Origin of the sequence: Blautia sp. OM07-19 (assembly GCF_003481595.1) — a bacterium.
In the GTDB taxonomy this organism is placed as follows: Bacteria; Bacillota; Clostridia; order Lachnospirales; family Lachnospiraceae; genus Blautia_A; species Blautia_A intestinihominis.
The window spans coordinates 60497-118167 of record NZ_QULA01000004.1 but is presented as its reverse complement, the minus strand read 5'-3'; the positions used below and the strand labels follow the sequence as shown (position 1 = coordinate 118167).

General features: G+C 46.0%; 55 protein-coding genes, 2 tRNA genes and 1 other annotated feature (2 of these 58 running past the window's edge). Of the genes, 50 read left to right on the top strand and 7 right to left on the bottom strand.

From position 1 onward, the window contains the following. The 18 genes from DXC01_RS04945 to DXC01_RS04860 all read left to right on the top strand — a co-directional run. A protein-coding gene (locus tag DXC01_RS04945) for a PTS transporter subunit IIC (RefSeq protein ID WP_118698409.1) crosses the window boundary here: on the top strand, nucleotides 1-627 show its 3' portion. It extends 510 nt beyond the left edge of the window; 627 of the gene's 1137 nt are visible here — the last part of the coding sequence; the start codon falls outside the window, past its left edge; the stop codon is at nucleotides 625-627. 189 nt (nucleotides 628-816) lie between these two features. Further along, nucleotides 817-888: transfer RNA gene (locus DXC01_RS04940), tRNA-Glu, on the top strand. A gap of 77 nt (nucleotides 889-965) precedes the next feature. Continuing rightward, nucleotides 966-1037, top strand: a tRNA-Glu gene (locus DXC01_RS04935). Nucleotides 1038-1241: 204 nt separating this feature from the next. Next, nucleotides 1242-3167, top strand: a complete 1926-nt coding sequence (locus DXC01_RS04930; RefSeq protein ID WP_118698408.1) for a DNA gyrase/topoisomerase IV subunit B — start codon at nucleotides 1242-1244, stop codon at nucleotides 3165-3167. 14 nt (nucleotides 3168-3181) lie between these two features. Beyond that, nucleotides 3182-5428 carry a DNA gyrase/topoisomerase IV subunit A gene (locus DXC01_RS04925; protein ID WP_118251434.1) on the top strand — a complete coding sequence of 749 codons (2247 nt, stop codon included), beginning with the start codon at nucleotides 3182-3184 and terminating at the stop codon, nucleotides 5426-5428. Nucleotides 5429-5594: 166 nt separating this feature from the next. Further along, nucleotides 5595-6065, top strand: coding sequence for a ribosome maturation factor RimP (rimP, locus tag DXC01_RS04920; RefSeq protein WP_022214895.1), 471 nt, complete (start codon nucleotides 5595-5597; stop codon nucleotides 6063-6065). 59 nt (nucleotides 6066-6124) lie between these two features. Further along, nucleotides 6125-7306: a transcription termination factor NusA gene (gene nusA / locus DXC01_RS04915; RefSeq protein WP_118698407.1), complete on the top strand. Its 1182-nt coding sequence runs from the start codon at nucleotides 6125-6127 to the stop codon at nucleotides 7304-7306. Between the two features lie 5 nt (nucleotides 7307-7311). After that, nucleotides 7312-7593, top strand: coding sequence for an RNase P modulator RnpM (gene rnpM, locus DXC01_RS04910; RefSeq protein WP_118251436.1), 282 nt, complete (start codon nucleotides 7312-7314; stop codon nucleotides 7591-7593). Continuing rightward, on the top strand, nucleotides 7577-7888 hold the full coding sequence (locus DXC01_RS04905; protein ID WP_118698406.1) for a L7Ae/L30e/S12e/Gadd45 family ribosomal protein: 312 nt from the start codon (nucleotides 7577-7579) through the stop codon (nucleotides 7886-7888). Before rnpM ends, DXC01_RS04905 begins: the two co-directional genes overlap by 17 nt. Before the next feature lie 38 nt (nucleotides 7889-7926). Further along, nucleotides 7927-10767, top strand: a complete 2841-nt coding sequence (infB, locus tag DXC01_RS04900; RefSeq protein WP_118698405.1) for a translation initiation factor IF-2 — start codon at nucleotides 7927-7929, stop codon at nucleotides 10765-10767. 161 nt (nucleotides 10768-10928) lie between these two features. Next, nucleotides 10929-11315: a 30S ribosome-binding factor RbfA gene (gene rbfA, locus DXC01_RS04895; RefSeq protein WP_022214890.1), complete on the top strand. Its 387-nt coding sequence runs from the start codon at nucleotides 10929-10931 to the stop codon at nucleotides 11313-11315. Nucleotides 11316-11369: 54 nt separating this feature from the next. After that, nucleotides 11370-12332, top strand: a complete 963-nt coding sequence (locus tag DXC01_RS04890; RefSeq protein WP_022214889.1) for a DHH family phosphoesterase — start codon at nucleotides 11370-11372, stop codon at nucleotides 12330-12332. Continuing rightward, nucleotides 12332-13216 (top strand): tRNA pseudouridine(55) synthase TruB, encoded by an 885-nt coding sequence (gene truB / locus DXC01_RS04885; protein ID WP_118698404.1) that lies wholly within the window; start codon nucleotides 12332-12334, stop codon nucleotides 13214-13216. Before DXC01_RS04890 ends, truB begins: the two co-directional genes overlap by 1 nt. Nucleotides 13217-13246: 30 nt before the next feature. Continuing rightward, nucleotides 13247-14140 (top strand): bifunctional riboflavin kinase/FAD synthetase, encoded by an 894-nt coding sequence (locus DXC01_RS04880; protein WP_118251439.1) that lies wholly within the window; start codon nucleotides 13247-13249, stop codon nucleotides 14138-14140. A gap of 156 nt (nucleotides 14141-14296) precedes the next feature. Continuing rightward, entirely contained in the window at nucleotides 14297-14563 is a 267-nt protein-coding gene (rpsO, locus tag DXC01_RS04875; RefSeq protein ID WP_015542977.1) for a 30S ribosomal protein S15, read from the top strand. Nucleotides 14564-14738: 175 nt separating this feature from the next. Beyond that, entirely contained in the window at nucleotides 14739-16832 is a 2094-nt protein-coding gene (locus tag DXC01_RS04870; RefSeq protein WP_022214886.1) for a polyribonucleotide nucleotidyltransferase, read from the top strand. Nucleotides 16833-16834: 2 nt separating this feature from the next. Next, complete coding sequence (gene nrdG, locus DXC01_RS04865) at nucleotides 16835-17326, top strand: anaerobic ribonucleoside-triphosphate reductase activating protein (protein ID WP_118251440.1); 492 nt, start codon at nucleotides 16835-16837, stop codon at nucleotides 17324-17326. A gap of 18 nt (nucleotides 17327-17344) precedes the next feature. Continuing rightward, on the top strand, nucleotides 17345-17860 hold the full coding sequence (locus DXC01_RS04860; RefSeq protein WP_022214884.1) for a dUTP diphosphatase: 516 nt from the start codon (nucleotides 17345-17347) through the stop codon (nucleotides 17858-17860). 108 nt (nucleotides 17861-17968) lie between these two features. On the opposite strand, the gene DXC01_RS04855 is transcribed toward DXC01_RS04860, so the two are convergent. Then, on the bottom strand, nucleotides 17969-18346 hold the full coding sequence (locus tag DXC01_RS04855) for a DUF1292 domain-containing protein (RefSeq protein ID WP_022214883.1): 378 nt from the start codon (nucleotides 18344-18346) through the stop codon (nucleotides 17969-17971). 177 nt (nucleotides 18347-18523) lie between these two features. On the opposite strand from DXC01_RS04855, the gene DXC01_RS04850 reads away from it, so the two are divergent. The 9 genes from DXC01_RS04850 (at nucleotide 18524) to DXC01_RS04810 (ending at nucleotide 27709) form a co-directional block, all read left to right on the top strand. Then, the gene (locus DXC01_RS04850) at nucleotides 18524-19282 is read left to right on the top strand and encodes an exodeoxyribonuclease III (RefSeq protein WP_118698403.1); all 759 of its coding nucleotides are present in this window, start codon (nucleotides 18524-18526) and stop codon (nucleotides 19280-19282) included. 27 nt (nucleotides 19283-19309) lie between these two features. Beyond that, nucleotides 19310-21202, top strand: a complete 1893-nt coding sequence (locus DXC01_RS04845) for a Type II secretory pathway, pullulanase PulA and related glycosidase (RefSeq protein WP_118698402.1) — start codon at nucleotides 19310-19312, stop codon at nucleotides 21200-21202. After that, complete coding sequence (locus tag DXC01_RS04840; protein ID WP_118698401.1) at nucleotides 21162-21716, top strand: DUF5662 family protein; 555 nt, start codon at nucleotides 21162-21164, stop codon at nucleotides 21714-21716. Before DXC01_RS04845 ends, DXC01_RS04840 begins: the two co-directional genes overlap by 41 nt. A gap of 154 nt (nucleotides 21717-21870) precedes the next feature. Beyond that, complete coding sequence (locus DXC01_RS04835) at nucleotides 21871-22251, top strand: GntR family transcriptional regulator (RefSeq protein ID WP_118698400.1); 381 nt, start codon at nucleotides 21871-21873, stop codon at nucleotides 22249-22251. Beyond that, nucleotides 22245-23096: an ABC transporter ATP-binding protein gene (locus tag DXC01_RS04830; protein ID WP_118698399.1), complete on the top strand. Its 852-nt coding sequence runs from the start codon at nucleotides 22245-22247 to the stop codon at nucleotides 23094-23096. Before DXC01_RS04835 ends, DXC01_RS04830 begins: the two co-directional genes overlap by 7 nt. Further along, nucleotides 23093-23737, top strand: coding sequence for an ABC-2 transporter permease (locus DXC01_RS04825; protein WP_118698398.1), 645 nt, complete (start codon nucleotides 23093-23095; stop codon nucleotides 23735-23737). The genes DXC01_RS04830 and DXC01_RS04825 overlap by 4 nt, the downstream gene beginning before the upstream one ends. A gap of 278 nt (nucleotides 23738-24015) precedes the next feature. After that, entirely contained in the window at nucleotides 24016-25188 is a 1173-nt protein-coding gene (locus tag DXC01_RS04820) for a DUF262 domain-containing protein (protein WP_118698397.1), read from the top strand. 199 nt (nucleotides 25189-25387) lie between these two features. Beyond that, a complete protein-coding gene (locus DXC01_RS04815) occupies nucleotides 25388-26434 on the top strand; it encodes a Fic family protein (RefSeq protein ID WP_118698396.1) in 1047 nt (348 codons plus the stop codon). A gap of 183 nt (nucleotides 26435-26617) precedes the next feature. Continuing rightward, nucleotides 26618-27709, top strand: a complete 1092-nt coding sequence (locus DXC01_RS04810; protein WP_118698395.1) for a DUF362 domain-containing protein — start codon at nucleotides 26618-26620, stop codon at nucleotides 27707-27709. Nucleotides 27710-27793: 84 nt separating this feature from the next. On the opposite strand, the gene DXC01_RS04805 is transcribed toward DXC01_RS04810, so the two are convergent. Further along, nucleotides 27794-28387: a cytidylate kinase-like family protein gene (locus tag DXC01_RS04805; protein WP_022214868.1), complete on the bottom strand. Its 594-nt coding sequence runs from the start codon at nucleotides 28385-28387 to the stop codon at nucleotides 27794-27796. A gap of 267 nt (nucleotides 28388-28654) precedes the next feature. Here DXC01_RS04805 and DXC01_RS04800 point away from each other — a divergent pair, with 267 nt between their 5' ends. The 9 genes from DXC01_RS04800 (at nucleotide 28655) to DXC01_RS04760 (ending at nucleotide 39699) form a co-directional block, all read left to right on the top strand. Next, entirely contained in the window at nucleotides 28655-30496 is a 1842-nt protein-coding gene (locus tag DXC01_RS04800) for an HlyD family efflux transporter periplasmic adaptor subunit (protein WP_118698394.1), read from the top strand. 41 nt (nucleotides 30497-30537) lie between these two features. Further along, nucleotides 30538-31047: an efflux RND transporter periplasmic adaptor subunit gene (locus DXC01_RS21190; protein ID WP_118698393.1), complete on the top strand. Its 510-nt coding sequence runs from the start codon at nucleotides 30538-30540 to the stop codon at nucleotides 31045-31047. Then, complete coding sequence (locus tag DXC01_RS04790; protein ID WP_243111552.1) at nucleotides 30971-32122, top strand: ABC transporter permease; 1152 nt, start codon at nucleotides 30971-30973, stop codon at nucleotides 32120-32122. The genes DXC01_RS21190 and DXC01_RS04790 overlap by 77 nt, the downstream gene beginning before the upstream one ends. A 234-nt stretch (nucleotides 32123-32356) precedes the next feature. Next, complete coding sequence (locus DXC01_RS04785; RefSeq protein ID WP_022214864.1) at nucleotides 32357-33223, top strand: cell wall hydrolase; 867 nt, start codon at nucleotides 32357-32359, stop codon at nucleotides 33221-33223. Between the two features lie 139 nt (nucleotides 33224-33362). Then, nucleotides 33363-34853: a threonine synthase gene (thrC, locus tag DXC01_RS04780; RefSeq protein ID WP_022214863.1), complete on the top strand. Its 1491-nt coding sequence runs from the start codon at nucleotides 33363-33365 to the stop codon at nucleotides 34851-34853. Nucleotides 34854-35098: 245 nt separating this feature from the next. Then, entirely contained in the window at nucleotides 35099-36691 is a 1593-nt protein-coding gene (locus tag DXC01_RS04775; protein ID WP_118698391.1) for an MBOAT family O-acyltransferase, read from the top strand. Next, complete coding sequence (locus tag DXC01_RS04770) at nucleotides 36678-37673, top strand: SGNH/GDSL hydrolase family protein (RefSeq protein WP_118698390.1); 996 nt, start codon at nucleotides 36678-36680, stop codon at nucleotides 37671-37673. The genes DXC01_RS04775 and DXC01_RS04770 overlap by 14 nt, the downstream gene beginning before the upstream one ends. A gap of 3 nt (nucleotides 37674-37676) precedes the next feature. After that, nucleotides 37677-38393: a response regulator transcription factor gene (locus DXC01_RS04765; RefSeq protein WP_118698389.1), complete on the top strand. Its 717-nt coding sequence runs from the start codon at nucleotides 37677-37679 to the stop codon at nucleotides 38391-38393. Continuing rightward, nucleotides 38374-39699, top strand: a complete 1326-nt coding sequence (locus DXC01_RS04760) for a sensor histidine kinase (protein ID WP_243111548.1) — start codon at nucleotides 38374-38376, stop codon at nucleotides 39697-39699. The genes DXC01_RS04765 and DXC01_RS04760 overlap by 20 nt, the downstream gene beginning before the upstream one ends. 77 nt (nucleotides 39700-39776) lie before the next feature. On the opposite strand, the gene DXC01_RS04755 is transcribed toward DXC01_RS04760, so the two are convergent. Continuing rightward, complete coding sequence (locus DXC01_RS04755; protein ID WP_022214858.1) at nucleotides 39777-41534, bottom strand: Rqc2 family fibronectin-binding protein; 1758 nt, start codon at nucleotides 41532-41534, stop codon at nucleotides 39777-39779. 24 nt (nucleotides 41535-41558) lie between these two features. Continuing rightward, the gene (locus DXC01_RS04750; protein ID WP_022214857.1) at nucleotides 41559-42401 is read right to left on the bottom strand and encodes a YitT family protein; all 843 of its coding nucleotides are present in this window, start codon (nucleotides 42399-42401) and stop codon (nucleotides 41559-41561) included. Nucleotides 42402-42586: 185 nt separating this feature from the next. Here DXC01_RS04750 and DXC01_RS04745 point away from each other — a divergent pair, with 185 nt between their 5' ends. Genes DXC01_RS04745 through DXC01_RS04715 form a run of 7 tightly spaced genes read left to right on the top strand, consistent with a single transcriptional unit; the run spans nucleotide 42587 to nucleotide 47987 of the window. After that, nucleotides 42587-43465, top strand: a complete 879-nt coding sequence (locus DXC01_RS04745) for a YicC/YloC family endoribonuclease (RefSeq protein ID WP_118698388.1) — start codon at nucleotides 42587-42589, stop codon at nucleotides 43463-43465. Between the two features lie 19 nt (nucleotides 43466-43484). After that, the gene (locus tag DXC01_RS04740) at nucleotides 43485-43757 is read left to right on the top strand and encodes a DUF370 domain-containing protein (protein ID WP_022214855.1); all 273 of its coding nucleotides are present in this window, start codon (nucleotides 43485-43487) and stop codon (nucleotides 43755-43757) included. Then, nucleotides 43750-44373 carry a guanylate kinase gene (gene gmk, locus DXC01_RS04735; RefSeq protein WP_118698387.1) on the top strand — a complete coding sequence of 208 codons (624 nt, stop codon included), beginning with the start codon at nucleotides 43750-43752 and terminating at the stop codon, nucleotides 44371-44373. Before DXC01_RS04740 ends, gmk begins: the two co-directional genes overlap by 8 nt. A gap of 54 nt (nucleotides 44374-44427) precedes the next feature. After that, complete coding sequence (gene rpoZ, locus DXC01_RS04730) at nucleotides 44428-44763, top strand: DNA-directed RNA polymerase subunit omega (protein WP_022214853.1); 336 nt, start codon at nucleotides 44428-44430, stop codon at nucleotides 44761-44763. Nucleotides 44764-44817: 54 nt separating this feature from the next. Further along, the gene (gene rimO / locus DXC01_RS04725) at nucleotides 44818-46155 is read left to right on the top strand and encodes a 30S ribosomal protein S12 methylthiotransferase RimO (protein WP_118698386.1); all 1338 of its coding nucleotides are present in this window, start codon (nucleotides 44818-44820) and stop codon (nucleotides 46153-46155) included. Further along, nucleotides 46139-46684, top strand: coding sequence for a CDP-diacylglycerol--glycerol-3-phosphate 3-phosphatidyltransferase (gene pgsA / locus DXC01_RS04720; RefSeq protein WP_118698385.1), 546 nt, complete (start codon nucleotides 46139-46141; stop codon nucleotides 46682-46684). Before rimO ends, pgsA begins: the two co-directional genes overlap by 17 nt. Before the next feature lie 31 nt (nucleotides 46685-46715). After that, a complete protein-coding gene (locus DXC01_RS04715; RefSeq protein ID WP_118698384.1) occupies nucleotides 46716-47987 on the top strand; it encodes a competence/damage-inducible protein A in 1272 nt (423 codons plus the stop codon). Between the two features lie 91 nt (nucleotides 47988-48078). Here the strand turns inward: DXC01_RS04715 and DXC01_RS04710 are convergent, their stop codons facing one another. Together DXC01_RS04710 and DXC01_RS04705 are read right to left on the bottom strand one after the other, a co-directional pair. After that, nucleotides 48079-48351 (bottom strand): hypothetical protein, encoded by a 273-nt coding sequence (locus tag DXC01_RS04710; RefSeq protein ID WP_022214849.1) that lies wholly within the window; start codon nucleotides 48349-48351, stop codon nucleotides 48079-48081. Further along, nucleotides 48329-48700: a hypothetical protein gene (locus DXC01_RS04705; protein WP_022214848.1), complete on the bottom strand. Its 372-nt coding sequence runs from the start codon at nucleotides 48698-48700 to the stop codon at nucleotides 48329-48331. The genes DXC01_RS04710 and DXC01_RS04705 overlap by 23 nt, the downstream gene beginning before the upstream one ends. A 113-nt stretch (nucleotides 48701-48813) precedes the next feature. On the opposite strand from DXC01_RS04705, the gene DXC01_RS20255 reads away from it, so the two are divergent. After that, the gene (locus DXC01_RS20255) at nucleotides 48814-48957 is read left to right on the top strand and encodes a hypothetical protein (RefSeq protein ID WP_022214847.1); all 144 of its coding nucleotides are present in this window, start codon (nucleotides 48814-48816) and stop codon (nucleotides 48955-48957) included. A 47-nt stretch (nucleotides 48958-49004) separates the two neighbouring features. Here DXC01_RS20255 and DXC01_RS04700 read toward each other — a convergent pair whose 3' ends face one another. Further along, the gene (locus tag DXC01_RS04700; RefSeq protein ID WP_022214846.1) at nucleotides 49005-49304 is read right to left on the bottom strand and encodes a hypothetical protein; all 300 of its coding nucleotides are present in this window, start codon (nucleotides 49302-49304) and stop codon (nucleotides 49005-49007) included. Between the two features lie 143 nt (nucleotides 49305-49447). Here DXC01_RS04700 and DXC01_RS04695 point away from each other — a divergent pair, with 143 nt between their 5' ends. The 6 genes from DXC01_RS04695 to DXC01_RS04665 all read left to right on the top strand — a co-directional run. Then, nucleotides 49448-50197 (top strand): CpsB/CapC family capsule biosynthesis tyrosine phosphatase, encoded by a 750-nt coding sequence (locus DXC01_RS04695; RefSeq protein ID WP_118698383.1) that lies wholly within the window; start codon nucleotides 49448-49450, stop codon nucleotides 50195-50197. 108 nt (nucleotides 50198-50305) lie between these two features. Continuing rightward, nucleotides 50306-50524 (top strand) — a binding site (T-box leader). Nucleotides 50525-50609: 85 nt separating this feature from the next. Then, complete coding sequence (gene tyrS, locus DXC01_RS04685; RefSeq protein ID WP_022214844.1) at nucleotides 50610-51839, top strand: tyrosine--tRNA ligase; 1230 nt, start codon at nucleotides 50610-50612, stop codon at nucleotides 51837-51839. Between the two features lie 40 nt (nucleotides 51840-51879). Continuing rightward, nucleotides 51880-54519 carry an alanine--tRNA ligase gene (gene alaS, locus DXC01_RS04680; protein ID WP_118698382.1) on the top strand — a complete coding sequence of 880 codons (2640 nt, stop codon included), beginning with the start codon at nucleotides 51880-51882 and terminating at the stop codon, nucleotides 54517-54519. Nucleotides 54520-54679: 160 nt separating this feature from the next. Beyond that, entirely contained in the window at nucleotides 54680-54856 is a 177-nt protein-coding gene (gene rpsU, locus DXC01_RS04675; protein ID WP_004222305.1) for a 30S ribosomal protein S21, read from the top strand. Nucleotides 54857-54959: 103 nt separating this feature from the next. After that, the gene (gene cls, locus DXC01_RS04670; protein WP_118698381.1) at nucleotides 54960-56522 is read left to right on the top strand and encodes a cardiolipin synthase; all 1563 of its coding nucleotides are present in this window, start codon (nucleotides 54960-54962) and stop codon (nucleotides 56520-56522) included. 127 nt (nucleotides 56523-56649) lie between these two features. Further along, nucleotides 56650-57671, top strand: the 5' portion of a protein-coding gene (locus DXC01_RS04665) for a D-alanyl-D-alanine carboxypeptidase family protein (protein ID WP_118698380.1). 193 nt of this gene lie beyond the right edge of the window; the window shows 1022 of its 1215 coding nt (coding positions 1-1022); the start codon lies at nucleotides 56650-56652; the stop codon falls past the right edge of the window.

The window sequence follows — 57671 nt, the reverse complement described above, 5'->3', positions numbered from 1 at the left end:
ACAGATCTAAGACCGTTCTGGATGGGGATCATCGTATCGGTAGTAGTTGGAGTTGTCCTGACACTTCCGATCAGTTCGGCTGCGATCTGTGCCGCAATCGGCATCAGCGGCGGGGCAGTCCTCGCCGGTATTGCGGATGGCAGCGTGACAATGGAAGTCTGGAACGGACTGGCACTGGCAGGCGGAGCAGCAACTGCAGGATGCTGTGCACATATGCTCGGTTTCGCGATCTTGAGCTTTCCAGATAACGGGATCGGCGGGTTTGTTGCACAGGGACTGGGAACTTCCATGCTCCAGGTCCCGAACCTGATGAAAAAACCAGTTCTCTGGCTCCCTCCGGTCATCACTTCTGCGATCACCGGACCGATCGCAACCTGCGTGTTCCATATACGGAACAATGGCCCTGCGATCTCATCCGGAATGGGAACTTCCGGTCTGGTAGGACCGATCGGCGTGATCACAGGATGGGCACAGATGCCGGAAGGCTATACAACGGGAGCGTTTGACTGGGTCGGAATGATCCTGATCTGTTTTGTGCTTCCATTACTCATTACCTGGGTGATCGGCAAGATCTTCCGTGCAAAAGGGATCATCAAGCCGGGAGATCTCAAGATCGATCTCGGCTGATCTGCACAGGATACAGATCATCTGAATGAAAGAGGACAGGGCTGCTGCCGCAGTTTCATGCGGAAAACAGCCCTGCTTTTTCAGTTTTTCAAAAAAATTTAAAAAAAATTAAAAAAAGTACTTGCATTTTTGAAAACACTGGTATATACTAAGCAAGTCGGTTGCGAACAGAGATCGACAGAGCAGTATGGCCAGTTGGTCAAGGGGTTAAGACGTCGCCCTCTCACGGCGAAAACACGGGTTCGATTCCCGTACTGGCTGCTTGAGAAGTTTTGCTTCTCGAATCAAACTACATATACATCTGTCGAGGTGAGAATGAAGAATCGGCAGAGCAGCGTGGCCAGTTGGTCAAGGGGTTAAGACGTCGCCCTCTCACGGCGAAAACACGGGTTCGATTCCCGTACTGGCTGCTTAAGAATAATCAGAGTTTTCTCTGGTTATTTTTTTTTCCAAATCTATCGAAGAATATCGAATCCCCAAAAACTGTCTTGAAAAATTCAGAAGGATACGGTATGATATAGAACAAATGTTTGAGTATCAGGCGTTACTGTTCACTCCGTTCACAGTAACTATCAGGCTCCGAATGGAGCATAAGAAAGGAAATGAATATACCCATGGCAAAAAAGCAAACCTATGATGCTGGCAGTATCTCGGTTCTGGAAGGACTGGAGGCAGTCCGGAAACGACCGGGTATGTATATTGGAAGTGTATCCCGCAAGGGACTGAATCATCTGATCTATGAGATCGTAGACAATGCAGTAGATGAGCACCTTGCCGGATATTGCAGTGAGATCCATGTGACACTGGAGAAGGACGGTTCCGCGACCGTAACAGATAACGGACGAGGAATCCCGGTAGATATGCATGAGAAAGGAATGTCCGCGGAGCGTCTTGTCTTTACGACCCTGCATGCAGGCGGCAAGTTCGACAATGCCGCATACAAGACCAGCGGCGGTCTCCACGGTGTCGGTTCCTCTGTTGTCAATGCGCTTTCTACTTATCTGGATATCAAGATCAGCAGGGATGGATATGTACATCATGACCACTATGAAAGAGGAATCCCGACCATCGAACTGGAGGAGGGGCTTCTCCCGAAACTTGGACGCACGAAGGCGACCGGAACCTGCATCAATTTCCTTCCGGACCCGGAGATCTTTGAGAAGACCCGTTTCTCTGCAACAGAGGTCAAGAGCCGTCTCCATGAGACAGCATACCTGAATCCTGCCCTGACGATCTATTTCGAGGATCTGCGCGGTGCGGGGCCGGAGAAACTGGAATACCATGAGCCGGAGGGGATCATCGGATACATCCGTGATCTGAACCACAGTTCTGAGGCACTTCATGAGCCGGTCTACCTCAAGGGAGAGGCAGACGGCATCCAGGTAGAGGTGGCTTTCCAGTACACCAGTGATTTCCGCGAGAATGTTCTGGGCTTCTGTAATAACATCTACAATGCAGAGGGCGGTACACACCTGACAGGATTTAAGACAACTTTTACGACTGTCATGAACAGTTATGCGCGAGAGATCGGTGTCATCAAGGACAAGGATCCGAATTTTACAGGAGCAGATATCCGAAATGGAATGACAGCAGTTGTTTCCATCAAACACCCTGCACCGAGATTCGAAGGACAGACTAAGACAAAACTCGACAACCAGGATGCTGCCAAAGCGACAGGCAAGGTCCTGGGCGAGCAGCTTGTCCTCTATTTTGACAGAAATCTGGAGACACTCAAGGCGATTCTTTCCTGTGCAGAGAAGGCAGCCAAGATCCGCAAGACCGAGGAGAGAGCCAAGACAAACCTTCTGACCAAGCAGAAATATTCCTTTGATTCCAATGGCAAGCTTGCCAACTGTGAGAAGAAAGATCCATCCCAGTGTGAGATATTTATCGTAGAGGGAGATTCCGCAGGCGGTTCTGCCAAGACAGCCAGAAATCGTAATTATCAGGCGATCCTTCCGATCCGTGGTAAGATCCTCAACGTTGAGAAGGCAACGATCGACAAGGTTCTTGCCAATGCAGAGATCAAGACGATGATCAATGCGTTTGGATGCGGTTTTTCCGAAGGATACGGCAACGACTTTGATATCAGCAAGCTCCGTTATGACAAGATCGTGATCATGGCCGATGCCGATGTCGATGGTGCACATATTTCGACACTTCTTCTGACACTGTTTTATCGTTTTATGCCGGAACTGATTTATGAGGGGCATGTCTATATCGCAATGCCGCCTCTCTACAAGGCAATGCCGAAAAAAGGCCCGGAAGAATATCTTTACGACGACAAGGCACTGGAGAAATACCGTAAGGCGCACAAACCGGGCAGCTTTACGCTCCAGCGATACAAAGGTCTTGGAGAGATGGATGCAGAACAGCTCTGGGAGACAACGCTGAACCCGGAGACAAGAAGGATGAAGCGTGTGGAGATCGAGGACGCGCGTCTGGCATCCAGCGTGACAGAGATTCTTATGGGAAGCGAAGTACCGCCGCGTAAGGCGTTCATTTACGAACATGCAGCAGACGCGGAACTTGACATCTAAGGAAGGGATTTTTTATGGAAACAAAACAGGAAAATGTGATCCGTACAGACTATTCGGAGATCATGCAGAAATCATATATCGATTATGCCATGAGCGTTATCATCTCCCGAGCACTCCCGGATGTAAGAGATGGTCTGAAACCTGTACAGAGAAGAACTTTATATGATATGTATGAACTTGGGATCCGTTATGACCGCCCGTACCGTAAATGTGCCCGTATCGTCGGAGATACAATGGGTAAATATCATCCACACGGCGACAGCTCTATCTATGATGCACTGGTCGTTATGGCGCAGGACTTCAAGAAGGGCAGGACGCTGGTAGACGGACATGGAAACTTTGGCTCCATCGAGGGCGACGGCGCTGCAGCGATGCGTTATACAGAAGCACGTCTGGAGAAACTGACACAGGAAGTTTTTCTTGGAGACCTTGACAAGAATGTTGTTGATTTTGTGCCGAACTTTGACGAGACAGAGAAAGAACCGTCGGTTCTTCCTGTCAAGATCCCGAACATTCTGGTGAATGGTGCAGAGGGAATCGCAGTCGGCATGGCGACCAGCATCCCGCCGCACAATCTCGGTGAAGTCGTAGATGCGGTCAAGGCATACATGAAGGACAATACGATCAGTGTCAAAGGACTGATGCGTTATATTAAAGGACCGGATTTTCCGACCGGCGGACTTGTAGTCAACAAGGATGACCTTCGTAAGATCTACGAGAGCGGAACCGGCAAGATCCGTCTCCGTGGAAGAGTGGAGATCGAGAAACTCAAAGGCGGCAGGAAACAGCTCGTCATCACAGAGATCCCGTATACGATGCTCGGGGCAAATATCGGTAAATTCCTGAATGATGTTGCATCCCTGGTTGAGACGAAGAAGACTACAGACATCGTGGACATCTCCAACCAGTCCTCCAAGGAGGGAATCCGTATCGTTCTGGAACTCAAGAAGGACACTGATGTAGAAAATCTCACCAACATGTTGTACAAGAAAACACGTCTCGAGGATACGTTTGGCGTAAACATGCTGGCGGTTGCAGATGGCAGACCGGAGACATTAAGCCTTAAGCAGATCATCGAGCACCATGTGGAATTTCTGTTTGATGTCACAACAAGGAAATACAGGACCCTTCTTGACAAAGAGCAGGAAAAGAGAGAGATCCAGGAAGGTCTTATCAAGGCATGTGACGTGATCGACCTGATCATCGAGATCCTGCGCGGAAGCAAGAACCGTGAGCAGGTCAAGAAATGTCTGGTGGAGGGCGTGACAGAAGGAATACGTTTCAAGACCAAGGTAAGTGAGAAGGCAGCTTCAAAGCTCAAATTTACAGAGAAGCAGGCAGGTGCGATCCTGGATATGCGTCTCTATAAGCTGATCGGACTGGAGATCGAGGCACTTCAGGCAGATTATCAGGAGACGATGAAGAATATTGCCGAATACAAGGATATCCTGGATAATTATGACTCCATGGCAGCGGTCATCATCAGGGAACTGGACGGCATCAAGAAGGAGTATGGAAGCAAACGCCGCACTTCCATCGAGAATGCCGAGGAAGCTGTCTACGAAGAAAAGAAGATGGAAGAGACAGAAGTCTGCTTCCTGATGGATCGCTTTGGTTATATGAAGCTGATCGACAAAAATGCCTATGAACGAAACAAAGAAGCAGCACACAATGAGAACCGCTGCGTATTCCTGTGCATGAACACGGACAAGATCTGCATCTTTACGGACAAGGGCAAGATGCATACGATCAAGGCAGTCGATATTCCACTGGTACGTTTCAGAGATAAGGGAACACCGGTAGATAACTTAAGCAACTATGACAGCAGCCAGGAGCAGATGCTGTATGTAGCGCCGCTTGGACAGATCAAACAGGATCAGATCCTTTTTGTGACAAAGACATCCATGTGTAAACTGGTTGATGGTGCTGAGTTTGATGTGACCAAGAGAACGATCGCATCCACGAAACTTGCTGAGGATGACGAACTTATTTTTGTCGGCAGTGCAGGTGAGATGGAGCAGGTGGTGTTCCAGAGTAACGGCGGTTATTTCCTCCGTTTCCTGAAACAGGAGATCTCCACCGCCAAGAGAGCAGCTCTCGGCGTACGTGGAATGAAGCTTGCAGACGGAGATCATCTGGAGCATGCATACCTTCTCGGAGGTCATCAGGAATATGCGATCTCCTACCACGACAAGGAGTACTCCCTGAACAAAGTACGCCTCGGAAAACGCGATACCAAAGGCATCAAACCAAGGATATAACAAGAGATTTCAAAAAATCCTTGCTTTTCAGACCTTATGGTGCTATTATATGAGATAACATGATAACGGATGATCAGAGAGTGGACTTCGGTCCACTCTTTTTGCGAGATTGATTACTATAAGCAGTTCCGCGATCATTCTGATGTGCGAAAGGCAGGTGGAAAATATGAGCAGACGAGATGAATATGAACAGAAGGCAGAGGCAATGCTGGCACCGATCGTTGAGGCAGCAGGTTTTGAACTTGTAGATGTAGAATACGTCAAGGAAGCAGGCAACTGGTATCTTCGAGGATACATCGACAAGCCGGGCGGGATCACGGTCAATGACTGCGAAGCAGTAAGCCGCGCGTTCAGCGACAAGCTGGATGAGGATGATTTTATCGAAGACAGCTATATTATGGAGATCAGTTCCCCAGGTCTTGACAGACCGTTAAAGAAAGAGAAGGATTTTGTCAGAAGCATGGGCAAACTGGTAGAGATCCGTACCTATCGTCCGATAGAGAAACAAAAGGAATTCTGCGGGATTTTAAACGCATATGATGATAACAGTGTGACGATCGAGGAGGACGAAAACGGCACCTTACGCACATTTGAAAAGAAAGACATAGCCCTGATCCGGCTGGCAATTGAATTTTAACTGATTAATGAATACGATGCACCTATATGCTTTGATAAAATGAGGAGGAAATAAAAAAAATGAACAAAGAGTTAATGGACGCTCTGAATGTCCTGGAAAAAGAAAAAAATATCAGTAAGGATACACTTCTGGGAGCAATCGAGCAGTCTCTGATCCAGGCATGTAAGAACCATTTCGGTAAAGCTGATAATGTACATGTAATGATCAATCCTGAAACCTGTGATTTCAGTGTTTACGCTGAGCGTGAAGTAAAGGAATTCGTAGAGGATCCTGCAATGGAGATCTCACTTACAGACGCACAGAAGATCAATGCCAACGCAGAACTCGGAGACGTGATCAAAGTTCAGATCCAGTCCAAGGAATTCGGACGTATCGCAACACAGAATGCTAAGAACGTCATCCTTCAGAAGATCCGTGAGGAAGAGCGCAAAGTTCTTTACGATCAGTACTACGGAATGGAGAAAGAAGTCGTTACAGGTATCGTACAGCGTGTCATGGGCAAAAATGTCAGCATCAATCTTGGCAAGGCAGATGCGATCCTCGCTGAGAATGAGCAGGTCAGAGGAGAAGAATTCCATCCGACAGAACATATCAAGGTATACATCCTGGAAGTTAAGGATACTCCAAAAGGACCGCGTATCCAGGTATCCAGAACACATCCGGGTCTCGTAAAACGCCTCTTCGAATCCGAAGTTGCCGAAGTAAGAGACGGCACAGTAGAGATCAAGAGCATTGCCAGAGAAGCAGGTTCCCGTACCAAGATCGCTGTATGGAGCAATGATCCTGACGTAGATCCGGTTGGAGCATGCGTTGGTATGAACGGTGCGAGAGTAAACTCCATCGTAGAGGAACTCCGCGGCGAGAAGATCGATATCATCAACTGGGACGAAAACCCGGCGATCCTTATTGAGAATGCATTAAGCCCGGCCAAAGTCATTGCAGTAATGGCTGATCCGGATGAGAAGACAGCACTTGTTGTTGTTCCGGACTACCAGCTTTCTCTTGCAATTGGTAAAGAAGGACAGAATGCACGTCTTGCAGCCCGCCTGACAGGATTCAAGATCGACATCAAGAGTGAGACACAGGCCAAAGAATCCGGTGATCTTTACGACTATGATGAGGAAGAAGAATTCTACGAAGACGAAGCAGCAGAAGAAGCAGAAAACGTAGAAGAGTCTCAGGAAGCAGAAGAAACAGAAGTTTCTGAAGAGGTTTCCGAAGAAGAGACAACAGAAGAATAAGATCTATGAAGACAAAAAATAAAATTCCGATGCGCCAGTGTACCGGCTGCAGAGAAATGAAAAGCAAAAAAGAAATGATCCGTGTCCTTAAGACACCGGAAGACGAGATCGTTCTTGACACCACAGGCAGAAAGAACGGAAGGGGCGCCTATGTATGTCCATCCACCGAATGCCTTGACAAAGCGATCCGCAATCACGGGATCGAACGGTCTCTCAAGACCAGCGTTCCCGAAGAGGTCTACGAAGACCTGAAAAAGGAGTTAAGTAAGATTGAAAAACAACAATAAAGTGTTATCTCTTCTGGGGCTTGCCACAAAAGCCGGCAAGGTTGCCAGCGGAGAATTTTCGACAGAGAAATCTGTCAAGACAGGGAAAGGTTTCCTGGTTCTGGTTGCAGATGATGCATCCCAGAATACAAGGAAAAAGTTCCAGAACATGTGTGATTTTTACGAAGTACCGATCTACTTTATTGCCAACAAAGAAGAACTGGGCAGATTCTGCGGAAAAGAATTCCGCGCCAGCCTTGCGGTACAGGATGAAAACTTTGCAAAAGCAATGTTAAAAGAACTCCAGAAATTATAAAGCTGCGGTGTGCAGCAGTGATTGAAGGAGGGATCCATGTGCCGAAAATCAGAGTGCATGAACTTGCCAGTAAACTTGGCAGATCGAACAGAGAAGTCATAGAATTTCTAAAAGCAAACGGGGTAGAAGTCAAAAGTCATATGAGTACTCTTGAGGAACCCAGTATCCGATTAATAAAACAAAAATTTTTAACCAGGGGAAAGGAGCAGATTACCAAGGTGGATAATTCCAGAACAGAAGAAAAGACGGTAACAGCGAGACCAGAAGCAGACAAAGCAGAGGCTCCTAAAAAGAAAAAAAATATCATTCGTGTATATCACGCACAGAATGCAAGTGACGGCGGCAAAAACAGACCGAAACGTCAGAACAACAATACAGACAAAAGACCAGCCGCAAAGCCACAGGCTCAGAAGCCGCAGGCAGCTCAGAAACCGGTAGAGGAAACTGCAAAGAAACCGCAGACTGCACAGGCAGAGACACCGAAGAGCGCAGCACCGGCACAGAACAATTCTGCAAGACCGCAGAGACAGGAACAGTCCGGTTACAATAACAACAGAGGACAGAACCGCCAGAATAACCGCGACGGAAGAGACAATAACCGCGACAACCGCGGCGGTGAAGGCAGAGGCCGTGACTTCCGCGGTGGCGAAAGAAGATTCTCCGACCGCAATGGAAACGGCGGACAGGGTCGTCCGAACCGTGACGGAAACCGTCAGGGAAGACCGCAGGGCGAAGGACGTCCGGCGCGCCAGGGTGACGGAAACGGCCGTCCGATGAGAGGTCAGGGCGGAAGACCGCAGCAGGGTGGTCAGGGAAGACCACAGCAGGGCGGAAACGGAAGACCAGACGGCAACAGAGGAGGCTTCGGCGGAAATAACCGTGGCGGACAGAGATCCGGTGGCGGAAGAAGAGATAACGATGCTGTATTCACACCAGAACTGACCAAGACATCCAAGGACAGCAAGAGAGAGCGTGACAGAGAGAACAAGAACAAGAAGAAAGACTTCGAGAAATCCGGTGCAGGACATAATCGCCCGAACCAGGGTGGAAGAAGAAACCTTTCCAGGATCCCGAAGGCTCTGCAGAAACCAACTCCTCAGCCGAAACAGGAAGAGAAGAAACCAGAAGTAAAAGAGATCACACTTCCAGAGAAGATGACCATCCGCGAACTGGCAGAAGCAATGAAGATGCAGCCGTCCGTGATCGTTAAGAAGCTCTTCATGGAAGGAACCATGGTAACTGTAAACCATGAGATCGACTTCGAGAAAGCTCAGGAGATCGCTCTGGACTACGATATCATCGCAGAGCCGGAAGAAAAAGTAGACGTTATCGGCGAACTCCTCAAAGAAGAGGAAGAAGACGAAGCAGATATGGTTTCCAGACCGCCTGTAGTATGTGTTATGGGTCACGTTGACCATGGTAAGACATCCCTTCTGGATGCGATCCGTGATACCCATGTAACAAAAGGTGAGGCCGGAGGAATCACACAGCATATCGGTGCATCTGTTGTAGAGATCAACGGACAGAAGATCACATTCCTGGATACACCGGGACATGAAGCATTCACCGCTATGCGTATGCGTGGTGCAAACTCCACAGATATCGCAGTTCTCGTCGTAGCAGCAGATGATGGTGTCATGCCGCAGACAGTAGAGGCGATCAGCCATGCCAAAGCAGCAGGCGTTGAGATCATCGTTGCGATCAACAAGATCGATAAACCAAGTGCAAACGTAGAGAGAGTAAAACAGGAACTTTCCGAGTATGAACTGATCCCGGAAGACTGGGGCGGAAGCACCATCTTCGTACCGGTATCCGCACATACAGGAGAAGGAATCGACACTCTGCTTGAGATGATCCTTCTTTCTGCAGAAGTCCTGGAACTCAAAGCAAACCCGAACCGTGCAGCGAGAGGTCTCGTGATCGAAGCACAGCTTGACAAAGGTAAAGGACCGGTTGCTACGATCCTCGTACAGAAGGGTACTCTCCATGTCGGAGATTTCATCGCAGCAGGTGCATGCAGCGGTAAAGTACGTGCCATGATGGACGACAGAGGAAGAAGAGTCAAAGAAGCAGGACCGTCCACACCAGTTGAGATCCTTGGTCTCAGTGATGTTCCGAATGCAGGTGAGATCCTGATGGCGTTCCCGAGCGACAAGGAAGCCAAGAACTTCGCAGCTACCTTCGTTACAGAGAACAAGAAACATCTGCTTGAAGAAACCAAAGGCAAACTTTCTCTGGATAACCTGTTTGATCAGATCCAGGCAAGTGACCTCAAGGAACTGCCGATCATCGTCAAAGCAGACGTACAGGGATCTGTTGAGGCTGTGAAACAGAGTCTTACCAAACTTTCCAATGAGGAAGTTGTTGTCCGCGTGATCCATGGCGGCGTTGGTGCAGTCAATGAATCTGACGTATCCCTTGCTGCAACTTCCAATGCGATCATCATCGGATTCAACGTTCGTCCGGACGCAATGGCAAAACAGCTTGCAGATCAGGAAGGCGTAGACCTGCGTCTCTACAGAGTCATCTATCAGGCGATCGAAGATGTAGAAGCAGCCATGAAGGGTATGCTTGACCCGGTATTCGAAGAGAAAGTCATTGGTCATGCAGAAGTCCGCCAGCTCTTCAAAGCATCCGGCGTTGGTACGATCGCAGGAAGCTATATCCTCGATGGTATCTTCCAGAGAAACTGTAAGGTTCGTATCACCAGAGAGGGAGATCAGATCTTCGAGGGCGAGCTTGCATCCCTGAAACGTTTCAAAGACGATGTCAAAGAAGTCAAAGCAGGATACGAGTGTGGTCTTGTATTTGACGGATTCAATGATGTCAAAGAAGAAGATAAAGTAGAAGCTTATATCATGGTAGAAGTACCAAGGTAATTGGTAATAGAGAATATCCCGCGAGGTGTTTTGGCATAAATATGCCAAAATCCCGAGACATGCGGGGCAAAATGCTATCACCGAAGGTGATGTGGAATGCATTTTGACCAAGTTACAGCGAATATAATGAGCAGTAACTTACCGAGATAGGAGTAAAATAAATGAGAAAGAACAGCATTAAGAATACAAGGATCAACGGAGAGGTTCAGAAAGAACTTAGTACGATCATCAGAAATGAAGTCAAAGATCCTCGCATTCATCCAATGACTTCTGTCATGGCTGTGGAAGTTGCACCTGACCTCAAGACCTGCAAGGCATTTATAAGTGTTCTTGGCAGCAAAGAGGCCAAGGATGCGACCATCCAGGGCCTTAACAAGGCAGAAGGTTATATCAGAAGACAGCTTGCAAAGAACCTGAATTTAAGGAATACACCGGAGATCCGTTTCATCCTGGACGAATCCATTGAATACGGTGTAAACATGTCCAAGCTGATCGACGATGTAACCAGAAAAGATGCTCAGGCAGGAAAACCGGACGAGGAAGAATAAGCCAGTCCGGATCCTGACCACAAGAGCAGTGCATACAGAATAAGAGAGGATATCATGAAAAATATTTCAGAAGTGCTGGAAGGCGTGAAAACAATAGGAATTGGTGGTCATGTCCGACCGGATGGTGACTGTGTCGGTTCCTGTATGGCTTTGTATCTGTATATCAGAACTTATTTTCCGGATGTGGATGTAAGCGTATATCTCGACCATCCGAAGCCGATCTTTGGACATATCGATCATATCGATGATATCAAAACAGAAGTAGAAGAGGGCAGAGAATTTGATCTGTTCATTACCTGCGATGTCAGCGCGCGTGACCGCCTGGCAGTTGCGGGAGATGCTTTTGACCATGCGGCAAAAACCGTCTGCATCGATCATCATGTGAGCAATCCGGGATTTGCGGATGTCAACTATATCCGCGGAGAAGTCAGCTCCTGCTGCGAAGTCCTCTACGGACTCCTGGATCCGGACAAAGTAAACCGTCCGATCGCGACAGCAGTCTATACAGGAATGATCCATGATACAGGAGTATTCCAGTATTCTTCCACTTCCCCGGATACGATGCGTATCGCAGGAGAACTGATGAAGCAGGAGATCCCTTTCAGCAAGATCATTGATGAATCTTTTTATGAGAAGACATATCTTCAGCTTCAGGTCATGGGCCGTGTTCTGGCAGAGAGCATTCTTCTCCAGAACGGCAAATGCACCGTAGGCTACCTCCGCAGAAGAGATATGGAATTTTATGGAGTTGAGGGAAGTGACCTTGACGGGATCGTCAGCCAGCTTCGTCTGACAAGGGGCGTGGAAGTCGCGATCTTTATCTATGAGACTGAGACACAGCATTTCAAGGTTTCCCTCCGTTCCAACGGCAAGGTGGATGTGAGCAAAGTTGCCGTATTCTTTGGCGGCGGCGGCCATACAAGAGCAGCGGGCTGTGACCTTGAGGGCTCCATGTATGACGTTATCAATAATCTGACCGCAGAGATCGAGAAACAGTTCTGCGAAGAGGAGGCATAATGGACGGAGTTCTGGTCATTCGCAAAGAGAAAGGCTACACTTCTCATGATGTGGTCGCAAAACTTCGTGGGATCCTCCACATGAAAAAGATCGGTCATACCGGAACACTGGATCCTGATGCGGAGGGAGTTCTTCCTGTTGTTCTCGGCAGAGCGACCAAGCTGGTCGATCTTCTGACCGAAAAGCGCAAGACCTACGAGGCACTTCTTCACCTCGGGATCGAGACAGACACACAGGATATGACAGGAACGGTTCTGAATGAAAAGCCGGTCACTGTTTCTGAAGAAGAAGTAAAAGCTGTAATCGAGAGTTTCCTTGGAGAGCAGGAGCAGATCCCGCCGATGTACTCCGCGCTCAAGGTAAACGGAAAGAAGCTGTATGAACTCGCAAGAGAAGGCAAGACCGTCGAGCGCAAAACCCGCCCGGTCTGCTTTTATGAGATAGAGATCCTTGAAATGGATCTTCCGATGGTACGTTTTTCTGTTACATGCAGCAAGGGAACTTATATCCGGACTCTGTGCCATGATATTGGACAGAAACTGGGCTGCGGTGCCTGCATGGAAGAGCTTACCCGTACAGCATCCGGTGAGTATCGCTGGGAAGACAGCATCACACTGGATGAAGTACAGAAAGAAATGGAAGAAGGAATCCTTGAGAAGAGGATTCTTTCTATTTCAGAAGTGCTCAAGGCTTATCCGGAGATCCGCTGCAATAAATTCGGAGACAGGCTTCTTCTGAATGGCAATGCGCTTCCAGATAATATGACAGAAACACAGCACAAAAAAGGCTGGGTGCGGATGTGCACCAGCGAGGGGAATTTCCTGGGGATCTACGAGTGGGACAATAAGAAACACCGTTATCAGCCTCAGAAAATGTTCCTCTGAAACATCGGAGATAAGCAGGAGTCAGAACACATGGAATACATCAAGATCGAAGGACAGTTTCCAAAGTTTTCCAACTGTGCGGTAACGCTGGGAAAATTTGACGGAATTCATCGCGGACACAGGAAACTGATCCAGAAGATTCTGGAACACAAAAAAGAATATGGTACAACTTCCGTAGTTGTAGCTTTTGTGTCCGACCGTCAGACCATCCTCACAGGGGAAGAGAGGAGACTGCTTCTCGAAGATATGGGCGTGGATGTCCTTCTGGAATGCCCGTTGAATGAGCAGATCAGACATATGAAAGCGGATCAGTTTATCCGCCAGATTCTGATCGGTTCTCTGCAGGCATCCTTCGTGGTAGTCGGAGAGGATTACAGATTCGGATATGAACGCAAAGGCACGCCGGACCTTCTTAAGAAAGCCGGTCTGAAATATGGCTATGAAACAGAGATCGTCCCGAAGGAAATGGACGGAAGCCGCAAGATCAGCAGTACCTTCATCCGTGAAGAACTGAAGAAGGGCAATATGCACAAGATCTCAGAGCTTCTTGGAACAGATTTCTTTGTGGCAGGTGAGGTAGAGCATGGCAAAGGTCTGGGACACAAGAAATTTTTCCCGACCACAAACCTGGTCCCGCCGAAACAGAAGCTGATGCCGCCGAACGGTGTCTATGTGACAGTGTCAAAATTTGGCGACACAGAGTATCAGGGAATCACCAATGTCGGATACAAGCCGACCGTCGGAGAGGATTTCCTGGGTGTTGAGACCTATCTTTTTGACTGTGATGAGGATCTGTATGGGAAGGACTGTATCGTTTTCTTCCGCAAATTCCAGCGCCCGGAGCACAAATTTGCTTCTTTTGAGGCGCTCAAAGCACAGATCGCGAGGGACATCGAGGCAGGCCATGCTTTTTTTGAAAAATAAGTTCAAAAAATAAATAATTATGTTGTTTACACGCCAGATGTTTTATGCTATACTATTTGAGGTGTAAATCAGCCCATATTCAGAGATTGGAATCTCCAACCGTTTCTTAATATGCGGCGGTTCATTAATAATAATATTTTTAAGGAGGAAATCACAATGATTTCAAAAGAAAAAAAACAGGCAATCATGAAAGAATATGCAAGATGCGAGGGTGACACAGGTTCACCGGAAGTACAGGTAGCAGTTCTTACAGCAAGAATCCAGGAGCTGACAGAGCATTTACAGACACATCACAAAGATCATCACTCCAGACGTGGTCTTCTGAAGATGGTTGGTCAGAGACGTGGACTTCTGGCATACCTGAAGAAAACAGACATCGAAAGATACCGTGCACTGATTGAGAAATTAGGTTTAAGAAAATAATTAGTATACGGACGGGGCGGATAAACCATCCGCCCCATTTTTAAATCACAAAACAAAATAGACAGAAGTTATTTCCGAGACTACTGAAAAGTTCATCAGGAAGGATCCGGGTGGTTTTTTCAGTTGTTTCGGACTTCTGTAAAATTAAAACGCAAGAAATAAAAGGAGAAAAAGTATGTACAAAAGTTATTCTATGGAATTAGCCGGCAGAACACTGACTGTAGATATCGGTCGTGTTGCAAAACAGGCTAACGGCGCAGCTCTGATGCATTATGGTGATACAACTGTGCTTTCTACTGCAACAGCATCCAAGGAGCCAAGAGAAGGAATCGATTTCTTCCCTCTGAGCGTTGAATATGAGGAAAAAATGTATGCAGTAGGCAAGATTCCAGGAGGATTCAATAAAAGAGAAGGAAAGGCAAGCGAGCATGCGATCCTGACATCCCGTGTTATTGACCGTCCGATGCGTCCGCTGTTCCCGAAGGACTACAGAAATGATGTAACTCTGGTAAACATGGTTATGTCCGTAGACCCTGAGTGCAACCCGGAGATCCCGGCTATGCTTGGTTCTTCCATCGCAACCTGCATTTCCGATATCCCGTTTGACGGTCCGTGCGCTACCACGCAGGTAGGTCTGATCGACGGCGAGTTTATCATCAACCCGTCCCTGGCTCAGAAAGAACTTTCTGACCTTCAGCTGACTGTTGCTTCCACAAGAGAGAAAGTTATCATGATCGAAGCCGGCGCAAATGAAGTACCGGAAGATACCATGATCGAAGCAATCTACAAAGCTCATGATGTAAACCAGGAGATCATCCGTTTCATCGACAAGATCGTAGCAGAGTGCGGCAAAGAGAAACATCTCTACGCTTCCTGCGCAGTTCCGGAAGAACTGTTCGAGGCGATCAAGAAGATCGTTCCGTCCGAAGAGATGGAAGAAGCTGTCTTCACAGACGATAAACAGACAAGAGAAGAAAACATCCGTGAGATCACAGCAAGACTTCAGGAAGCATTTGCAGACAATGAAGAATGGCTGGCTGTTCTCGGAGAAGCAGTATATCAGTATCAGAAGAAGACTGTCCGCAAGATGATCCTTAAGGACCACAAACGTCCGGACGGCCGTCAGATCACACAGATCCGTCCTCTGGCAGCAGAAGTAGACATCATCCCGAGAGTTCATGGTTCCGCTATGTTCACCCGTGGACAGACACAGATCTGCACCATGACAACTCTGGCTCCGCTTTCTGAGGCACAGAGAATTGACGGACTTGACGAGTTTGAAACATCCAAGAGATATATGCACCACTACAACTTCCCGTCCTACTCTGTAGGTGAGACCAAACCATCCAGAGGACCGGGACGTCGTGAGATCGGTCACGGTGCACTGGCAGAGAGAGCTCTTGTTCCGGTACTTCCGTCAGCAGAAGAGTTCCCATATGCGATCCGTACTGTATCTGAGACATTTGAATCCAACGGTTCTACTTCTCAGGCAAGTATCTGTGCATCTACCATGTCCCTTATGGCAGCAGGTGTACCGATCCGCAAACCGGTTGCCGGTATCTCCTGTGGTCTTGTTACAGGCGCAACAGACGATGATTACATTGTACTGACAGATATCCAGGGACTTGAGGACTTCTTCGGAGATATGGATTTCAAGGTTGCAGGTACACATGACGGTATCACAGCAATCCAGATGGATATCAAGATCCATGGTCTGACAAGACAGATCGTAGAAGAAGCGATCCGCAGAACAAAAGAAGCAAGAGAGTACATCCTTACAGAGGTTATGGAGAAATGCATCGCAGCTCCTCGTGACCATGTAAATAAATATGCACCGAAGATCGTTCAGATCCAGATCGATCCTCAGAAGATCGGTGATGTAGTCGGACAGAGAGGAAAGACCATCAATGCGATCATCGAGCGTACAGGCGTTCAGATCGATATCACAGATGAAGGTTCCGTATCTATCTGCGGTGTTGACCAGCACGGAATGGATGAAGCCAAGAAGATGATCAAGACCATCGCAACAGATTTCGAGGCAGGACAGATCTTTGAGGGAACTGTCGTAAGCATCAAGGAATTTGGCGCTTTCGTTGAGTTTGCTCCTGGCAAAGAAGGAATGGTCCACATTTCCAAGATCAGTGACCACAGAATCAACAAAGTAGAGGACGTTCTTACTCTTGGCGACAAAGTAAAAGTAATCTGCCTTGGCAAAGACAAGATGGGCAGAATGAGTTTCAGTATCAAGGATGTACCGGAAGAAGCATAAAAATGAGATATCATAATATAACCAAGGACGATATGCTGAACGGAGACGGACTCCGTGTGGTACTCTGGGTTGCAGGCTGCAATCACTGCTGCCGGGAATGCCAGAATCCCATCACCTGGGATCCGAACGGAGGCCTTCCTTTCACCGAAAAAGAAGAAGCAGAGATTTTTGCCGAACTGGATAAGGATTATATCAGCGGAATCACTTTCTCAGGAGGGGATCCGCTTCATCCGTCCAATATTTCAGCCGTAACCGCCCTTGCACGCAAGATCAGAACAAAATATCCAGACAAGACCATCTGGCTTTATACAGGTTCACGCTGGGAAGAAATCCAGCAGGAAGAGATCGTCCGTTATCTGGATGTGCTCGTAGATGGTGAATTCCAGGTGGACAAGCTGGATCAGAGTCTGAAATGGAAAGGATCTTCGAACCAGCGCGTGATCAACGTTCCGGCGACACTTCGGGAGCAGAAGATCGTTCTTCATGCAGACTGAGAGATCCAGGAGGAAAACATGAAGAGAATCGCAAAATTTCACAAAGTAAGTGAAGAGCGTTTTGTGGCAGACTGGAAGGATACTTTTCCGGAGACACAGGAAAGCGCGATCACTGACATTTACAATGAGATTAAACTTCCGGCAAGAGCAACTGCAGGAAGTGCAGGATATGATTTCTATGCACCTGTCGATCTGACACTGAACCCGGGAGAGACTGTCAAGATCCCTACCGGTATCCGCGTCGAGATGGAGCAGGACTGGGTTCTGAAATGCTATCCGAGAAGCGGACTGGGATTCAAATACCGTCTGCAGCTCAACAATACGGTTGGAATCATTGACAGCGATTATTTCTATTCTGACAATGAGGGACATATTTTTGCAAAGATCACCAATGACAGCAACGAAGGCAAATCTGTCAGCATTCAGGCTGGCACAGGCTTCATGCAGGGAATCTTTGTAGAATACGGAATCACTGTAGATGATGACGCAAAGGGTGTCCGCAACGGTGGATTTGGAAGCACCACCCAGAAATAAAGATATAGATACAGCAAATATAAAAGCGGAGTTTCCGGATTTGAATATCCCGAATACTCCGCTTATTTTGTGCTGTGAAATAGTAAATTGAATGAATAGAAGTCTCTGTTATTCTAACGGTGCGCCTGCTGCCTCTGCCTTACGTGCATTGTCAAGAACAATGTCAAAAGCTGTAGCTGCTGCCTGATATTCAGCATCATCATCGATGTTGGCAAGCATCGGATCGCCCTTCTCTGTGCGGGAGAAACGGTACAGATAAACTTCACCGTTCTGGTTCTGACCATTCTCATCCAGTGGAAGGAGTGCAATATACTCCTGTGCATCTACCGGGAAGATCGTAAGGATCGCGCATTCTACTTCGGTATCGTCGTCCAGTGTCAGAGTAATGGTGTTGTGCTGTTCCTCAGAAGCATTACCGCCGCAGTCCAACCCACAGCTTGCACAGTCACTCGGTGCACATGCAGAATTTGTAAATTCGTCACTCATAATTGATATTCCTCACTTTTGTTTTTCTTTTGGTTATTTTATTCATTTTATCAGAAAATACGGGGATTTACAACGGTTGTTCTGTGCAAAAAATAAAAAAATGTATTTCAACTCACTCTGGAATCATGTATAATAAATAAAGACAGACTATGAAGATGGAAATGAAGGAGATACACAATGAAATTTGTTTCATGGAATGTAAATGGAATCCGTGCATGCCTTACCAAAGGCTTTGAAGAGAGGTTTCAGGAACTGGATGCAGATATTTTCTGCCTGCAGGAGACGAAATGCCAGGAGGGACAGGTCAAACTTGAGCTTCCGGGCTATCATCAGTACTGGAACTACGCAAACAGAAGAGGATATTCCGGAACGGCAATCTTTACGAAACAGGAGCCGCTTTCGGTTTTTTATGGAATTGGAATAGAGGAACACGACAAAGAAGGCCGTGTGATCACACTTGAATTTGAGAATTTTTATTTCGTGACAGTATACACGCCGAATTCACAGAGCGAGCTGAGACGGCTTGAGTACCGAATGGAGTGGGAGAGAGATTTTCTTGCTTATCTTCTCGGGCTTCAGGAGAAGAAGCCTGTCATCTGCTGCGGCGATCTGAATGTTGCACATCAGGAGATCGACCTCAAGAATCCTAAGACAAACCGTAAGAATGCCGGCTTTACAGACGAGGAGAGAGCATGCTTTACAAAGGTTCTTGAGAGTGGATTTATCGATACATTCCGCTATTTTTATCCGGATCAGGAAGGAAGCTATTCCTGGTGGTCCTACCGCTTCAAGGCGCGTGAGAAGAACGCAGGATGGAGAATCGACTATTTTATCGTTTCGCCTGCACTGAAGGATAAACTGCAGGATGCATCGATCCACGCAGAGATCATGGGCTCAGACCATTGTCCGATCGAGCTGGACATGGAATCATTCTGAGAGTAAATACAAGAAGGAGAAAAAGTTATGTACGATCAAAGCAGGCTTTTGGTGCACGAGGGCAATCCGATGCTGCCTGGTGCTACGAAAGTTTCTGGGGGAATGAATTTTGCGGTGGAGGTTCCCTGTGATACAGAGGCCTCGCTGATCCTGTACCGAAAGGGAGAGAAGGAGCCGGAGGCTGAGATTCCTTTTGCAGAATCAAACAGGACCGGTCGGATGTGTGCGATGATGGTATCCGGGTTTAAGCCGGAGCAGTATGAATATAATTTTCGGATAGATACAAAGATCTGTCAGGACCCATATGCCCGCGGGCTGGCTGGAAGAGAGACATTTGGCAGAGTGTCAGAGGATAAGGACGAGCACAGGATCCGCTGCAGTTTTCCGAATCTGAGAGAATACAACTGGGAAGGCGACGTTTCCCCAGGGATCTCCTATCAGGATATGATCCTCTACAAAGTCCATGTCAGAGGCTACACCAGACAGGCGAAGGTGGCACCAAAGAAAAGAGGTACTTTTGCAGGGCTTAAGGAGATGATCCCTTACTGGAAGGAACTTGGGATCAATGCAGTCGAGCTGATGCCGGCATATGAATTTATGGAGAGGTCCACAGTGGAGCCGGGTAAGGCGATGATCCGCCAGAAACATCACAAGGATAAAGTTAACTACTGGGGTTACCTCCCGGGATTTTATTTTGCACCCAAAAGTGCCTACTGTGCGACGAAGAAACCACACAAAGAATTCTGTGACATGGTGAGAGCTTTCCACGAAGCGGGGATCGAATGCATTATGGAAATGTATTTCCCGGCAGATACCGCTCCGATGAAGGCACTTTATGCGCTGTGGTTCTGGAAGAAATATTATCATGTAGATGGATTTCATCTGCTGGGTGATGGCGTTCCGGGAGAACTGATCGAGAGAGATCCGTTCCTCTATGGTGTCAAAAAGATGTTTTCCGACATTTCCGGACAGCCGGAGAAAGAAAACATGCTGGCAGAGTACAACAGAGGGTTTATGCAGGATATGCGCCGCCTTCTCAAGAGTGACGAGGGAATGGTCGCGGGGGCACAGTTCCATATCAAGCGTAACACAGGCAATTTCGGGACCATCAACTATATGGCAAGCCAGGATGGTTTTACCTTGTATGATACAGTGACTTACAATTACCGTCACAATGAGGCAAATGGTGAGGACAATCACGATGGAAGTGATTATAACTATTCCTGGAACTGTGGAGTAGAGGGTGCGTCCAGGAAGCAGGCCATCCGCCGCCTGCGTGAACAGCAGCTTCGAAATGCGTTCCTGATGCTGCTTCTGAGCCAGGGAACACCGATGATCTATGGCGGAGATGAGTTTGGCAATTCTCAGAATGGAAACAACAATGCCTGGTGCCAGGACAACAGTGTGGGCTGGACGGACTGGAAATGCATGAAGAAGCAGGAGAAGCTTTTTTCCTTTGTCAAAAAGGCAATCGCATTTCGTAAGGATCACCCGATTCTCCATATGCCGAATGAGCTGCGGAGCGTAGACTATATGGCAAAAGGCTTCCCGGATGTTTCCTTCCACGGCGAGCGTGCCTGGTTCTTAAACATGGAAAACACCAGTCGCCTCATTGGCATCATGTACTGCGGAGCATATGCACAGAAGCCGGATGGAACGGATGACGACTTCCTTTATATAGGATACAATTTCCACTGGGAGAAACGAAATATCGCGCTGCCAAACCTTCCGGATGGAATGACCTGGAAAAAGATCGCCGACACCTCAGATCAGGAGGAGAAGAACTGGTTCCAGGAAGGCAAAGAAACTTACAAAAAAACAATAGACATCAATCCACGTACCATTGTGGTACTGGTGGCAAGGCAGGGGGAGATAGAGCATGCATCCGTGGCTGCACTTCAAGACGATAACAAAGCATAAATTACTGGTAATGAAGTATTGTTTCCGGATCGGCTTATATAAACAGGGACTGCTTCACGACCTTTCCAAGTATACACCGGCAGAATTTCTGGTGGGATGTAAATATTATCAGGGAACGAGAAGCCCGAATAATGCAGAGAGGGAAGATATCGGAGTGTCCACTTCCTGGCTCCATCACAAGGGCAGGAACAAGCATCATTTTGAGCACTGGGTCGACTATTCTCTTGATGGGGAGCATGTGATCATGGGGGCGCAGATGCCGCGTAAATATGTGGCAGAGATGGTCATGGACCGGATCAGCGCATCCAGGAATTACCTTGGAGATGCCTATGACGACAGCCAGCCGCTGGATTATTTTCTCAAGAGCAAAGAAAAACTCTGGTTCATCCACCCACAGACAAAGAAGGAACTGGAGGCGCTTCTTCGCATTTTGAATGATCATGGCGAGGAAAAATTACTTCATTATATTAAGCACAGATATCTGAAAGAAGAAACAAGAAAGATCAAATATTGAGATATAGCAGGAATTAGAGTTTAAAAAGCCTTTTTTTCATCGAAACAGATTGAAATTCGATGAGGAGAGGGCTTTTTTTATTATAATAAACAGTATATAACAGTTGACAACAGTACTATACTGTTATATACTGTTTATAGAAGGAGGGATGAAGTTGAATCTTATCATAAACCATACTTCCATGGAACCGATCTACGAGCAGATCATGGCACAGATCAAGGCAGAAGTGATCGAGGGGACGCTGACAGCAGGGGATGCACTTCCCTCGGTGCGTGCACTGTCCAGAGAACTGAAGATCAGTGCTCTTACAGTAAAAAAAGCCTACGACAGTCTGGAAGCAGAAGGACTGGTCGTGACTGTCCATGGTAAGGGAAGTTTTATCGCGAATACCAATCAGGAACTTTTGATGGAGGAGCGTCGCAAGGAACTGGAGAAAGAGCTGGAAGAAGCGGTACGTAAAGCGCGTGTTGGAGGCTTAACGGCAAAGGAGATACGTGAATCATTTGAGATCATAATGGAGGATGAGATATGTTAGTGCAGCTGGATCATGTAAGGAAAACATATGGCAGTTTTACACTGGAACTGAATATGCAGATCCCAGAGAATCAGATCATCGGGCTGATTGGGGCGAACGGGGCAGGCAAGAGTACGACATTCAAGCTGATGCTTGGACTTATCCGTCCGGACCAGGGAAGCGTGGAGATATTTGGCAGAAATGCTGCCGATCTTGGCGCAGAGGAGAAACAGGAGATAGGAGCTGTATTCTCTGACAGCGGCTTTTCCGAATATCTGAAAGTACAGCAGCTTATTCCGGTCATGAGCCGCTTTTATCCGGATTTTCAGGAAAAAGAGTTTCGTGAAAGATGCGAAAGATTCCAGATCCCGCTGAATAAACAGATCAAAGAGTTTTCCACAGGAATGAAAGCGAAGCTGAATGTATTTCTTGCGCTCAGCCATGGCAGTAGGCTGCTGCTCCTTGACGAGCCGACGGCGGGGCTGGATGTGGTCGCAAGAGAAGAGATCCTTGATCTTCTGCGGGAATATATGGAGATCCCGGGACGCTCTATCGTGATCAGTTCACATATTTCCGGCGATCTGGAACATTTCTGTGATGACCTGTACATGATCCATGAAGGCAAGATCGTCCTTCATGAAGAGACAGACCGTATTCTTGAGGAATATGGATTCCTCAAAGTATCAGATCAGGAATACGAGGCCCTTGACAAAGAATATCTTCTGCGTGTGAGAAAAGAGCCCTTCGGCTACAGCTATCTGACAGACCAGAAGAACTATTATCTGGAAAACCACCCGGGGATCGTAGTCGAAAAAGGAAGCGTAGATGAAGTGATTTCCATGCTGGTGAAAGGAGAGAGATTATGAGCGGTTTATTAATGAAAGACCTGGAATTACTCAAGGTAAATATAAAAACGTATTTCATTGTTTTTGCGGTTGGGATCATTTATCTGTTTGTCCAGACAGACGGAAGTATTTTTTTCATAAGCTATATGATCTTTGTAAGTCTCAGTGTCACCGTCGGAACGATTTCCTATGACAGTTATCATCATGGAATGAATTTCCTGATGACCCTGCCATTTACCAGAAAAGAATACGTGATATCCAAATATCTGACCGCAGCAGGCGTCACACTGGCAGCAGGCATTCTTTCCATGATCCCGGGACTTCTCAAAGCGCAGTCTGTCAGTACACGGAAAGAATTCCTCATAAGTACAGGTGCTGTTATGATCTGTGCCGGTATCTTTCTGGCAATCCTGCTCCCGATGCGTCTGAAATACGAAATCGAAAAAAGCCGGATCCTCATGGTCGCACTGATAGCAGTCATTTTCCTGCTCGCCGCCGGCGGAAAGAAAGCACTGGAACTCTGCAAAGGAAGTGCAACTCTCCATCTCCTGAATACATTTGCCGGATGGCAGATAGCGGCTGCGATGATCGTGGTCATGGTTGTTTGTATGGCAGTGTCCGTGAAGGTCAGCGAGGGGATTATGGAGAGGAAGGAGTTTTGAGGATGTAGGTGTTAAATTTCCAATAAAGCTCGATTTGATAACACTGAGATAAAAAATAGAATAATTTGTCATTTACGGATGAATTTTAATGCTGAAAATTCAGTTTTGTTAAAAAACAACTAAAAAATGTATAGCTGCTAAAATTTAAAGCAGTATTAAAAAATGCAAAAAATACCATAAAATGGCATAAAAACTGGTAGCTGCTATTGAAATTTTGAAATATATAGGATATAATTACATTGTGAAAAATAATGCAGCGTACAAAGGAGAAAAATAATATGAGAATTCATCCTAGATTAAAAGAAAACGTTGAATTAAATCCTACAAAAGAATCTAGCCAAGAAAATTTGGATTTACTTTGTCAAAAAATTGATTCGAGAGTTATTACCCTTCCGTTGTATCAAAGAGATTTAAGTTGGACTACGCAAAAAAGTGTAGATTTGTTAAATTATCAATTGTCAGGAAAATCACCGGTATCAGCAATATCAATAAATGTTATTGATGAGGTAAGTGATTCAGTTGCAGTTCCGCAAGTAACATTTATTAATAGAGAACTAGTTGATTTAAAAAGTGGAATGCATTCAGTGGTTGACGGACAGCAAAGATTAACAACAAATTATAAAGCGTATATAGATAGTGAAGACTTTAAGAGCATTGTTCTTGATTTGTGTAAGGGAAAATTTGTCTATATTGGAGATAATACATTCCCTCAAAATAATCAAATACCAGTAGGCATTCTTCTTAATAAAGACGGTAAGAAACTTACAGAATATTTAAAAACACATAAATCATTGGCGGTGTTTGAAGTGCAGGATATTCTTGTAAAGGTTCGAAACAAATTCAAAAGTTATTATTATACAATAAATAAAGCTCATGATTTGTCTGAAGAAGAACAAATTAGATGGTTTGAAGTCTTAAATAATGCAGGATCGAGAGTTTCCGCTGTACAGATGGGATTATCTAAATTAAGAATGTATGGAATAGATGTTTATACTCAATATACACATGTGTTTGTGGAGAAACTTAAAGAACATGGCTTCGAATCGGTGTTTGATAAAGAAACAACGAAGCATACATATCCAATTTGTGCATTAAATGCTGCGTATGAAGTGATTATGGGAACACCTCATTCAAATAATTACTGCCCAATGGCGTCAGATGTACGAGTGAATGCAATATGTAGTATGAAGGCATCTCAAATTTTATTGTCATTTAAATATACGTTAGATGCCTTAGATAAAGTAATTGATTTTATTGAAAATAATGATTTGGACATACCAAGTAGAATAGATTATATTAATTTTTTGATTGGATATTTTGTGTTTTATCAAAGAGAAGATAAAGTAGACGAACAATTCTTGATAAATTGGTATAATACAGTGAATTTTAGTAACTCATCAAATACAGAAAGACGAAAGATTTATTCTAAGTTATTATCAAAAACTTTGTAAAATGAAGTTGTTTTTGCATACATAGAAAATGAAAAGTTATTAAAAATTTCATTAGATAAAAAAGAATGCAAAAGAAATTACTTTTTTAGTATGCTGCTCTTGTAATCGAAACAGAATAATAAGGGAATATTCGCTTAAATCGTTGAATATTCCCTTATTTTATACTATTATTTAAGGGAAAGAAAGGAGAAGTAAGGGAATGCGAGACTTTAATTATTCAGCAATCAAGGACCAAAAATGGGATTCAGAAGTCTTGGGGCTGGTTGCTGCGATTTATAAAGAAGCTGGAAAACAGGAATTATATCTGAAGCAGCGTCCGGAGGAACTTGAAAAGTTAGTGGAGATTGCCAAAATACAAAGTACGGAGGCATCTAATGCAATTGAGGGAATTGTTACAACCAGTACGAGAATCCGACAGCTTGTCGAAGAAAAAACTACGCCGAAAAATCGTGACGAGCAGGAAATTGCAGGATATCGTGACGTCTTGAATATTATACATGATAGTTTTGATGCCATTCCCATCACAAGAAATTATATTCTGCAGCTTCATAAGATACTGTATAGCCATATGAATAATCCGATCGCAGGACAGACAAAGAATGTGCAGAATTATATCAGTGCGACTTATCCAGATGGTCATGTTGAAGTCCTTTTTACACCACTTGCACCATATGAAACGCCGGAGGCACTTGACAGGATTTGTGAAGAATATAATCGAGTCATAGGAAATATGGAGTTGGAACCATTGATTGCTATTCCTGTTTTCATTCATGATTTTTTGTGTATACATCCTTTTAATGATGGAAATGGCAGAATGAGCCGTCTTCTTACAACATTGCTTTTATATAGAAATGGATTTTATGTTGGAAAGTATGTTTCATTGGAAGCGAAGATTGCAAAGAATAAGGATTTGTACTATTCTGCGCTTGCTGCATCGCAGACAGGCTGGCGCGAAGGAACAGAAGATGTAGTGCCATTTATTAAATATCTCCTTGGAACGATCCTTGCTGCCTATAAGGATTTTGAAGACAGAATGAGCCTGGTTGAAACGAAACTTCCTGCACTTGAGATGGTACGCAGAGCAAGCCAAAATAAGATCGGACGTTTTAATAAACAGGATATTCGTGAATTGTGTCCTACACTCAGTGACAGTTCTATTGAGGGAGCTTTAAGAAAACTGGTTGCTGCAGGTGAACTGAAAAAAGAGGGAAAAGGAAAAAACACATGTTACTTTAGACTAACTTAATTTGGTCATAATAGGCCAAAATGACTAAATTAAAATGGATGATGATGAAATTAAAAAATAACTGCAGCAACATAAAAGAAAAACTACTCCTCCTCTTAAAATAATTAACTGGCACATTTCCCCAAAATGCGTTATCCTGTAAAAAGAGAAATATACAGAACTACACAAACAGGAGGGCCATTCATGAACAAAAACCAAATTTTCATAAAAACTGGCACGGAATACAAGAAAATCACCAAAGAACTTCTGGAGGAGAGCAATCTTGCGGAGCTGATCGGTGATAAGGACAAGATGGTTGGTATCAAGCCGAACATGGTTTCGGCATCTGACCCGTCCAATGGTGCAACGACGCATACAGAGATCATCGCTGGAATCCTTGAATACCTCAAGGAACACGGTTTTCGCAGGATGATGATCCTTGAGGGATCCTGGGTGGGGGACCGTACTTCGGATGTATTTGAAGTATGCGGTTATCAGCAGATCTGCGATGACTATGACGTGGAATTCCACGACACCCAGAAAGACAAGAGTTTTACAAAAGACTGTAGCGGCCTGGAACTCAGGATCTGCAACAGTGTAAAGGATGTTGATTTCCTGATCAATGTACCGGTCATGAAGGGACACTGCCAGACCAAGATCACCTGTGCCCTCAAGAATATGAAGGGACTGATCCCGAACACAGAAAAACGTCATTTCCATTCTATGGGGCTGCACAAACCAATCGCGCACTTAAATACAGGCATCCATCAGGATTTTATCGTAGTCGACAATATCTGCGGCGACCTGGATTTTGAGGATGGTGGAAATCCGGTTGTGATGAACCGCATCTGGACAGCAATGGATCCGGTACTCGTAGATGCCTATGTCTGTCAGCAGCTCCACTACAAGGTTTCTGACGTTCCCTATGTAAAACTTGCCGGAGAACTTGGCGTTGGCTGTTCCGACATTTCCAAAGCGGACATCCACGTACTGGGTGAAAATGTTCAGCAGAACATCCCGGAACGCCGCAAAGTTGTAGAAGTAGCTGATGCTGTCGAGGAAGTAGATTCCTGTAGTGCCTGCTACGGATACCTCATCCCGGCACTGGATATGCTCAAACAGGAAGGGCTTCTTGAAAAACTGCATGAAAAAATCTGCATCGGACAGGGATACAGAGGCAAGAGCGGAGAACTCGGAGTCGGACACTGCACCAGAAACTTCAAACATCATGCAGAAGGCTGCCCGCCGACCGAAAACCAGATCTATGAATTTCTAAAAGAATATATCTCAAAATAAAATCTATGGGGGAATGCAGCTACATTCCCCCACATTATTACATTACATATCAGGAAAACACCAATGACGCGTTTGACAATCTAACTATCTTTCATAAGCTTCTTTAAGGATCTTCACGATCTCTTCCGTAGTAAATTTACTGCTGTCGATACACAGATCATACTGTCCCATATCCAGCCATTTCTCATCGGTAAAGAATTCGTAATAGGATCTACGTTCTTTGTCCATTCTCTTGACCAGTTTGCGGGCACTCTTTTCTTCACGGTCGAGGCGCTCCATGACATTTTTGACACGGGTCTCAAACGGTGCGTAGATGAATACGCTTAAAGTACGATCCTGGAGGATATGGTTGGCACATCTTCCTACGATCACGCAGTCTTCCTTGTCCGAAAGGGAAAGGATGATATCGCGCTGGAGTTCAAACAGAACATCATTCATCGGAATTGCCCGGTAATCCTGGCTTATCTGAATCTCATGATTTACAGGAAAACTCCATGCCCCTGGCCGTTTCTCATCCACATCAGCAAGATCGCCGAAAGGAATATTCTTGTCCCTGGCTGCGATCTCGATCAGTTCTTTATCATAAAAACCGATTTCAAGTTCTTCTGCGAGAGCCTTGCCGATCGCATGTCCACCGCTTCCATACATTCGATTGATTGTGATAATACGTTTACTCATAGTGAATCCTCCTTTCGATGGACTTTCTTTTTTGTAAATATTATAACATAATAGTTAGAAAATATCTACAATACACTAAAAATAAATTGAAAATTATTTGTATAAATTAAATAAATCAGATAGAAAAAATGAATTTTAAGGTTCATTTAAGTTTAATTCACCGGGCTTTCACAGATCGCACAATAAGTGAACACACCTTTTTGCTAAAGTATATCCCAGAGACAGAGAACAGGAGATCCGATCACACGGACGGCTTGGAGGGTAAAGATGTTTCATAAGGGAAGAAAAGTGAAAAAATCCAAAAAGAAAAAAATAATAAGTCTGATCGTTGTCGTAGCAGTGGCAGGAACGTCAGGAGCGGTAGTCTACAGGAAAGTGAGACGGCCGGTGGCAGCAGCCACAGAAGTCAGCAAGGTACAGACAGCAGAAGTAAAAAAAGGAAATATCTCAAATACGATCACAGGAACCGGAAATCTGGAGCTGGATGATGCAGAGGCGGTGTCGATCCCATCAGGATTGACGATCGGAGACGTTCTGGTTGAAAGCGGAGACTACGTTTCGGCGGGAACGGTTCTGGCAAACGTTGACAGCGCATCCGTACAGACTGCAATAGATGAGATCCAGAGCGAACTGGAGGAGCTGGATGAGAAAATCCGCACCTGCCAGGAAGACGAGGATGCAAATGCAGTTGTAAGCTCGGTGTCAGGCAGAGTGAAGGCGATCTATGTTGAAGAAGGATCGGATGTTGCAGATATCATAACAGAAAAAGGCGCATTGATAGAGCTGTCACTGGACGGATATATGGCAGTATCTATCGAAAAAACAGATTCTGTAGCGGCAGGAGACAGCGTTTCGGTAACTTTATCCGACGGAACCGTAGTTACAGGAACTGTAGATACACAGGAAAGTGGCAGTACGATCATTACCGTCACAGATAATGGAACGACTCTGGGTGATGAGGTGAGTGTATCTGACAGTAACGGAAATGTGCTTGGAAGTGGTACACTTTATATTCATCAGCCATTTGAAGTCACAGCGGCAGGAGGAACCGTATCTTCGGTATCTGTGACCGAAAATGCATCCGTCAGTGCAGATGATGAGCTTCTGGTCCTGGAAGGGACGGAGAGCAGTGCGGAATATGAAAAACTGCTGCTTGTCCGTAAAGCAAGGACAGAAACACTACAGAAACTTGCACAGCTTGCCAGATCGCCGCAGATCATTGCAGAGCAGGATGGAATCGTACAGGACGTAAATGTGGCAGCAAGCGGAACGACTTCCTCAGAATCTTCTGCGCAGAGCAGTACCACCAGCGGTGCGGGAAATGCATCACAGATGGCATATACAGGGCAGGATCTTTCGGATCTTACCTTTACACAGCTCTCTTTTGATGACGGGACAACACCGGTCATTGTGGAGGAAACAGAAAATAATTCCGATGACACGCAGGATACCGTACAGGATCAGCAGATTGCTTTTTCCATAGTGGGAAGTGGAAACTCGACAGGCTCTCTTGCAGTGATTCCGGCGCCGGTGACCGGTCAGACACCAGTGACAGACATTTCTGCTTCAGGCGGTATCTATTCGGGAGTGATCACCTGGAACCCGGCTGACAGTGTCTTTGCAGCAGGGACAGGATATAAGGCATTGGTCGTTCTTTCGGCAGCAGAGGGCTATTGCTTTACCATGGCAAGCATTCAGGGGATTGAGACAGGAACAGTATCCGGTGTGCAGATCTCTGATAGTGGAAAAACACTGGAATTTCAGATGGTATTTCCGGAAACAGCAGCGGAAAACAATAATTCAGGTGACCAGATCGGCGATAATGGTAATTCCGGACAGGAATCAGATTCGACTGTAACAGATGGAAGTACATCACAGAGTTCATCGAATGAACAGCAGTCAAATGAACAGCAGGAGATACAACAGGCAGCACACAGAATAACGAAAACAGCAGCACTACACAAAATTCAGCCGCAGCAGGAAACGGTAACAGCCAGAGTGCAAAGGCGGGGCAAAGCACCGGAAGCACAGGTGCAAGTGCCAGTGGAACTGCAGGCACAGCAGACAGCACTTCCACATCCAAAGAAGACAGCACGGAGGACGCTGTAGATTCCGCCAGTCAGTACAGCACCGATGTCACAGCTTTTACGATCTCACCGGACGAGAACAGACTTCTTTCTGTAAGTGTGGATGAACTCGATATCAACTCTGTAGAACACGGTCAGAAAGCAGTCGTGACTTTTGACGCGATCGAGGATCAGGAATTTGAAGGCGAAGTGACAAAGATCGGAAACACGGCAAGCGTCAGCGGCGGAGTTGCCAAATATACGATCACGATCACAATTCCAAAAGATGACAAAATGAAACAGGGCATGAACGCTTCCGCGACGATCACGATCGAAGACCGTGAAGATGTCCTTACCCTTCCAATGAATGCACTGCAGGAAAAAGGGGACCGCACCTTTGTATATACCGAAAAAGATGACGATGGAAATCTTTTCGGCGAGACAGAAGTGACGACGGGGCTTTCTGATGGAAGTACCGTGGAGATCACAGACGGACTGGAAGAGGGTACGACGGTGTATTATCTCCGTTCAGAGAGCAGCTCTTCCGGCAGCAGTACAGATATGCCGGATATGCAGATGCCGGATTACCGATGAGATTTCCGGGATGGGCTCCAGCTACCTGACCGTTACGATCAGCGATGACAAGGAAAATCCACTCAAATTAAGTGAGATTTCCGGTTTTGCCGAGCCGGATGAAGTGGATGCGGCTGCACCGATGGCAAGAACCAGCGTGACAGCAAAAAGCGGCTACACAAGCGAATCCATGACCCTGATCGGAACAACGGGCAGCTATCTGGACATCCAGCAGATGGAGATACAATACGGACGTTTCATCAAAAACGCTGATGTGGAAAACAACACCAATGTCGTGGTCCTCACTTACGATACAGCGGTAGAGCTTCTGGGAAGGGCAGATGTCGAAGGCGAAAAGATTTCTCTCAACGGCAAAAGCTTCCTGGTTATCGGAGTGCTGACGGAGGACAGTTCCTCTTCACTTACAAAGGGAACAAATATGATGAGCAGCAGTTCTGACGACGAGGATTCCGGCAGTTCCGTGGTCCTTGAAGGATACATTCCGTTTTCTACCATGACACGCCTTGCAGATAATATCCTGAATGTGACACAGTTCTGTGCTTCTGCGACCAGCGAGGAGACTCTGGATGAAGCCGAAAATGCCCTGACAGAGCTCCTTATGGAGCGGTTTGAATACGATGAGGATGCTTTTTCTATCTCAGATCAGTCGGAGATCATGGATACGATGGAAAGTGTCAACAGCACGATGGCACTGATGATCGGTGGTATCGCAGCAATCTCCCTTCTGGTCGGCGGCATCGGGATCATGAACATTATGCTGGTCTCCGTGACAGAGCGTACCAGGGAGATCGGAATCCGAAAAGCGATCGGGGCCTGCAAGAGAACGATCATGATGCAGTTTCTTCTGGAAGCGCTGATCGTCAGTATCATGGGCTGCTTCGCCGGAATCGGACTTTCGTGGGTGATCCTGAAGCTTGTGGGGATTTTTACCCCGTCCATGCAGTTTACGATGGATATGCGTGTGGTATGGGTCTCCGTAGCATTTACAGGTCTGATCGGTATCATCTTCGGCCTGTACCCGGCCAACAAAGCAGCCAGAAAAAAGCCGATCGACGCACTTCGCTATTCAGGTTAAACAGCGATAAAAATCGTGTCGAACGAAAATTGTTGACCCTCGCAGAGAATACTCTTATAATAATGATATCTGCAGATCGATCCATAACAACCAAGTCTTCCAAAGCCCTATCAAGAAAAAATACTTGACAGGAGCACGATTATTAAATATAATTTTCTTATAAATTACGAAAATATTACAGAAAAAATAATTTCAGAAAAGAAGACATAATGAAATTGCAAGGATTATAAGAGTATGAAGAAATCAGAATTATCAGAGAATCAGAACCCGGAGCCCGTTAAGGGTAAGAATAAGACGAACAACAGGAAGAGACTGCCAGCCTCATTGAGAGCCTTTGTTTCACTGAGCGTATGTGCCGCTACCGTACTGACCGTATCCGGCGGTCTTAAGATCGCGGACAGCCTTAATAAGCAGAACAGAGTCTATGCGGCAGCAGACAGCACAGGAAGCAGTATTTATGAAGGTGCGAATTATGATCTGCCATCAGGGATCGCAGGTGTGGCTTCCGGCGTGAGTGGGACTCCTTCTGCGGGAATGACGATCAACCGTATCGGAACTTCCTGCGAGGACGTGATCGTAGGCCAGCGCGTACAGAAGATCACCAGCCAGGCAGTTGAGATGAATGTCAGTGAATCCATGGCAACGACCATCGACGATTTTGATTCCAAGGTCGTATCTTCTGCGAAGATGATGTCCGATGAGGATTATCAGAACCTTCTGCAGATCGTGGAGGCAGAAGCAGGAACAGAGGATATCAAGGGCAGGATCATGGTTGCCAATGTGATCATGAATCGTGTGAAATACAGTGAATTTCCAGATAATGTCACAGATGTCATCTGGGAGTATGATAATGGCGTAGCTCAGTTTTCGCCGGTCGAGGACGGACGGATTTCAGAAGTCACTGTTTCACAGGAGACGAAGGATGCCGTCAGACAGGTTCTTGAGGGAACGGATTATTCCCAGGGTGCGCTGTTCTTTATCCAGAAATCAGCCGCGGCCAGGGACAATATCTCCTGGTTTGACAAGAACCTCAAGAAGCTGTTCAAGCACGGTGTACATGAATTTTATACATATCCGGATGAGGTGCTTGCAGCACACTAGAATACAGGGATAACGTATACAGCTCCGAGAGAATGAGAATCTTTCGGAGCTTTTTGAATTTTACTATGGAATTTTACACGTTACCGTGGTATACTATGACAAAAATCAAAAAAGAACCAAAGAAAGGCAGGAAGGATACATGCAGGTATTATATAAGAGCACCAGAGGCAAAGGCGAGACAGTAACAGCGTCTATGGCTATTTTGAAAGGACTTTCCGAAGACGGAGGTTTGTTCGTACCTACTTCTATTCCGAAACTGGATGTTCCTGTAGAGAAACTTGCTCAGATGACATATCAGGAAACAGCCTATGAAGTTATGAGCCGTTTTCTTACAGATTTTACAGAAGAAGAGCTGAAGAACTGTATTGCAAATGCATACGATGAGAAATTCGACACCACAGAGATCGCACCGCTTCATGAGGCAGATGGAGCTTACTATCTGGAACTGTTCCACGGTTCTACCATCGCTTTCAAGGATATGGCACTGTCCATTCTTCCACATCTTATGACAACAGCAGCGAGAAAGAACCAGGTCAAGAACGACATCGTGATCCTGACTGCAACTTCCGGAGATACCGGTAAGGCTGCACTGGCTGGTTTTGCAGATGTTCCGGGAACAAGGATTATCGTATTCTATCCGAAGCACGGTGTAAGCCCGATCCAGGAGAAGCAGATGGTAACTCAGAAGGGTGCCAACACAGCCGTTGTAGGTATCACAGGAAACTTCGACGACGCACAGACCGCAGTCAAGAAGATGTTCAACGATAAGGAACTTGCCGCAGAGCTTAATGAGGCAGGCTTCCAGTTCTCCTCCGCAAACTCCATCAACATCGGCCGTCTGGTACCGCAGATCGTATATTATGTATATGCTTATGCGAAACTGGTCAAGAAAGGTGCCATCAAGGCAGGAGATGAGATCAATGTTGTTGTTCCTACCGGAAACTTCGGAAACATCCTTGCTGCATTCTATGCAAAACAGATGGGACTTCCGATCCACAAACTGATCTGTGCTTCCAATGAAAACAAAGTCCTGTTTGATTTCTTCCGTACAGGAACTTACGACAGAAAGAGAGATTTTATCCTTACAACTTCTCCATCCATGGATATCCTGATCTCCAGTAACCTGGAGCGTCTGATCTACCGTCTCACAGGAGAGAATGCAGAGAAATGTGCAGAACTGATGCAGGCATTAAGTCAGGGTGGTGAATACACGATCACAGACGAAATGAAAGCAGGACTTGCTGACTTCTACGGAAACTACTGCAGCGAAGCAGAGACCAAAGAAGCGATCCATGAGACATTTGAGAAGGCAGACTATGTGATCGATCCGCATACAGCAGTTGCAGCAGGCGTTTACAAGAAATATGTCAAAGACACAGATGACACTCTTCCGACTGTGATCGCATCCACAGCAAGCCCGTACAAATTCACAAGAAGTGTTATGGCTGCAATCTCCAACAAGGGAGAGGGACTGGATGACTTCGCACTGGCAGATGAGCTGACCAAGATCTCCGGTGTCAAGATCCCGAGAGCAGTAGAGGAGATCCGTACAGCACCTGTCCTTCATGACAGAGTTGTAGATGCACCGGATATGCCGGCAGCAGTTAAGGACATCCTTGGAATCCACTGAGAATAAACTATAATCAAATAACGAAATAATAATAAAAGATATCCTGACAGATCCTCTGTTTTATTGAGCAGTGTGGTCTGTGCAGGATATTTTTTTATGGGGAAAGATGGAAAATTAAGAAACTTTAAGAAATGATTCAGGAAATGTTAAAGAGACTGTGTAAAAATATGACACGTAAGGGCAGGTGAAAGTTAGAAACATGACATACTGAACTTTTGCGATTTTAAATATGGAGGATAACTAATATGGCATATCATCAGGGAATCTACCTGTTCTGCTTTCTTCCTTTTGTTGTACTTGTTTATGCATTGACTCCCAGGAAAATCCGGCGTGCGGTCCTGATACTGGCAGGATACGTCTTTTTCTGGTCTTTCAGCCGCTGGCTTGTCGTTTACCTGATCGGAGTAACGACATTGATCTATGGAATCGGATGTCATATGGATCATCTGAAAGCTGAGGGAAAAAAGAAGGCAAAAGAACAGGGAGCCAGAGAGCCCCGTACTTTCATAAAGAAGCAGTATAAGTCCAGAGAAAAAAGAACGCTGATCGCAGGGATCCTGCTCCTTTTGGGGATTCTTGGATATCTGAAATATTGTAATTTCTTTGTGACAAATATAAATCATATCCTTGAAATGTCAGGAAGATCAGTCTTCCTTCAGCCGCAGACACTGCTGATTCCGATCGGAATCTCTTTTTACACACTGGAAGCTGTCGGATACATGGCAGATGTGTACTGGGGCAGGATCCATGCGGAGAAAAACTGGGCAAAAATAGCATTGTTTCTTGGATTTTTTCCGCAGATCATGGAGGGACCGATCGGTACGTGGAATGAGACTGCTGATGCACTCTGGGAATGTGCACCAGTACGCATGGAAAATCTTGCACAGGGGACCATACGTATTGTATGGGGAATGTTCAAGAAGATCGTAGTTGCAGACAGGCTGTATGTGATCGTACAGATGATCTTTGAACATTATCAGAATTACCATGGCGTGATGATCCTGGTCGGGGCAGTTTCCTATACGCTGCAGCTTTATATGGAGTTTTCCGGTTGCATGGATATTGTGATCGGAAGCGGAAATCTGTTTGGTGTGGCTTTGCCCGAAAACTTCCGTCAGCCATTTTTTTCTGGAAATGCTTCGGAATTCTGGAGAAGATGGCACATTACTCTGGGCGCATGGCTCAAAGCCTATGTGTTTTATCCGGTTTCTGTCTCCGGGATCGTAAAAAAATGGAATCATTTTGGAAGAGAACATGCAGGAAAATATCTTACAAAGATGGGCATTTTTGCCCTGACGCTGTTTCCGGTCTGGCTCAGTAACGGTCTGTGGCATGGAGCACAGTGGAATTATATTTTTTATGGAATGTATTATTTTGTGATCCTGCTTGCAGGAGAAGCGGTGGCACCTGTCAGGGAAGGAATCCTTAAGAAGTTTAACCTGAACGAAAAGGCACTGTACTGGAGAGTTCCGCAGATATTAAAAACCTGGGTGATCATTTTTACAGGAGAGATGTTTTTCCGGGCAAATGGACTGAGAGCGGGTCTGCATATGTTTGGAAGTATTTTTCATGGATTTGAATTGCACAGACTCTGGGATGGAAGTCTGCTTCGCTTAGGTCTGTCTGTACCTGACCTTGGAATTACTGTCGTGGGCATCCTTGTGGTCACTGTTTATGATATTCTGAAAGAAAGGGAAATGCTGAACTGGTCAAAACTGCAGCAGATGAAAGTTCCGTCACGGTGGCTTTTGTACTATGTACTTATTTTTGCAGTAATTCTGTTTGGAGCATATGGCACCGGTTATCAGCAGGTAGATTTGATCTATGCAGGATTTTAGGAAAAAAATAGTAAGGCCGGTGGCTTTCTGTGCGATTCTTTTGTGCCTTCTGATGGCAGCTTCTGCGGTGATGTCTGCTCTGGCACGGACAAATACAGATCTGGTACAGAACAGAAACAAGAGTATGGTTGAGCTGGAAAATGAACCGGCAGACACGATCGATGTTCTTGTGATCGGAGACAGTGAGAGCTATACAACCGTTTCTCCAATGGAAATCTGGGACAAGGAAGGCATTCCTTCCTATGTAGGCGGGCAGACCGGTCAGAAAATACAGGAGAGCTACTACATGCTCAAAAAAGCACTCAAAACCCAGAAACCCAAAGTTGTCGCGATCGAGACAAATATGATATTCCGATCGCAGAGCGCAGTGCGTGGTATCAAAGAGACTCTGGTACAGACGATGCTTTATTATTTCCCTGTATTCCGTCTTCATAATTCCTGGAAAGCATGGGTGACAGGAGAAGACAAAAGGAGTCAGACGTTTTATAAAGGATTTGTTCTCAGAGATGTTGTGGAAGCCTATACAGGTGGATCTTATATGAAAAAAACCGCCAAAACGGAACGGATGTCCCGCATTACAAGATTTATGATGGATCAGATCGTCAGCCTGTGCAGAAAAAATAATATTCAGCTCTTTCTGTACAGTGCGCCGTCTCCGAAGAACTACTCTTTCCGGAAACATAATACCATGGAAGCATATGCGAGAGAAAACGGACTTAAATATCTGGATCTGAACCTGAAAATTAAAGAACTGGGTATAAACTGGTCGGAGGACAGCCTTGATAAAGGTGATCATCTGAACATACTTGGGGCTATAAAAGTATCAGATTATCTTGGCAGATACCTGAAAAAAGAGTATCATCTAAAGAGCAGAAAAAGTGAAAGTACATACAGATCCTGGAATGAATCTCTGATACAGTACCGGGAGGCGGCGCAAAATGCAGAAAAACAGGCAAAAAAGAAAGTAAAGGCGGGGAGCTGAACATTGAGTAAAGAGAGAATATTGATCGTTGAGGATGACGCAGATATCCGAGAGGGTGTCCGGATCCTTCTGGAAAGTGAAGATTATATGGTAGATGAGGCAGAGGATGGCAGAGAGGGGCTTGAGAATCTTCGGGATGACACAGATCTTGTCATTCTGGATATTATGATGCCGGGAATCTCCGGACTTCGTACCTGCGAGGAAATAAGAAAGATATCGAATGTCCCGGTGTTATTCCTGACGGCTAAAGTACAGGAATCTGACAAGCTGATCGGACTGATGGCCGGAGGAGATGACTATCTTACAAAGCCGTTCTCCTATGCAGAACTTCTGGGGAGAGTCAAGGCACTCCTTCGGAGATATAAAGTTTATATGGGCAAAAATGAAACATCAGAGGGTCAGGAGGATAATTACATAAAGATCGGCAATATACGGATCAACCGCAATTATAATGAAGTATTTGTGGATGGAAAGGAGAAAGAGTTTTCGGAACTTGAGTACCGGATCCTGCTTCTTCTGATGGAACATCCGCGTAAAATATTTTCTGCACAGAACATTTATGAAAGTGTCTGGAACGAACCATATTTTTATTCCTGCAACGGTACTGTGATGGTCCATATCCGGAAACTCCGGGTAAAGATCGAAAAGAATCCTCAGAATCCCAGATATATAACGACCATATGGGGAAAGGGGTATAAATTTGACGCAAGGTATTCCTAGAAGAAATTCTCTCTATTTTCAGCTTCTGATCCTGCTGCTGTTTTCCATGCTGGCTGCAGTAGGCGTGTTTTATGGGGCAGACTGGATTGGCGAAGAAATGGTTTATGAGTACTATGTCAATTCTGATTATTCCGAGCGAAAAGATGAACTGTATGTTTCGAGACTGCAGGAGTATGTTTCACAGGAAAAATTAAGTACGTCTGACGTTCTGGTACTGTCAAAATGGATGGATAAAGAGAAAGTGCTGAGTTCCATGCTGGTGTTTAAGGATGATATCTTGGTTTATGATTCCGATTATCCGGAAGAGCTGAATATTCGCAATGAAAAAATCCCCAAGAACTATTACGGATGGAATGCGTTTTATTCTGTACAGTTTTCAGATGGGGAGGCAGAAATTTCCCTCTCAGGAGTCTATGATTACCAGCTGTACAATTATATGATATTTGCAGCACTGGCTCTTTCAGCGGTAGTATTTGTTATTCTCGTCCTGATGGGGATTCGAAAAAAGATGAATTACATTTGGAAACTGAGCAGGGAGATTGAGATCCTTGAAGGGGGCGACCTTGACTATTCTGTTACTGTTTCCGGGAAAGATGAACTTACAGCTCTTGCACAGGGGCTGGAATGCATGAGGAAATCTTTTAAGAAACAGGTGCAGCAGGAAGCAGAGATCGTGAAGGAAAATCAGAAAATAGTCACACAGATGTCCCATGATTTGCGGACTCCTCTGACTTCGATCATGCTGTATACAGAACTTCTTGAAAAGGGAACCTATAAAGACGAGGAACAGTTTTGCGAGTATATAAAAAAAATCCACCGCAAAACAAGACGGATGAAACAGCTCACAGACAATCTGTTTGAGTATTCACTGGTAAGCAGTGATCAGGAAATCTCCATGGAAGAGCCTGAAAGCGAAAAAATTCTGTTTTATGATCTGTTTTCGGAGACGATCAGTTATCTAGAACATCAGGGGTTCCAGGTGGATTTTCAGGTAGAATGGTCAGAGTCCAGAATGCAGGTATCAACAGACTATGTTTCCCGTATCCTGGATAACATCACTTCCAATATTCAGAAATACGCAGATAAAAAAGCACCAGTTACAATAGGAACAGCCAGACGTAATGGCATGAGAGGATTTTATTTTGAAAACAGGATTTCCTGTACAGGAGATCCTCAGGAAAGTACAGGTGTGGGAATCCAGAGTATCAAAAACATGATGACAAAAATGGGAGGCAAATGCACTGTCAGCCAGGAAAAAGACATTTTCAGACTGATATTATATTTTCCATATTGTGAGATATCATAACTGTTCAGGAGACATGTCACACAGAGAAGAAAGGCTGTAACTCGGAGAAATGATCTGAGTTACAGCCTTTTTTCTGGTTATTTTCCGGAAGGAACTTCCTGGATCCCTGTGATATCCGGCTCTGCCATCAGGGAGTAGTTCGTATAATAAACGACAAATCCCGGTTTGGCACCGCCAGGTTTTTTGACATGTTTTTTCTGAATGTAGTCGATCTCGACTTTTGGGGCAGTGCGGCCTTTGGAGTAATAAGCTGCAAGGCGGCCTGCTTCCTCAAAGGTGCGGTCCGGAAGCTCTCCGTCCGGAGTTTTGACAACGACATGGGAGCCTGCCATCTTTTTGGCGTGGAACCACCAGTCGTTTCCGGTTGCCTGTTTGAAAGTCAGCTCATCATTCTGGAAGTTGTTTTTGCCGACGAAGATATCAAATCCGTCACTGGAAATATAGTGGAATGGTTTGGACTTGGTCTGCGCCTTTGCACCTTTTTTGCCAGAATAATGTTTTTTGATGTAGCCGTACTCGGTCAGCTCTTCCTTGATCTGGCTTAAATCACTCTCTGCGAGGGCGATATCAAGGGCGTTGGAGATGGATTCCAGATGCTCGATCTCGGATTCTGTATCGGCAAGCTGTTCGGTAAGAGCTTCCTCGGTACGTTTGAGTTTGCCGTAGCGGTCGAAATATTTCTTTGCATTTTCCTGAGGAGTCAGGGTCGGGTCAAGAGGGATCGTGATCTCCTCATTGGTGTAATAATTCAGGGCTTTGAAAGATTTGCAGCCCTCTTCCAGGCCGTAGCCGTAGGTATTGATGAGTTCGCCGTAGACTTTGTATTTGTCCTTCTTGGCAGTGTCTTTCATCTGTTTCTGCTGAAGGGCGTATTTCTTGCGGTTACGCTCCAGGGCAGTTTGTACGATCCTTCGAAGATCAGAAGATTTCTGACGGATACGGTTCAGGGTATCGCGGGATGCGTAATAGGTTTCCAGCATGGAAGAAACGGTCGGGAAAGTTTCACTGTGGTATTCGCTTCCGTACTGTGTCAGAGGAAGTACAGCGTATTCTACCGGCTCGTTGTCACGGTAGATGATGTTCGGTGTGAAATCTCCTTCTACGACCTGATCCATCAGCCGGCGGAAAGTGTGGTAGAGATGTGTGGCAGCAGTCTCGTTCAGAGACTGTGCGGCATCGCTTCCGTCGATGGAGGCACGGTAGCAGATCTCCTCTGCGATCAGTGGGCTTAAGCCGGTGAGAGAGGTGTAGAGTGCCTTGGATATGTTGCATGGTTTATGGCAGATCGTTTCGATGAATTCTGTCTCTGTGATCGTCAGCGGGTCAGATTTCTCCTGTGTGTGCGGAAGAAAATAATCTCTTCCAGGAAGAACCTCACGGACAGAACTCATATGAGAAGAAACGTGCTTGATACTGTCGAGGATCATGCGGTTTTCGTCGCAGAAGATGATGTTGCTGTGCTTGCCCATCAGTTCTACGATCAGGAACTTCTTACAGGGATCGCCCATCTCATTGCGGTGTTCCAGCTCAAATTCTACAACACGTTCCATGCCGGGCTGGCGGATACTGCTGATGCGGGCACTGCCGATATGCTTGCGGAGAAGCATACAGAAGTTCGGCGCGGTGAGCGGGCTTGGTTTGTTTTTGCCAGTAAAATAGATCAGAGGAAGAGAAGCACTGGCAGAGATAAGAAGCCTGCACTGGCCGTTTGCTCCCTTTCCGGTGATCATAAGAGCATCTGATTCAGGCTGGGCGATCTTGTTGAAACGCCCGCCATCGAGATTACGGTGTAATTCCTGAACCATTGCTGCAATGGTAATTCCATCAAAAGCCATAATAAAAATCTCCTTTAATCAAAATCAGACATTATGGAATCCCTTACCGATGATCTCACTGGTGTTGGAGATCAGAATAAAGGCGGTTGGCTGATTTCCTTTTATGTAGTTTCTCAGACGGACTGCCTGAGGACGGTTGAGCGCGGTTAAGACGATGTATTTGTCTTTTCCGGAAAAAGCCCCCTGTGCGTGGACCACAGTTGCGCTTCGGTTGAGATCGTGAACAAGGAAGTCGCAGATATCATCCGGGTTGTCACAGACGACATTGAAATACTTGGAAAGGTTGAAACTCTCGATGAAGTTGTCGATCATGAAAGAACGGACCGCAAGACCAAGGAAAGAATAAAGACCTGTCTCAATGTTGAACACGAAGCAGCCTGCAACCGTGATCATGATATCTGTCACGAGAAGTGCCTTGCCGATATCAAAACTGCTGTATTTCTTGAGGATCATCGCAATGATATCCGTACCGCCGCTGGAAGAACCGATGTTAAAAAGGATCGCAGAACCAAGTGCAGGAAGTGCGATGGCAAAACAAAGTTCCAGCATCGTCTGGTCAGTCAGCGGATGCTCCATCGGACATACACGTGAGAGGAAAGACAGTGCTACGGAAAGCAGGATACTGCAGTAGGCTGTCTTGGCAGCGAATTTACGTCCAAGCACGACGAAACCGAGTGCAAGAAGCAGCATGTTTACAATGAAAGAAAAGTCACTGGCGGAAATGTTTGTCTTATCAGCGACAAGGACCGCCAGACCTGTGATGCCGCCAAAGGTAAAGTTGTTTGTAAATTTGAAAAAATAAGTACCGACTGCCATGATCAGGGTGCTTCCTGTCAGCAGCGAAAAGTGTTTGATTTTTTCATTCATTTTTGTATTTATCTCCTCCGTGAATTAAGTACGATATAGCCATATTGTAACCTTTTAAAGATGGAAATGTCAACGCACCTGCCGGTAGTTGATAAAATATTTATAAAAAAAACGAATTGACTAGAATTTTAGAATGCACTATAATAAATCTGTATGTAGAAAAGACTTGCAAAGTGAGAAAACCTATGATAAAAAGTATGACAGGCTTTGGCCATGCAGAAAAAGTAACAAAGCAGCAGAAGATCACAGTAGAACTGAAATCTGTCAATCACAGATATCTGGATCTGAACATCAAGATGCCGCGTAAATTCAATATGCTGGAGGGACAGGTACGTAACCTGATGAAGCAGTATATGCAGCGTGGCAAGGTAGATGTTTTTATTACCTATGAGGATTATACAGGAGGCAATGTTGCCCTTAAATATAATCATGATCTGGCAGCCGCTTATCTCGGCTATCTGAAACAGATGTCAGAGGAGTTCGGGCTTGAGAATGATATCCGGGTGTCAACACTTTCCCGTTATCCGGAAGTTCTGACGATGGAAGAACAGTCCGTAGATGAGGAGGAACTCTGGAAATCTCTGGAGGAGCCGCTTCGCGAAGCCTGCGAGAAATTTGTGGAGACACGTGCCAGAGAGGGTGCACATCTGAAAGAAGATCTTCTTGTGAAGCTGGATGGTCTGGATGAAATGGTCTGCAAAGTAGAGACCCGTTCACCGGAAGTAGTCCGTGCGTACCGTGAGAAGCTGGAGCAGAAGGTTCATGATCTTCTGGAGGACAGCCAGATCGACGATAACCGTATCGCGGCAGAGGTGGTCCTTTTTTCTGACAAGATCTGCAATGATGAGGAGACCGTCCGTCTGCACAGCCATATCCTTGGAATGAAGAAGATCCTGAATGAACAGGAAGGCGTGGGACGCAAGATGGACTTCATGGCGCAGGAGATGAACCGTGAGGCGAATACGATCCTGTCGAAATCCAGTGATCTTGAAGTTTCCGATATCGCGATCGGACTCAAGACAGAGATCGAGAAGATCCGTGAGCAGATTCAGAATATTGAGTAATGGAGGCAGCTGAGTTTTTGTGGCTAAGTTAATTAATATAGGATTTGGTAATGTGGTAAATTCCCGCAAGATCGTGGCAGTGGTCAGTCCGGATGCCGCACCGGTAAAGCGAATGATACAGAGCATCAAGGGCACACGTTCGCTGATCGATGCGACACAGGGGCGCAAGACGAAGGCAGTGATCGTCACATCCGACGATTATATTGTTCTGTCAGCACTCCAGCCGGAGACGATCGCCAGGAGATTTGCAGAGGCATATGATTATGAGGAGAGGGAAGAAGAACATGAGTAAGGGAGTTTTGACAGTAGTGTCCGGATTTTCCGGAGCCGGCAAGGGCACAGTGATGAAGCGTCTTCTTGAGAAGTATGACGACTGTGCACTTTCTATCTCTGTTACTACCAGGAAACCGCGTGAAGGTGAAGTGGACGGCAGGGATTATTTTTTCAGGACAAAAGAAGAAGTAGAGGCGATGATTGAGGCTGATGAGCTTCTGGAGTATGCGCAGTATGTAGAGAACTATTACGGAACTCCGCGCTCTTACGTAGAGGAGATGCTTTCCAAGGGCAAGAATGTGATCCTGGAGATCGAGATCCAGGGGGCAATGAAGATCAAGGAGAAGATCCCGGATACAGTCCTTATCTTCGTGACACCGCCGACGATCCAGGAGCTGAAAGACCGTCTGGTAGGAAGAGGAACCGAGACACAGGAAGTTATCGAATCACGTCTTAAGAGAGCTTCTGAGGAAGCAGAGGGAATCGAGTCTTATGATTATCTTCTTGTGAATGACGTTGTGGAGGACTGCGTGGATGAACTTCATGAGATCATCCTGAGTGAGCGCCGCCGCGCAAGCCGTAACGAGGAATTTATCCGAACGATCCAGAAGGAATCCCGGGAATTTTTTAATTAAGTAAGTAAGGTCACCCTTATAATATAAACTGAAACATGAAAGGAGAATTTTAATATGATACATCCGTCATATACAGAACTGATTCAGGCAATCAACAACAACGCAGAGGAAGACGACAACACAATGATGCTCAACAGCCGTTATTCTCTGGTACTTGCAACCAGCAAGAGAGCAAGACAGCTGATCGCAGGAGCAGAACCGCTTGTTGATGGTGCGGCAGGCAAGAAACCGCTTGCGATCGCGATCGACGAGTTATACAAAGGCAAAGTTAAGATCGTAGCAACCTCTGAGGAAGAAGCAGAGGAAACCACACCGGCTGCTTCCGAAGAAGCTGTAGAGGAGACAGCAGAGACTGCTGCAGAAGAAACAACCGAAGAAAATAACCAGTAAACTATCATGATCAGAAGACAGCTTGTCTTCTGATTATGTGTATCAGGAGATTATATGAAAATTTTATTTATATCACTGGGCTGTGACAAGAACCTTGCGGACTCAGAGGAAATGCTCGGACTTCTTACCGGAAGCGGGCATGAGATCGTGGATTCCGAGGAGGAAGCAGATGCGATCGTGATCAATACCTGCTGTTTTATCCATGATGCCAAGGAGGAGAGTGTCAATACGATCCTTGAGATGGCAGAATATAAAAAAACAGGCAATTGCAAAGCACTGATTGTAACTGGCTGCATGGCACAGCGCTACAAAGAAGAAATCACACAGGAGATCCCGGAGGTGGATGCCATTCTCGGAACCACATCTTACGGCGACATTGTAAAGGCATTAAACGAAGCACAGGCAGGAAATGTTTTCCAGGAGTTCCGCGATATCAATGAACTTCCGGAGGACTCCGGCAGACGTGTGCTGACAACGGGCGGCCACTTTGGTTATCTCAAGATCGCAGAGGGCTGTGACAAGCACTGCACCTACTGCATCATCCCGTCCCTTCGTGGCAGATTCAGAAGTGTTCCGGAAGAACGACTTCTTGCACAGGCAGAATACATGGCATCTCAGGGAGTCAAGGAGCTGATCCTTGTAGCTCAGGAGACCACCGTTTACGGTACAGATCTCTACGGCAAAAAAACACTCCACATCCTGCTTAAGAAGCTCTGTCAGATCAAAGGAATCCGCTGGATCCGTGTTCTCTACTGTTATCCGGAGGAGATCTACGATGAGCTGGTCCAGGTCATGAAAGAAGAAAAGAAGATCTGCAATTATCTTGACCTTCCGATCCAGCATGCAAGCGACCGTATCCTTAAGAGAATGGGCCGCCGCACGACAAGGAAGCAGCTCGAAGACATTATCGCGAAACTTCGCCGTGAGATCCCGGACATTGTGCTCCGTACTTCTCTGATCACTGGCTTCCCGGGTGAGACCCAGGAAGATCATGAAGAACTGATGGAATTCGTGGATGAGATGGAATTCGACCGTCTCGGCGTGTTCACTTACTCACCGGAGGAAGGAACACCGGCAGAAACCATGGAAGGACAGGTTCCGGAGGAAGTTAAGGAAGAGAGAAGAGATGAACTCATGTCTCTCCAGCAGGAGATTTCTCTGGAGAAGGGTGATGAGCGGATCGGACAGGAACTTGTTGTTATGATCGAGGGTAAAGTATCCGGCGAGAGCGCCTATATTGCGAGAACTTATGCAGATGCGCCGAAGGTTGACGGATATATCTTTGTTCAGACAGGGGAACTTCTTGTGACAGGTGACTTTGCACGTGTCCGTGTGACAGGTGCGCTGGAATACGATTTAATAGGAGAATTAGCTGATGAATACACCGAATAAACTGACAGTGGCCAGAATGATCATGGTTCCGTTTCTTGTTGTATTTCTGCTGACAGGATGGGGCGGAGAGGCAAATCGCTATATCGCTCTCGTTATCTTTGCAGCAGCCAGCATCACAGACTGGTTTGACGGATACCTGGCCCGTAAAAATAATTTAGTAACAAATTTTGGTAAATTTATGGATCCTCTTGCGGACAAACTTCTTGTGTGTTCTGCAATGATCTGTATGATCGAACTTGGCAGACTTCCGGCCTGGTTTGTTATCATTATTATAGGAAGAGAATTTATTATCAGTGGATTTCGTCTGATCGCTGCAGAGAATGGCATTGTCATCGCAGCGAATTACTGGGGCAAATTCAAGACAGCATCACAGATGGTCATGATCATTTTGCTGATCCTGCATTTTGATAACATTGCTGCATTTGTGATCCTGGAGCAGATTTTTATCTGGATCTCTCTTGCACTGACCATCATTTCACTGATCACTTATATCTGGCAGAACCGTTCCGTTCTGTCCATGCAGGAGTAATCCGTTTTTATAATCAGGAGGCAGATATCAAATGATAACAGAGCTGATTTCTGTAGGAACAGAAATACTTCTTGGAAATATTGTGAATACCAACAGCGCATATCTTTCCGAAAAATGTGCAGAGCTTGGGCTTTCTGTCTATTATCAGACAGTTGTGGGAGACAATGAGACACGTATGCGCGAGACCATTCAGACGGCACTGGACCGTTCTGATATAGTGATCCTCACAGGTGGACTTGGACCTACCGAGGATGATCTGACGAAGAAAGTTACCGCTGAAGTCATGGGAATGAAACTGGTGGAGGATCGCCACAGCAGGAAACTGATGGAAGCATACCTCGAGCAGTATAAGAAAAACAACCCTCAGCGCAAGATCACAGCCAACAACTACAAGCAGGCAATGGTCCCGAAGGGAGCAATCGTTCTCGATAACCACAATGGCACCGCACCGGGACTGATCCTTGAGAAAAAAGGCAAGACAGCCATCCTTCTTCCAGGACCTCCAGGTGAGATGAAACCGATGTTTGAGGAGTCCGTTTTTCCATATCTTCGCAAGAAACAGCCGGAGATCATTTATTCCCAGATGGTGAAGATCTGCTCGATCGGTGAGAGTCAGGTTGCAGAGGAGATTGAGGATCTGATCGAAAGCCAGACCAATCCGACGATCGCACCATATGCCAAGACCGGTGAGGTACATCTTCGCATTACCGCCAAGGGCAAGAATGAGAAGGAATGTAAGAAACTCATCAAACCTGTTGTCAAAGAACTTAAGGCAAGATTCGGAAGAAACATTTTTGCGACAGAAGAATCCAAATCTCTGGAGGAAGCTGTGGTAGATATGCTGAAAGAACAGGAAATGACACTTTCTCTGGCAGAATCCTGTACAGGCGGTGCGATCGCCGCAAGGATCGTCAATGTGTCAGGTGCTTCTGAGGTATTTTTGCAGGGCATGGTTACTTACAGCAACAAAGCCAAGAGAAGATGCCTCGATGTCAGCAAGTCCACACTTAAGAAACACGGAGCTGTATCCGAGGAATGTGCAGCAGAAATGGCAAAGGGAGGCCGCAAAGCCTCCAAGACAGATATCTGCCTTTCCGTGACAGGGATCGCAGGCCCGGGCGGTGGAACAAAAGAAAAACCGGTCGGAACCGTCTTTATGGGATGCTCCTATAAGGGCTGCACGCAGGTAAGAGAATTCCATTTCCAGGGCAACCGTGCAAGAGTGAGAGAACAGACCGTTGCACACGGACTGGCATTCTTACGCGACTGCATGATGGAACGCGCTGATAAGGAAAATAATTAAGATCCATATGAGAAATCCCCCGCTGTTGAGCTGGACAGTGGGGGATTTTTTGTCTGATATATTGAGAAGATGTCAGTGGTGTGTCTGCTGCCTATCGGATCATCCGCATCAGGCTGACGATCTGATCAAGCTTTGCCGCCTCTTTTGGCGATTTTCCGGCTTTGAGGACATTCAGTATTGCTCCGATCTCATCAGACGAGAACTGAAGTCCGTTCTGCCGTCCCTGTGCAGCGGCACTCATCAGAAATGGAAGCATATCAGACGGGGATCTGCCTCCGCTCTGGTCTGCGAGGTTCTGTAGGAGGGCAAGTTTTGACGGATCGATATTTTGGAGTTTGGGGTCATTCTGCCATTCCTGGGTCATTTGGATCACCTTCTTCCTGGTCGGAGTGGCTCATAACCTGTATCAGCTGCATCATGACAAGAAAGTTGCTGATCTGGTCAAGCTGCCTGCGGCTCCTGCCATAGCTGAATTTCCGAAGATCATCCAGAAGTTCGGAAGGACTGGAAACAGAAGAACTGCAGATCTGCATATCAGGCTGTCTGCCGCGGAATAATGCCAGGGTGTTTGAGAGTTCTCTGGTTTTGGTGAACACGGAGAGAAGCTGCTGGCCTCTCGGGGAAAGATAAGGAATAAAAGCTTTCAGCATCTGCGACTGGTCGTCGGAAATGAGCTGGTCGAATTTTGTCTGAGCGATAATTTCCTCTTCCATAAGGCAAAGCTCCTTTTTTTATTACGAAGATATGCTTTTTGCTTTTAGATTATGACGTGGGAGGATGATTTGACATAAGATAAATAGTAAGAAAGATCAGAAAGGCAGCAACCATGGAAAACAAAAAAGAAAAGCTTGTGCTGGACGGAAATGCTTTTTATGAACTGGACCTGGAATGTCTTAAGCATAGAAGGGAAAATATGCAGAGAGAAAAAGAGCGACGGGCAGAAAGAAACAGACAAAGGCAGAGGAAATGATCCTCTGCTTTTTGTCTGCAGACTGTAGTTTGTTGAAAGGGGCGGGATCAGCATCCACATCCTCCGCAGCCGTTACCGCAGCCAAAGCCGTTGTTGCCGCAAAGAAGAAGCAGAACCACGATGATCCAGCAGTTGTCATTGTTACCGCATCCACAGCCATTGCCGCAGCCGTTGTTGCCACAGCAGCACATCAGGATGATGATCCAGAGGATACAGTTGCAGGAGCTGCCTCCAAAAAGGCTGGTTCCATTGCCGCATCCGCAGTCGTTGCCGCATCCGCAACCATTGTTGCATCCACAGCCACAGTCGTTGTTACATCCACAGTTTGTAGCAGCCAAATCACTCATTATAAAATCCTCCAGCTTTTTGTCTACAATTCATTTTATGTAGATAGGATGTCCGGTGTGAAAAAATATCCAGTTGCAAAAGAAACGACCATGGGATATAATACCCGGGTAAACACAGCAGAAAAAGAAAAGGAGAGGATGGAATGGCAGACAGGGGACTGTTTGATATGCACTGCCATATTGTACCGGCAGTCGATGATGGAGCTCAGAGTGTAAAAGAAGCTTTTGCTATGCTTCAGATGGAGTACGATCAGGGTGTGCGTAAGATTATTGTGACGCCCCATTTCAGAAGAGAAATGTTTGAGACTCCTTCGGAAATTATCAAAAAGCATTTTCTGGTATTGAGACGACTGGCGGAAAAGATCGGACCAGATTTCAAAGTGTTCCTCGGATGTGAATTTCATGCAAATGTAGAAATGCTGGATTATCTGCGTTCTGACAAGGTTTATTCGATGGCTGGTTCCAGATATGTGCTCACAGAATTTTCTTCAAGTACAGAAGAAAAGTATATCAGCGACAGGATCTACGAACTGCTTTCCGGCGGATACAGGCCGATCATAGCACATATTGAACGTTACAGATGCATGCATGATCTGGATTTTGTAGAACATCTTGTAAATAAAGGTGCACTGATGCAGGTCAATGCAGACAGTGTGATCGGCAAGAACGGACATGCAGCCAAGAAATACTGCGGGAAACTTCTGGAAGAAGAACTTGTAAGTTATATTGGTTCTGACTGCCATGGAAGCAAACGCCGTGTCACAAGGATCGGAGATGCCTATGCCTATGTCACAAAGAAAATGGGACGGCAGATGGCCGACGAGATCTTTATTGATAATCCGCAGGAGATCCTTGATAATGCGAAGCACTGCATGGCGGCAGCTCATAGATAAGTTTTTGTGAATCGTTCTGACAATAACGTTATCGCTTTAAGTTGTTAAACTAATAAGAAAACACCCTTGACAAACAAAAAGCCAATTTGTATACTTTTAGAAGTATATGAAACGGCTTTGAAGGGAAGAAGTAACAGAAGCAACACACACAGAGAGCAGCCGGATGGTGAGAGGCGCGTGCAGTACTTTTGCGAATACATCCCGGAGCTTCGCACCGAACTTTTTTCAGTAGGCTGCGACGGAGTGGCACTCGTTACCGTGCTCAATGAGGCGGGAGATTTTCCGCGAAGTTAGGTGGTATCACGGGACCCGGTTCTCGTCCTAAGAAGGACAGGAACCGGGCTTTTTTGCATATCGAGGAGGCGCCTTTGGACGCACCTGATGATGAATACCGCGACAGGAGGAAATTATTATGACAGTATGGGAAGAACTTAAGGCCAGAGGCCTGATCGCCCAGGTAACAGACGAAGACGAGATCAAAGAAATGGTAAACAACGGTAAGGCTACTTTCTACATCGGATTTGACCCTACCGCAGACAGCCTTCATGTAGGACACTTCATGGCACTCTGCCTGATGAAACGTCTCCAGATGGCAGGCAACCGTCCAATCGCACTTCTCGGCGGCGGTACCGGTATGATCGGTGACCCTTCAGGAAGAACTGACATGCGTCAGATGATGACAAAAGAAACCATCCAGCACAACATTGACTGCTTCAAGAAACAGATGTCCCGCTTCATCGACTTTTCCGATGGCAAGGCACTGATGGTCAACAATGCTGACTGGCTTCTGAACCTGAACTATGTAGATCTGCTTCGTGATGTAGGAGCTCATTTCTCAGTAAATCGTATGCTTACTGCAGAGTGCTACAAACAGCGTATGGAGAGAGGACTTAGTTTCCTTGAATTCAACTACATGATCATGCAGAGCTATGACTTCTATATGTTATACCAGAAATACGGCTGCAATATGCAGTTTGGCGGTGATGACCAGTGGAGCAACATGCTCGGCGGTACAGAACTGATCCGTCGTAAACTTGGCAAAGATGCATACGCTATGACCATCACACTTCTTCTGAACTCAGAGGGCAAGAAGATGGGCAAGACACAGTCCGGTGCTGTATGGCTTGATCCGAACAAGACATCTCCATTTGATTTCTACCAGTACTGGAGAAACGTAGACGATGCAGACGTTATCAAATGCATGCGTCTTCTTACTTTCCTTCCACTTGAGCAGATCGATGAGATGGCCAAATGGGAAGGAAGCCAGTTAAACAAAGCCAAAGAGATCCTTGCATACGAGCTGACAAACCTGGTTCATGGCGAAGAAGAAGCCAAGAAAGCTCAGGAAGGTGCAAGAGCACTGTTCTCTGGCGGCGCAGACACTGCACATATGCCAAGCACAGAGCTGACTGATGAAGATTTCACAGAGGAAGGAACCATCGATCTTATCACAATGCTGATCAAGACAGGCCTCGTTCCGACACGTTCTGAGGGACGTCGTGCGATCGAGCAGGGCGGTGTTTCCATCGACGGTGAAAAGATCACAGACATCAAACACACAGTTGCCAAAGACGCACTCGCAGGTGACGGTGTTGTCCTCAAACGAGGCAAAAAGAAATTCAACAGAGTTTATGCTAAATAATAAGTATTTTTTTGATAAATACTTTTAGGAGGAAAGAATCATGAAGAAATACGGAGTAAACGAACTTCGTCAGATGTTCCTTGATTTCATGGAGAGCAAAGGACATCTCGCAATGAAAAGCTTCTCCCTGGTACCTCAGGGAGACAAGAGCCTCCTGCTGATCAACGCAGGTATGGCTCCACTGAAACCATATTTCACAGGTGCAGAGAAACCGCCGAGAACAAGAGTCACCACATGTCAGAAATGTATCCGTACAGGTGATATCGAAAACGTTGGTAAGACAGCACGTCACGGTACCTTCTTTGAGATGCTTGGTAACTTCTCTTTTGGAGATTACTTCAAGAGAGAAGCGATCCACTGGTCCTGGGAATTCCTGACAGAAGTCGTTGGCCTGGATGCAAACAGACTGTACCCGTCAGTATATCTGGAGGATGATGAAGCATTCGACATCTGGAATAAAGAAATCGGAATTCCGGCAGACAGAATCTTCCGTTTCGGTAAGGAAGATAACTTCTGGGAGCATGGCGCAGGTCCTTGCGGTCCATGTTCTGAGATCTACTATGACCGTGGAGAGAAATATGGCTGCGGAAAACCTGGCTGTACTGTAGGCTGCGACTGCGACCGTTACATGGAAGTATGGAACAACGTATTCACTCAGTTTGAGAACGATGGAAACGGAAACTATACAACCTTGAAACAGAAGAACATCGATACAGGTATGGGTCTTGAGCGTCTGGCAGTTGTTGTTCAGGATGTTGATTCTATCTTTGATGTGGATACCATCTGTGCACTTCGTAACCTGGTATGCGAGATTGCAGGCAAGGAATATGAGAAGAACTATCAGGATGACGTATCCATCCGTCTGATCACAGACCATATCCGTTCTGCAACATTTATGATCTCCGATGGTATCATGCCGACCAACGAAGGACGTGGATATGTACTTCGTCGTCTGATCCGTCGTGCAGCACGTCATGGACGTCTTCTGGGAATCAAGGGAACTTTCCTTGCAAAACTCAGTGCAGAAGTGATCGACGGATCCAAAGCAGGATATCCGGAACTGGAAGAAAAGAAAGAGTTTATCTTCAAAGTCCTGACAAACGAAGAGAACCAGTTCAACAAGACCATCGACCAGGGTCTCCGCATCCTTGCAGACATGGAAGAAGAGATGAAAGCAGCCGGAGTAAAAACCCTTTCAGGAGAAAATGCATTCAAACTGTACGATACTTACGGATTCCCGCTTGACCTCACCAAAGAGATCCTTGAGGAAAAGGGTTACGGAATCGACGAAGACGGCTTCCAGAAAGCAATGGAAGCGCAGAGAGTCAAAGCACGTACTGCACGTGAAGTGACCAACTACATGGGAGCTGACGCTACCGTATATGATGAGATCGATGTCAATGTAACGACAGAGTTCGAAGGATACGATCACCTCACATATGATTCCGAGATCACAGTTCTCACAACAGAAAAAGAAATCGTAACTTCTCTGATGGAAGGTCAGAAAGGTACTGTATTTGTAAGAGAAACACCATTCTACGCTACCATGGGTGGACAGGAAGGTGATACTGGTGTGATCGAGACTGCAAATGGTAAATTTGTAGTAGAAGATACCATCAAACTTCGTGGCGGTAAATTTGGCCATGTCGGACATATGGAATCCGGAATGCTTTCCACAGGAGAGACAGTAGCTCTTAAAGTTAATGAGCAGGCCCGCCGTGATACGGAGAAGAACCACAGTGCAACACATCTTCTTCAGAAAGCACTCAAGACTGTCCTTGGTTCTCACATAGAACAGAAAGGTTCCCTGGTAACTCCGGACAGACTTCGTTTTGACTTTGCACACTTCCAGGCAATGACACCGGAAGAGATCGCAGAGACAGAAGCTCTCGTAAACAAAGAGATCCAGGCAGCTCTTCCTGTAGAGACAAATGTCATGGACATCGAAGAAGCCAAGAAATCCGGCGCAATGGCTCTGTTCGGCGAGAAATACAACCAGAAGGTACGTGTCGTATCCATGGGCGACTTCTCCAAAGAACTCTGTGGTGGTACACACGTTAAGAACACAAGCTCCATCATGCTCTTCAAGATCGTATCCGAGGCTGGTATCGCAGCAGGTGTACGTCGTATCGAGGCACTGACAGGAAACGGTGTTATTGAATATTATAAGAAACAGGAAGCTATGCTCCACGAGGCTGCCAAAGCACTCAAGGCACAGCCGGCAGAAGTTGCTGAGAAGATCACACATCTCCAGGCAGAGGTCAAATCTCTCCAGAGCGAGAACGAATCCCTCAAGAGCAAACTGGCTCAGGGATCTCTTGGTGATATCATGAACCAGATCGTAGATGTCAAGGGTGTGAAACTCCTTGCAGCTAAGGTTGAGGGCGTTGACATGAACGGACTCCGTGATCTGGGTGATCAGCTCAAAGAGAAGATCGGAGAGGGCGTTGTTGTCCTTGCAGCTGTAAACGGCGGCAAAGTAAATCTCCTTGCCATGGCTACAGATGCAGCTCAGAAATCAGGAGCACATGCAGGAAACCTCATCAAAGGTGTCGCAGCGATCGTAGGCGGTGGCGGCGGCGGTCGTCCGAACATGGCTCAGGCCGGCGGAAAGAATCCGGAAAAAGCGGACGAAGCAGTTAAAGCAGCAGCAGGAATCCTGGAACAGCAGATCCACTAAAAAGTGCATTTTTTGTCAAAAATAATTTTTTTCTAAATTTAGCCAAAAGATGTTGACGAATGTTATCACTATGTTATATAATAACAGTCGTGCAAGAAAAATACCCAGACAGTTGTATTTTAGCACAATCTACAACTGGAGGGAGGTTAGGTGTGAGTCTATGTCAAACGTTATCGTAAAAGAAAACGAGACTTTAGATAGCGCTCTTCGCAGATTCAAGAGAAGCTGTGCAAAAGCAGGTATCCAGCAGGAAATCCGCAAGAGAGAGCATTACGAGAAACCAAGCGTTCGTCGTAAGAAAAAATCTGAAGCCGCAAGAAAACGTAAATATAATTAATTGTGCGCAAAAAATCCCTGACGACAAGTCCGTCAGGGATTTTTAAGATTTAAAATTGATACTTATTTAACGAGACAGAGGAAAGGGCAACGGGGAAGAGTTTATGGGTCGTATTATGCAGTTTCTTAAGAGAATTTTAAAACTTCTGTTCAACAGGATCTTTTATGTTGCGCTTGCCCTTTTGATCCAGATGGGCTGGCTTTTGATCACTGCATGGAGGCTGGCAGCTTACTCGAAATATATTTCCAATGCGATCGGGATCATCAGTGTTCTGATCGTGCTCTGGATCGTAAACAAAAAGATCAATCCATCCTACAAACTGGGATGGACGATCCTGATAATGACGGTTCCTGTATTTGGTGTTCTCCTGTATGTGCTTTTTGGTAAATCCAGGATCGCGCAGGCGATCCAGGACAAATACACACAGGTTCAGGAAGAAAGCCTTCCTTATATGGAGCAGGATGAGCAGACGTTTCAAGAACTGGAAGAACAGAGCGCGGGAGCGGCGGTGCAGTCCAGATATATCCATCAGTATTCCAGTTTCCCTGTCCATGGGAATACAACGGCAGAATATTTCCAGGTCGGAGATGACATGTTCCCGGTCCTGGTACGTGAGTTGGAACAGGCGCAGCATTATATCTATATTGAGTATTTTATCATCAATGACGGTGTGATGTGGCGGACGATCCTCGATATTCTGGAACGCAAGGCGAAAGAGGGCGTGGATGTCCGGCTGATCTATGACGGATTTGGCTGCCTTACCACGCTTCCGAACAGATACGACAAAGTTCTCAGGGAAAAGGGCATCAAATGTACCATTTTCAACCCGTTTCGGCCGCTTCTGAATATCGTTCAGAATAACCGCGACCACCGCAAGATCTGCGTGATCGACGGTAAGACAGGATTTACCGGGGGAATCAACCTCGCGGACGAATATATCAACCAGAAAGAACGCTTCGGTCACTGGAAGGATACCGCAGTCATGCTCAAGGGCGAGGCTGTCTGGAATATGACGGTGATGTTCCTGCATATGTGGAGTGTGGTCAATAACTCTGCAGAGCCGATGGAGCATGAACTCCATATGCCGCACAAATATCATCCGGAGGCATTTGAGGATGACGGTTTCGTGCAGCCATACAGTGATACGCCGCTGGACGGGGAAGTCCTCGGTGAGAACGTTTACCTGAACATCATCAACCGTGCAAAGAAATATGTCTATATCTGTACGCCATATCTGATCATCGACAATGAGATGATGACAGCCCTCTGTCTGGCTGCCAAGAGCGGTGTCGATGTCCGGATCATGACACCGGGTGTCCCGGACAAGAAGATGGTCTTTCTGCTGACACAGTCTTATTATGAGCAGCTTCTGGAGGCAGGAGTGCGGATCTATGAGTACCAGCCGGGATTCCTTCATGCGAAATCTTTTGTCTGTGATGATGAGATCGCGGTTGTCGGAACGATCAATCTGGACTACCGCAGCCTGTATCTTCATTTTGAAAACGGCGTCTGGTTCTACAAGAACAAAGTAGTCGGGGATATTCTGGAGGATTTCAGAGAAACCCTGAATTATTGTGATCCGATCAATATTGAATTCTGCCGTGACAGAAACATCCTGGTGCGCGGATTCCAGAGCATCCTGAGGCTTTTTGCCCCGCTGTTATAAAAATGATACGAAAGGGAATACGACGGTTTTTCGAGAGGGGAACTGCCGCATTCCTTTTTTGTATGCAATGGTATAATTTCGCAGGAAAGTTTTTACAATAGTAAGGAAAAGGATTTTGAGGTATTGTATGAAATTCCCTGGAAAAATAAGAAAAACGGCGGCATGTTTTTTATTATTCTGTATTGTACTTGCCTGCATTCCCGTACATGCAGAAGAAAATGAGGCGGTGGAGATCTCGGCACCAAGTGGTGTCCTGATGGAGCCGGAGACAAAAACGATTCTTTATGAGAAAGACAAAGACACCAGAAGGAGTCCTGCGAGTGTCACAAAAGTCATGACGCTCCTGTTGATCTTCGATCACCTGAAAGACGGAAGCCTGAAACTTACCGATACTGTGACGACAAGCGCACATGCGAAATCCATGGGCGGTTCGCAGGTTTTTCTGGAAGAAGGCGAGACGCAGGATGTGGAGACGATGATCAAGTGTATCGTCGTTGCATCGGGAAATGATGCCAGTGTTGCGATGGCAGAACATATCGCAGGAAGTGAGGAAGCTTTTGCAAAAGAGATGAATGCCAGGGCAGAAGGGCTTGGGATGGAAAATACGCATTTTGTCGACTGCTGTGGACTGACGGATTCGGATGAACATTATACGACAGCATATGACATTGCCCTGATGAGCCGGGAGCTGATCCTGAATTATCCGGAGATCTTTCAGTATTCTTCGATCTGGATGGAAAATATCACTCACGTTACCAGACAGGGAAGCAAAGAATTCGGACTCACCAACACGAATCGACTGATCCGTACGTATTCCGGCTGTATCGGACTCAAAACGGGAAGTACCAGCAAAGCGGGATTCTGCCTGAGCGCGGTGGCAGAGAGGAATGAACTTATGCTGATCTCTGTCGTCATGGCAGCACCGGATTATAAGGCAAGGCTCAAAGATGCCGCCTCTCTTCTGGATTATGGATTTGCCAGGTGCTGTCGCTATATCGACAACAAACCGGCAGAACTTCCAGAGCTTTCTGTAAAGAAAGGAAAAGAAGAAACGGTCTCGCTTTCCTACGATGGCACTTTCCGTTATCTGGATACCGAAGGACACAGCATTTCCGATGTAAAAAAAGAAATAAGTCTTCCCGAAAAGAC

Bases quoted from the DNA above. Each gene is read 5' to 3' on its own strand.
- tyrS (WP_022214844.1), top strand. From the start codon at position 50,610: ATGACAGTATGGGAAGAACTTAAGGCCAGAGGCCTGATCGCCCAGGTA.
- gmk (WP_118698387.1), top strand. From the start codon at position 43,750: ATGAGTAAGGGAGTTTTGACAGTAGTGTCCGGATTTTCCGGAGCCGGC.
- DXC01_RS04890 (WP_022214889.1), top strand. From the start codon at position 11,370: ATGAAAAATATTTCAGAAGTGCTGGAAGGCGTGAAAACAATAGGAATT.
- DXC01_RS04930 (WP_118698408.1), top strand. From the start codon at position 1,242: ATGGCAAAAAAGCAAACCTATGATGCTGGCAGTATCTCGGTTCTGGAA.
- DXC01_RS04840 (WP_118698401.1), top strand. From the start codon at position 21,162: ATGCATCCGTGGCTGCACTTCAAGACGATAACAAAGCATAAATTACTG.
- DXC01_RS04820 (WP_118698397.1), top strand. From the start codon at position 24,016: ATGAGAATTCATCCTAGATTAAAAGAAAACGTTGAATTAAATCCTACA.
- DXC01_RS04880 (WP_118251439.1), top strand. From the start codon at position 13,247: ATGGAATACATCAAGATCGAAGGACAGTTTCCAAAGTTTTCCAACTGT.
- DXC01_RS20255 (WP_022214847.1), top strand. From the start codon at position 48,814: ATGGAAAACAAAAAAGAAAAGCTTGTGCTGGACGGAAATGCTTTTTAT.
- DXC01_RS04860 (WP_022214884.1), top strand. From the start codon at position 17,345: ATGAAGAGAATCGCAAAATTTCACAAAGTAAGTGAAGAGCGTTTTGTG.
- DXC01_RS04810 (WP_118698395.1), top strand. From the start codon at position 26,618: ATGAACAAAAACCAAATTTTCATAAAAACTGGCACGGAATACAAGAAA.
- DXC01_RS04755 (WP_022214858.1), bottom strand. From the start codon at position 41,534: ATGGCTTTTGATGGAATTACCATTGCAGCAATGGTTCAGGAATTACAC.
- DXC01_RS04855 (WP_022214883.1), bottom strand. From the start codon at position 18,346: ATGAGTGACGAATTTACAAATTCTGCATGTGCACCGAGTGACTGTGCA.
- rimP (WP_022214895.1), top strand. From the start codon at position 5,595: ATGAGCAGACGAGATGAATATGAACAGAAGGCAGAGGCAATGCTGGCA.
- rnpM (WP_118251436.1), top strand. From the start codon at position 7,312: ATGAAGACAAAAAATAAAATTCCGATGCGCCAGTGTACCGGCTGCAGA.
- DXC01_RS04825 (WP_118698398.1), top strand. From the start codon at position 23,093: ATGAGCGGTTTATTAATGAAAGACCTGGAATTACTCAAGGTAAATATA.
- nusA (WP_118698407.1), top strand. From the start codon at position 6,125: ATGAACAAAGAGTTAATGGACGCTCTGAATGTCCTGGAAAAAGAAAAA.
- DXC01_RS04830 (WP_118698399.1), top strand. From the start codon at position 22,245: ATGTTAGTGCAGCTGGATCATGTAAGGAAAACATATGGCAGTTTTACA.
- DXC01_RS04925 (WP_118251434.1), top strand. From the start codon at position 3,182: ATGGAAACAAAACAGGAAAATGTGATCCGTACAGACTATTCGGAGATC.
- rimO (WP_118698386.1), top strand. From the start codon at position 44,818: ATGAAAATTTTATTTATATCACTGGGCTGTGACAAGAACCTTGCGGAC.
- nrdG (WP_118251440.1), top strand. From the start codon at position 16,835: ATGAGATATCATAATATAACCAAGGACGATATGCTGAACGGAGACGGA.
- DXC01_RS04815 (WP_118698396.1), top strand. From the start codon at position 25,388: ATGCGAGACTTTAATTATTCAGCAATCAAGGACCAAAAATGGGATTCA.
- DXC01_RS04845 (WP_118698402.1), top strand. From the start codon at position 19,310: ATGTACGATCAAAGCAGGCTTTTGGTGCACGAGGGCAATCCGATGCTG.
- DXC01_RS04805 (WP_022214868.1), bottom strand. From the start codon at position 28,387: ATGAGTAAACGTATTATCACAATCAATCGAATGTATGGAAGCGGTGGA.
- rbfA (WP_022214890.1), top strand. From the start codon at position 10,929: ATGAGAAAGAACAGCATTAAGAATACAAGGATCAACGGAGAGGTTCAG.
- cls (WP_118698381.1), top strand. From the start codon at position 54,960: ATGGGTCGTATTATGCAGTTTCTTAAGAGAATTTTAAAACTTCTGTTC.
- DXC01_RS04750 (WP_022214857.1), bottom strand. From the start codon at position 42,401: ATGAATGAAAAAATCAAACACTTTTCGCTGCTGACAGGAAGCACCCTG.
- rpoZ (WP_022214853.1), top strand. From the start codon at position 44,428: ATGATACATCCGTCATATACAGAACTGATTCAGGCAATCAACAACAAC.
- DXC01_RS04800 (WP_118698394.1), top strand. From the start codon at position 28,655: ATGTTTCATAAGGGAAGAAAAGTGAAAAAATCCAAAAAGAAAAAAATA.
- thrC (WP_022214863.1), top strand. From the start codon at position 33,363: ATGCAGGTATTATATAAGAGCACCAGAGGCAAAGGCGAGACAGTAACA.
- DXC01_RS04745 (WP_118698388.1), top strand. From the start codon at position 42,587: ATGATAAAAAGTATGACAGGCTTTGGCCATGCAGAAAAAGTAACAAAG.
- alaS (WP_118698382.1), top strand. From the start codon at position 51,880: ATGAAGAAATACGGAGTAAACGAACTTCGTCAGATGTTCCTTGATTTC.
- DXC01_RS04770 (WP_118698390.1), top strand. From the start codon at position 36,678: ATGCAGGATTTTAGGAAAAAAATAGTAAGGCCGGTGGCTTTCTGTGCG.
- DXC01_RS04850 (WP_118698403.1), top strand. From the start codon at position 18,524: ATGAAATTTGTTTCATGGAATGTAAATGGAATCCGTGCATGCCTTACC.
- truB (WP_118698404.1), top strand. From the start codon at position 12,332: ATGGACGGAGTTCTGGTCATTCGCAAAGAGAAAGGCTACACTTCTCAT.
- rpsU (WP_004222305.1), top strand. From the start codon at position 54,680: ATGTCAAACGTTATCGTAAAAGAAAACGAGACTTTAGATAGCGCTCTT.
- DXC01_RS04710 (WP_022214849.1), bottom strand. From the start codon at position 48,351: ATGACCCAGGAATGGCAGAATGACCCCAAACTCCAAAATATCGATCCG.
- DXC01_RS04870 (WP_022214886.1), top strand. From the start codon at position 14,739: ATGTACAAAAGTTATTCTATGGAATTAGCCGGCAGAACACTGACTGTA.
- rpsO (WP_015542977.1), top strand. From the start codon at position 14,297: ATGATTTCAAAAGAAAAAAAACAGGCAATCATGAAAGAATATGCAAGA.
- DXC01_RS04705 (WP_022214848.1), bottom strand. From the start codon at position 48,700: ATGGAAGAGGAAATTATCGCTCAGACAAAATTCGACCAGCTCATTTCC.
- DXC01_RS04700 (WP_022214846.1), bottom strand. From the start codon at position 49,304: ATGAGTGATTTGGCTGCTACAAACTGTGGATGTAACAACGACTGTGGC.
- DXC01_RS04785 (WP_022214864.1), top strand. From the start codon at position 32,357: ATGAAGAAATCAGAATTATCAGAGAATCAGAACCCGGAGCCCGTTAAG.
- DXC01_RS04695 (WP_118698383.1), top strand. From the start codon at position 49,448: ATGGCAGACAGGGGACTGTTTGATATGCACTGCCATATTGTACCGGCA.
- DXC01_RS04715 (WP_118698384.1), top strand. From the start codon at position 46,716: ATGATAACAGAGCTGATTTCTGTAGGAACAGAAATACTTCTTGGAAAT.
- pgsA (WP_118698385.1), top strand. From the start codon at position 46,139: ATGAATACACCGAATAAACTGACAGTGGCCAGAATGATCATGGTTCCG.
- DXC01_RS04775 (WP_118698391.1), top strand. From the start codon at position 35,099: ATGGCATATCATCAGGGAATCTACCTGTTCTGCTTTCTTCCTTTTGTT.